Annotated in this window: 59 protein-coding genes and 1 tRNA gene (1 of these 60 cut by a window edge); 27 read left to right on the forward strand and 33 right to left on the reverse strand. The window is 64.9% G+C overall.

Translation table 11 applies throughout. The annotated features are described in order from the left end of the window. Positions 1–188: 188 nt before the first annotated feature. A complete protein-coding gene (locus XI03_RS08900; RefSeq protein WP_271591900.1) occupies positions 189–380 on the forward strand; it encodes a hypothetical protein in 192 nt (63 codons plus the stop codon). Between the two features lie 40 nt (positions 381–420). On the opposite strand, the gene XI03_RS08905 is transcribed toward XI03_RS08900, so the two are convergent. After that, on the reverse strand, positions 421–717 hold the full coding sequence (locus XI03_RS08905) for an HU family DNA-binding protein (protein WP_007591377.1): 297 nt from the start codon (positions 715–717) through the stop codon (positions 421–423). A gap of 359 nt (positions 718–1,076) precedes the next feature. Between XI03_RS08905 and XI03_RS08910 the strand changes: the two genes are divergently transcribed. Together XI03_RS08910 and XI03_RS08915 are read left to right on the forward strand one after the other, a co-directional pair. Continuing rightward, entirely contained in the window at positions 1,077–1,568 is a 492-nt protein-coding gene (locus XI03_RS08910) for a hypothetical protein (RefSeq protein ID WP_271591901.1), read from the forward strand. A 112-nt stretch (positions 1,569–1,680) separates the two neighbouring features. Beyond that, positions 1,681–1,983, forward strand: a complete 303-nt coding sequence (locus XI03_RS08915; RefSeq protein ID WP_028144758.1) for a hypothetical protein — start codon at positions 1,681–1,683, stop codon at positions 1,981–1,983. A 113-nt stretch (positions 1,984–2,096) separates the two neighbouring features. Here XI03_RS08915 and XI03_RS08920 read toward each other — a convergent pair whose 3' ends face one another. Together XI03_RS08920 and XI03_RS08925 are read right to left on the reverse strand one after the other, a co-directional pair. Further along, a complete protein-coding gene (locus tag XI03_RS08920; protein ID WP_271591902.1) occupies positions 2,097–2,477 on the reverse strand; it encodes a hypothetical protein in 381 nt (126 codons plus the stop codon). Positions 2,478–2,489: 12 nt separating this feature from the next. Beyond that, the gene (locus XI03_RS08925; protein ID WP_271591903.1) at positions 2,490–2,708 is read right to left on the reverse strand and encodes a hypothetical protein; all 219 of its coding nucleotides are present in this window, start codon (positions 2,706–2,708) and stop codon (positions 2,490–2,492) included. Between the two features lie 217 nt (positions 2,709–2,925). Between XI03_RS08925 and XI03_RS08930 the strand changes: the two genes are divergently transcribed. Together XI03_RS08930 and XI03_RS08935 are read left to right on the forward strand one after the other, a co-directional pair. Continuing rightward, positions 2,926–3,378, forward strand: a complete 453-nt coding sequence (locus XI03_RS08930; RefSeq protein WP_028144760.1) for a VOC family protein — start codon at positions 2,926–2,928, stop codon at positions 3,376–3,378. Between the two features lie 303 nt (positions 3,379–3,681). Continuing rightward, a complete protein-coding gene (locus XI03_RS08935) occupies positions 3,682–4,320 on the forward strand; it encodes a glutathione S-transferase family protein (RefSeq protein WP_271591904.1) in 639 nt (212 codons plus the stop codon). A gap of 124 nt (positions 4,321–4,444) precedes the next feature. On the opposite strand, the gene XI03_RS08940 is transcribed toward XI03_RS08935, so the two are convergent. From XI03_RS08940 to XI03_RS08950, 3 genes are read right to left on the reverse strand one after another with little or no spacing between them, the layout of a single operon-like run. Beyond that, on the reverse strand, positions 4,445–4,612 hold the full coding sequence (locus XI03_RS08940; protein ID WP_085967565.1) for a hypothetical protein: 168 nt from the start codon (positions 4,610–4,612) through the stop codon (positions 4,445–4,447). 6 nt (positions 4,613–4,618) lie between these two features. Beyond that, positions 4,619–4,864: a hypothetical protein gene (locus XI03_RS08945; protein WP_271591905.1), complete on the reverse strand. Its 246-nt coding sequence runs from the start codon at positions 4,862–4,864 to the stop codon at positions 4,619–4,621. A gap of 56 nt (positions 4,865–4,920) precedes the next feature. Further along, positions 4,921–5,175 carry a PilZ domain-containing protein gene (locus XI03_RS08950; protein ID WP_018323099.1) on the reverse strand — a complete coding sequence of 85 codons (255 nt, stop codon included), beginning with the start codon at positions 5,173–5,175 and terminating at the stop codon, positions 4,921–4,923. 224 nt (positions 5,176–5,399) lie between these two features. Between XI03_RS08950 and XI03_RS08955 the strand changes: the two genes are divergently transcribed. The 9 genes from XI03_RS08955 (at position 5,400) to XI03_RS08995 (ending at position 12,121) form a co-directional block, all read left to right on the forward strand. Next, positions 5,400–5,474: transfer RNA gene (locus tag XI03_RS08955), tRNA-Glu, on the forward strand. A 229-nt stretch (positions 5,475–5,703) separates the two neighbouring features. Further along, positions 5,704–6,264 carry a hypothetical protein gene (locus tag XI03_RS08960; RefSeq protein ID WP_271591906.1) on the forward strand — a complete coding sequence of 187 codons (561 nt, stop codon included), beginning with the start codon at positions 5,704–5,706 and terminating at the stop codon, positions 6,262–6,264. A 215-nt stretch (positions 6,265–6,479) separates the two neighbouring features. After that, complete coding sequence (locus XI03_RS08965; RefSeq protein ID WP_271591907.1) at positions 6,480–7,106, forward strand: PilZ domain-containing protein; 627 nt, start codon at positions 6,480–6,482, stop codon at positions 7,104–7,106. A gap of 122 nt (positions 7,107–7,228) precedes the next feature. After that, the gene (locus tag XI03_RS08970; RefSeq protein WP_095424213.1) at positions 7,229–8,236 is read left to right on the forward strand and encodes an acyl-CoA desaturase; all 1,008 of its coding nucleotides are present in this window, start codon (positions 7,229–7,231) and stop codon (positions 8,234–8,236) included. A 137-nt stretch (positions 8,237–8,373) separates the two neighbouring features. Next, the gene (locus tag XI03_RS08975; RefSeq protein WP_271591908.1) at positions 8,374–8,631 is read left to right on the forward strand and encodes a hypothetical protein; all 258 of its coding nucleotides are present in this window, start codon (positions 8,374–8,376) and stop codon (positions 8,629–8,631) included. Positions 8,632–8,690: 59 nt separating this feature from the next. Next, on the forward strand, positions 8,691–8,846 hold the full coding sequence (locus tag XI03_RS08980; protein ID WP_271591909.1) for a hypothetical protein: 156 nt from the start codon (positions 8,691–8,693) through the stop codon (positions 8,844–8,846). 283 nt (positions 8,847–9,129) lie between these two features. Further along, complete coding sequence (locus tag XI03_RS08985) at positions 9,130–10,170, forward strand: PrsW family glutamic-type intramembrane protease (RefSeq protein ID WP_028144767.1); 1,041 nt, start codon at positions 9,130–9,132, stop codon at positions 10,168–10,170. 54 nt (positions 10,171–10,224) lie between these two features. Further along, positions 10,225–10,803, forward strand: coding sequence for an HdeD family acid-resistance protein (locus XI03_RS08990; RefSeq protein ID WP_028144768.1), 579 nt, complete (start codon positions 10,225–10,227; stop codon positions 10,801–10,803). Between the two features lie 232 nt (positions 10,804–11,035). Beyond that, positions 11,036–12,121, forward strand: coding sequence for a 3-deoxy-7-phosphoheptulonate synthase (locus tag XI03_RS08995; protein WP_271591910.1), 1,086 nt, complete (start codon positions 11,036–11,038; stop codon positions 12,119–12,121). A gap of 57 nt (positions 12,122–12,178) precedes the next feature. On the opposite strand, the gene XI03_RS09000 is transcribed toward XI03_RS08995, so the two are convergent. From XI03_RS09000 to epmA, 3 genes are read right to left on the reverse strand one after another with little or no spacing between them, the layout of a single operon-like run. Then, the gene (locus XI03_RS09000) at positions 12,179–12,439 is read right to left on the reverse strand and encodes a hypothetical protein (RefSeq protein WP_028144770.1); all 261 of its coding nucleotides are present in this window, start codon (positions 12,437–12,439) and stop codon (positions 12,179–12,181) included. Between the two features lie 43 nt (positions 12,440–12,482). Then, positions 12,483–13,577, reverse strand: coding sequence for a lysine-2,3-aminomutase-like protein (locus tag XI03_RS09005; RefSeq protein WP_271591911.1), 1,095 nt, complete (start codon positions 13,575–13,577; stop codon positions 12,483–12,485). Further along, positions 13,574–14,638, reverse strand: coding sequence for an EF-P lysine aminoacylase EpmA (gene epmA / locus XI03_RS09010; RefSeq protein ID WP_152103007.1), 1,065 nt, complete (start codon positions 14,636–14,638; stop codon positions 13,574–13,576). Before epmA ends, XI03_RS09005 begins: the two co-directional genes overlap by 4 nt. A gap of 162 nt (positions 14,639–14,800) precedes the next feature. On the opposite strand from epmA, the gene efp reads away from it, so the two are divergent. The 3 genes from efp to XI03_RS09025 all read left to right on the forward strand — a co-directional run bounded on the left by efp (position 14,801) and on the right by XI03_RS09025 (position 18,088). After that, positions 14,801–15,367, forward strand: coding sequence for an elongation factor P (gene efp / locus XI03_RS09015; protein ID WP_018323088.1), 567 nt, complete (start codon positions 14,801–14,803; stop codon positions 15,365–15,367). 21 nt (positions 15,368–15,388) lie between these two features. Then, a complete protein-coding gene (locus XI03_RS09020; protein ID WP_271591912.1) occupies positions 15,389–17,011 on the forward strand; it encodes a M23 family peptidase in 1,623 nt (540 codons plus the stop codon). Between the two features lie 84 nt (positions 17,012–17,095). Continuing rightward, positions 17,096–18,088 (forward strand): DUF808 domain-containing protein, encoded by a 993-nt coding sequence (locus XI03_RS09025; protein WP_271591913.1) that lies wholly within the window; start codon positions 17,096–17,098, stop codon positions 18,086–18,088. A gap of 25 nt (positions 18,089–18,113) precedes the next feature. Here the strand turns inward: XI03_RS09025 and XI03_RS09030 are convergent, their stop codons facing one another. Next, positions 18,114–18,617 carry a cupin domain-containing protein gene (locus tag XI03_RS09030; protein WP_028144775.1) on the reverse strand — a complete coding sequence of 168 codons (504 nt, stop codon included), beginning with the start codon at positions 18,615–18,617 and terminating at the stop codon, positions 18,114–18,116. Between the two features lie 21 nt (positions 18,618–18,638). Beyond that, on the reverse strand, positions 18,639–19,118 hold the full coding sequence (locus tag XI03_RS09035; protein WP_179730550.1) for a carboxymuconolactone decarboxylase family protein: 480 nt from the start codon (positions 19,116–19,118) through the stop codon (positions 18,639–18,641). Positions 19,119–19,172: 54 nt separating this feature from the next. Between XI03_RS09035 and XI03_RS09040 the strand changes: the two genes are divergently transcribed. After that, the gene (locus tag XI03_RS09040; protein ID WP_028144777.1) at positions 19,173–19,706 is read left to right on the forward strand and encodes a MarR family winged helix-turn-helix transcriptional regulator; all 534 of its coding nucleotides are present in this window, start codon (positions 19,173–19,175) and stop codon (positions 19,704–19,706) included. 20 nt (positions 19,707–19,726) lie between these two features. On the opposite strand, the gene XI03_RS09045 is transcribed toward XI03_RS09040, so the two are convergent. Together XI03_RS09045 and XI03_RS09050 are read right to left on the reverse strand one after the other, a co-directional pair. Further along, positions 19,727–19,978 (reverse strand): hypothetical protein, encoded by a 252-nt coding sequence (locus XI03_RS09045; protein ID WP_271591914.1) that lies wholly within the window; start codon positions 19,976–19,978, stop codon positions 19,727–19,729. 71 nt (positions 19,979–20,049) lie between these two features. Continuing rightward, positions 20,050–20,310, reverse strand: a complete 261-nt coding sequence (locus XI03_RS09050) for a hypothetical protein (RefSeq protein WP_212476054.1) — start codon at positions 20,308–20,310, stop codon at positions 20,050–20,052. Between the two features lie 149 nt (positions 20,311–20,459). Here XI03_RS09050 and XI03_RS09055 point away from each other — a divergent pair, with 149 nt between their 5' ends. Continuing rightward, positions 20,460–21,689: a lytic murein transglycosylase gene (locus XI03_RS09055; RefSeq protein WP_038970225.1), complete on the forward strand. Its 1,230-nt coding sequence runs from the start codon at positions 20,460–20,462 to the stop codon at positions 21,687–21,689. Positions 21,690–21,808: 119 nt separating this feature from the next. Here the strand turns inward: XI03_RS09055 and XI03_RS09060 are convergent, their stop codons facing one another. The 3 genes from XI03_RS09060 to recJ all read right to left on the reverse strand — a co-directional run bounded on the left by XI03_RS09060 (position 21,809) and on the right by recJ (position 25,443). Continuing rightward, the gene (locus XI03_RS09060; protein ID WP_271591916.1) at positions 21,809–22,606 is read right to left on the reverse strand and encodes an aldolase; all 798 of its coding nucleotides are present in this window, start codon (positions 22,604–22,606) and stop codon (positions 21,809–21,811) included. A 94-nt stretch (positions 22,607–22,700) separates the two neighbouring features. Further along, entirely contained in the window at positions 22,701–23,510 is an 810-nt protein-coding gene (locus XI03_RS09065; RefSeq protein WP_161966455.1) for an SDR family NAD(P)-dependent oxidoreductase, read from the reverse strand. Between the two features lie 91 nt (positions 23,511–23,601). Beyond that, positions 23,602–25,443 carry a single-stranded-DNA-specific exonuclease RecJ gene (gene recJ, locus XI03_RS09070; RefSeq protein WP_038946684.1) on the reverse strand — a complete coding sequence of 614 codons (1,842 nt, stop codon included), beginning with the start codon at positions 25,441–25,443 and terminating at the stop codon, positions 23,602–23,604. A gap of 273 nt (positions 25,444–25,716) precedes the next feature. On the opposite strand from recJ, the gene XI03_RS09075 reads away from it, so the two are divergent. The 3 genes from XI03_RS09075 to XI03_RS09085 all read left to right on the forward strand — a co-directional run bounded on the left by XI03_RS09075 (position 25,717) and on the right by XI03_RS09085 (position 28,367). Beyond that, entirely contained in the window at positions 25,717–26,796 is a 1,080-nt protein-coding gene (locus tag XI03_RS09075; protein WP_038970224.1) for a methyl-accepting chemotaxis protein, read from the forward strand. Positions 26,797–27,156: 360 nt separating this feature from the next. Further along, positions 27,157–27,900, forward strand: a complete 744-nt coding sequence (locus tag XI03_RS09080) for an SDR family oxidoreductase (RefSeq protein WP_038946683.1) — start codon at positions 27,157–27,159, stop codon at positions 27,898–27,900. Between the two features lie 50 nt (positions 27,901–27,950). Then, positions 27,951–28,367, forward strand: coding sequence for a cupin domain-containing protein (locus XI03_RS09085; protein ID WP_271591917.1), 417 nt, complete (start codon positions 27,951–27,953; stop codon positions 28,365–28,367). 38 nt (positions 28,368–28,405) lie between these two features. Here XI03_RS09085 and XI03_RS09090 read toward each other — a convergent pair whose 3' ends face one another. From XI03_RS09090 to XI03_RS09130, 9 genes are all read right to left on the reverse strand, one after another. Beyond that, positions 28,406–29,404, reverse strand: a complete 999-nt coding sequence (locus XI03_RS09090; RefSeq protein ID WP_038970221.1) for a L,D-transpeptidase family protein — start codon at positions 29,402–29,404, stop codon at positions 28,406–28,408. A 12-nt stretch (positions 29,405–29,416) separates the two neighbouring features. After that, positions 29,417–30,478, reverse strand: coding sequence for a glycosyltransferase family 4 protein (locus XI03_RS09095; protein ID WP_028144788.1), 1,062 nt, complete (start codon positions 30,476–30,478; stop codon positions 29,417–29,419). 134 nt (positions 30,479–30,612) lie between these two features. Continuing rightward, positions 30,613–30,828, reverse strand: a complete 216-nt coding sequence (locus XI03_RS09100) for a hypothetical protein (protein ID WP_081494253.1) — start codon at positions 30,826–30,828, stop codon at positions 30,613–30,615. 133 nt (positions 30,829–30,961) lie between these two features. Continuing rightward, complete coding sequence (locus tag XI03_RS09105) at positions 30,962–31,966, reverse strand: 4-hydroxythreonine-4-phosphate dehydrogenase PdxA (protein ID WP_271591918.1); 1,005 nt, start codon at positions 31,964–31,966, stop codon at positions 30,962–30,964. Further along, entirely contained in the window at positions 31,963–33,498 is a 1,536-nt protein-coding gene (locus tag XI03_RS09110) for a tripartite tricarboxylate transporter permease (RefSeq protein WP_271591919.1), read from the reverse strand. The genes XI03_RS09105 and XI03_RS09110 overlap by 4 nt, the downstream gene beginning before the upstream one ends. A gap of 10 nt (positions 33,499–33,508) precedes the next feature. Beyond that, positions 33,509–33,991 carry a tripartite tricarboxylate transporter TctB family protein gene (locus tag XI03_RS09115; RefSeq protein WP_028144791.1) on the reverse strand — a complete coding sequence of 161 codons (483 nt, stop codon included), beginning with the start codon at positions 33,989–33,991 and terminating at the stop codon, positions 33,509–33,511. Between the two features lie 297 nt (positions 33,992–34,288). Next, the gene (locus XI03_RS09120; RefSeq protein WP_271591920.1) at positions 34,289–35,281 is read right to left on the reverse strand and encodes a Bug family tripartite tricarboxylate transporter substrate binding protein; all 993 of its coding nucleotides are present in this window, start codon (positions 35,279–35,281) and stop codon (positions 34,289–34,291) included. 50 nt (positions 35,282–35,331) lie between these two features. Next, complete coding sequence (locus XI03_RS09125; protein WP_271591921.1) at positions 35,332–36,591, reverse strand: CaiB/BaiF CoA transferase family protein; 1,260 nt, start codon at positions 36,589–36,591, stop codon at positions 35,332–35,334. A gap of 10 nt (positions 36,592–36,601) precedes the next feature. Next, the gene (locus tag XI03_RS09130) at positions 36,602–37,396 is read right to left on the reverse strand and encodes an enoyl-CoA hydratase/isomerase family protein (protein WP_271591922.1); all 795 of its coding nucleotides are present in this window, start codon (positions 37,394–37,396) and stop codon (positions 36,602–36,604) included. Positions 37,397–37,517: 121 nt separating this feature from the next. On the opposite strand from XI03_RS09130, the gene XI03_RS09135 reads away from it, so the two are divergent. Then, entirely contained in the window at positions 37,518–38,183 is a 666-nt protein-coding gene (locus XI03_RS09135; protein WP_271591923.1) for a GntR family transcriptional regulator, read from the forward strand. 137 nt (positions 38,184–38,320) lie between these two features. Here XI03_RS09135 and XI03_RS09140 read toward each other — a convergent pair whose 3' ends face one another. Then, a complete protein-coding gene (locus XI03_RS09140) occupies positions 38,321–38,476 on the reverse strand; it encodes a hypothetical protein (protein WP_271591924.1) in 156 nt (51 codons plus the stop codon). On the opposite strand from XI03_RS09140, the gene XI03_RS09145 reads away from it, so the two are divergent. Together XI03_RS09145 and XI03_RS09150 are read left to right on the forward strand one after the other, a co-directional pair. Further along, positions 38,475–41,441 (forward strand): autotransporter outer membrane beta-barrel domain-containing protein, encoded by a 2,967-nt coding sequence (locus XI03_RS09145; RefSeq protein WP_271591925.1) that lies wholly within the window; start codon positions 38,475–38,477, stop codon positions 41,439–41,441. The genes XI03_RS09140 and XI03_RS09145 overlap by 2 nt on opposite strands. A 197-nt stretch (positions 41,442–41,638) precedes the next feature. Further along, positions 41,639–42,610 (forward strand): MBL fold metallo-hydrolase, encoded by a 972-nt coding sequence (locus tag XI03_RS09150; RefSeq protein WP_271591926.1) that lies wholly within the window; start codon positions 41,639–41,641, stop codon positions 42,608–42,610. A 47-nt stretch (positions 42,611–42,657) separates the two neighbouring features. On the opposite strand, the gene XI03_RS09155 is transcribed toward XI03_RS09150, so the two are convergent. Both XI03_RS09155 and XI03_RS09160 read right to left on the reverse strand, forming a co-directional pair. Then, positions 42,658–45,801, reverse strand: a complete 3,144-nt coding sequence (locus XI03_RS09155) for an efflux RND transporter permease subunit (protein ID WP_271591927.1) — start codon at positions 45,799–45,801, stop codon at positions 42,658–42,660. 5 nt (positions 45,802–45,806) lie between these two features. Further along, the gene (locus XI03_RS09160) at positions 45,807–47,009 is read right to left on the reverse strand and encodes an efflux RND transporter periplasmic adaptor subunit (protein ID WP_271591928.1); all 1,203 of its coding nucleotides are present in this window, start codon (positions 47,007–47,009) and stop codon (positions 45,807–45,809) included. 178 nt (positions 47,010–47,187) lie between these two features. On the opposite strand from XI03_RS09160, the gene XI03_RS09165 reads away from it, so the two are divergent. Continuing rightward, the gene (locus tag XI03_RS09165; protein ID WP_240536261.1) at positions 47,188–47,841 is read left to right on the forward strand and encodes a TetR/AcrR family transcriptional regulator; all 654 of its coding nucleotides are present in this window, start codon (positions 47,188–47,190) and stop codon (positions 47,839–47,841) included. A 32-nt stretch (positions 47,842–47,873) separates the two neighbouring features. Here XI03_RS09165 and XI03_RS09170 read toward each other — a convergent pair whose 3' ends face one another. The 5 genes from XI03_RS09170 to XI03_RS09190 form a co-directional block, all read right to left on the reverse strand. After that, positions 47,874–48,593 (reverse strand): haloacid dehalogenase type II, encoded by a 720-nt coding sequence (locus XI03_RS09170; RefSeq protein ID WP_038970214.1) that lies wholly within the window; start codon positions 48,591–48,593, stop codon positions 47,874–47,876. A gap of 144 nt (positions 48,594–48,737) precedes the next feature. Further along, positions 48,738–49,739, reverse strand: a complete 1,002-nt coding sequence (gene glpX, locus XI03_RS09175) for a class II fructose-bisphosphatase (RefSeq protein ID WP_018323059.1) — start codon at positions 49,737–49,739, stop codon at positions 48,738–48,740. A gap of 162 nt (positions 49,740–49,901) precedes the next feature. Continuing rightward, on the reverse strand, positions 49,902–51,218 hold the full coding sequence (locus tag XI03_RS09180; protein ID WP_028144801.1) for a homoserine dehydrogenase: 1,317 nt from the start codon (positions 51,216–51,218) through the stop codon (positions 49,902–49,904). A gap of 29 nt (positions 51,219–51,247) precedes the next feature. After that, entirely contained in the window at positions 51,248–52,468 is a 1,221-nt protein-coding gene (locus XI03_RS09185) for an LL-diaminopimelate aminotransferase (protein ID WP_028144802.1), read from the reverse strand. Between the two features lie 216 nt (positions 52,469–52,684). Next, positions 52,685–52,960: a hypothetical protein gene (locus XI03_RS09190; protein ID WP_038946669.1), complete on the reverse strand. Its 276-nt coding sequence runs from the start codon at positions 52,958–52,960 to the stop codon at positions 52,685–52,687. Between the two features lie 253 nt (positions 52,961–53,213). On the opposite strand from XI03_RS09190, the gene XI03_RS09195 reads away from it, so the two are divergent. Further along, a protein-coding gene (locus XI03_RS09195; RefSeq protein ID WP_038970212.1) for a PHA/PHB synthase family protein crosses the window boundary here: on the forward strand, positions 53,214–54,175 show its 5' portion. It continues 847 nt past the right edge of the window; 962 of the gene's 1,809 nt are visible here — the first part of the coding sequence; the start codon lies at positions 53,214–53,216; its stop codon lies off the right edge, out of view.

The following is a 54,175-nucleotide window of genomic DNA, read 5'->3' on the forward strand; positions in this document are numbered from 1 at the left end:
ATCGATCGACTTGACCAATGGCCAACCTGTCAGTGATGTGTCCGAACAGGTGTCAGCCATGTCCCCGGACTAAACAGTGCAGCGGGTCGTAACGGGAACGAATCTTCCAACATTCGCATTGACCGGCCGAATGAGGCGGCATCCCGCGTTTCCGCGTCCGGCCCCAGAGCCGATGCCCCGCGCCCTTCATGATCGAGGCGCCGATGATCTGCGAGTTCTGTGAGACCGAGATCCCGATCGGCCTTTCGGTCTGTCCGGCTTGCGGGAAACCGCAGAGCGCGCCGGGACGAACCGACCGGCGCGCTCTGTGGTTCGTCCTGATCGTCGTGGTGATGTTCGGCATCGCCGTCGTCGAGCATCACCTTGTCTTCAGCCATTGATCGTTGCAGCATCGCCCGCCGCAACGACATCGCCAGCGCCTTAGACGGAGTCCTTGGCCACCTTCAGCGGCGAGGCCTTGACCGACTTGCTCGCCGGCTTGGCCGCGAACTGCATCGGCTCCTTGGTGAAGGGATTGACGCCCATGCGGGCTTCGGTCGCCGGCTTGTTCACGACCGACATCTTCACGAAACCGGGAATGACGAACTCGCCGGACTCGTTGAGCTCCTTGTAACCAACCGTCGCCATGTACTCGATCACCGACTTCACGTCGTTCTTCGAAAGCTGCGTGCCCTCGGCAATTGCATCAATCAATTGAGTCTTCGTCATCTTCGCCATGTCTGAATTCCTTTTGTGCGCGCGAGCAACTCTGCTGGGGACGCGGCCTGAAGCGCGGGGGCGCGCTGATTTCATGCCAGTGGTCATGAAGTGACGGGGCTTAGAACCCATCGAGGCCGAAAACGCAAGCAGGGGTTCTGCGGGGTTCCCTACTTCCTGTGAAGATGCCGCAGGACCTTCCGTTTTTCGCTTGAACCATTTTGCGGCTGGCGCGTCATATCATTGAAGTCCCCAAAGAAATCCCCAAGCTTCACCCCACCAGAAAGCCCCGCTTCCCCCAGGCGGGGTTTTCGCTTTTGGGGGCATGGTAGAACGGCCCGGCTGCCTATAATGGTCTGAAGGTTTCTCGTGGGGTGCTCATGAAGGTCGCTATCGTCATCGCAGGTTTGATCGTTGTGGCCGTCGCAGCCCTCGTCGCGATCCAGCCGAGCTTCCTGAAGCCTGCGTCCCTCGCCCTCGTGAAGAAGTCTGACATCTTCGGCTTCTCGCCCGGGATGACATTCGACGAGACCAGCAAGCTCGTCAGTCAACGCCGCTATCTCTGCCGCCGGAGCCGCGACTCCTACACCTTCGAATGCGACATCAACGGCGCCAAGGTCACGGTCGACAGCGAGGAGGCCGACGCCAGGCACCCGATCTGGCGCGTCAAGGCGGAGTTGAACAATCCGGGGGCGCAGGACGCCGCCGTCAAATCGATCTCCGACCAGTTCAACGCGCAGGCCATCAAGGACCGGGAGGGATGGACATGGATCGTCGGCCGCGGGCTCAAGCTGAGTTATGACGGCCTCACCTTGAACCTCGTGGACGAGGCCGCGGAGGCCCGGCTTCGCAAGGACGAAGCAAAGCGCTAGAGCGTGAAGTCACCTCGTCGTGAAACTTGTGGCTCGGCACGCCTTGTTGACACTTCAGTAACCCAACGCCGCCAAGCTCCGTTCAGTCTCGTTGCGTTGGAGTAACCCCACAGTGCTGGATTTTGACGAGCTGCGTGAACTCGCGGCTGATGTTCGTGTTTTCGTCGACGTCGCCGAGGACAAGGCCGAAGCACTCAGGGCCGTCATCGCGGCCTATGACGTGGTGCTGGCAATCTTCCCCACTGACGAGGGCATGGGCCTTCACGTCATCAAGGGCAAAGAGATCCTGGACAGGATTGCAACATCACGCAGCCATGCGATCTACAGCCACACGGCGATCGCGGTCCCCGACCTGCAACACGCCCAGGCGCTCAAGCTGCTGACGGCCCCGGTCGAACAACGCATCGCGGCCTGATCGAAGGCGGCGGCTCCAGCGGCCATTGCCGGGCGATGCTCTGCATCGCCGGGCGAACCCTGCGGGCCGAGCAGTTCGGCCCTCGCCCCGCAACTGACACCCCCACTCTTCAGCTAGTCGCGAAGCCGGTTGACGATCTGGAGCGGGATCCATGATCCCAGCACGATGACGATCGCAACGAGTGTGACCACGACATACTTCACCGGATTTTGCGAGGACGCGAGCGAACCTTCGAGCTGAAGGTGCGGCAGCATCGCGTCCATGCCCATTCCGATGAGCGCAACCGCAAGCAGGCCGCCAAAGGCGGCGGCGACGATGTTGACGACCCAGCCGATTGCGCCGCGTCCGTTCGACCAGGCCTCGTAAATCGCGACAGCCAGCACGACGAGGGCAAGCACCAGCATGAAGCTCATCGAGCCGCCGACGCTCGACGTCGGGCCGATGACCTCCAGCAGCACCACGGCCGCCACCGCAAGCAGTGTGATCGTCTTCACGACGCTCCCTCGTCAGTGCCCAAACAACAAGACCACAGAGCCGACCGCGATGCAGACAAGACCGAAGACGGCCGTCGCGATCTCGACGGCGTTTTCCAGGCCGAAGAACCTGACGACCGCGCTCCATGCGGCAGACAGGAGAATATCCACGATCGCGCTAAGCAGGGCATGAAGCATAGCAATTGGTCGCGCCGCCGGCGTTGGGGTTCGGTGACGGTGGATCAAATTCATCCGCCGTCGCCCCTCAGCATGAGCAGGATTACGGTGACAGTGCTGGCCTGCTCACCCGCAGGCTCTGCGGATTCGGTCCACGCTTGGCTGGTCTATTTCCACCAGCCGCTTCCCCTGGCGCGCCCGCCCCCTGCCCCTCCTGCCCGTTTCCTGCTATCTCCTGTCCCCGCCGTCCCGGCCCAAAGCAAAACCCCACCCGTTCCAGGGAGCAACAACCATGCGATACCTCCACACCATGCTGCGCGTGCGCAATCTCGATGTCGCGCTGAAATTCTATGTTGATGCTTTCGGGTTGAAGGAGGTGCGGCGGATCGAGAACGACAAGGGGCGGTTCACGCTGGTGTTCTTGTGCTCGGCGGACGATCTCGAGGCGCTGAAGACGCAACCGCAGTCGCGCGGCGCGCCGCTGGTCGAGCTCACCTGGAATTGGGACGAGGAGAAGTATGGCGAGGATCGCTTCTTCGGCCATCTCGCCTATGAGGTCGACGACATCTACGCCACCTGCGCACAGCTGATGAAGGCCGGCGTCACCATCAACCGTCCGCCGCGCGACGGCAACATGGCCTTCGTCCGTTCGCCGGACCTGCATTCGATCGAGCTGCTGCAGAAGGGCGAGCCGAAGCCGCCGCAAGAGCCCTGGGCGTCGATGCCCAACACCGGCCACTGGTAGGTTCGAGACGCTGGAACAAGCCCTCGCCGCCTGCGTTCACTCTCCGACAATGCGATTGGAGGAGAAAATCATGGGACGCGGAATTCTATTGTGGATGCTTGGCGTGCCGATCCCGGTGATCATCCTGTTGTGGCTGTTCTTCGGCCGCTGAGCGACGGGTTCAACTTGCCGGTTTGTTTTGCAACGAAAGCTCCGCCTCGGGCGGAGCTTTTTGCATGAGAGGCGCGCCGCAATCGCGCATCGCTCCGAACGGCGAATTCCGCTATCACCCGCGGCAAGCGACAACGCCGCGGGAGACGCTCCATGCCTAACACCAAGCTGACGATCTGGGGCCGCGCCAATTCGGTCAACGTGCAGAAGGTGCTGTGGTGCCTCACTGAGCTCGCTTTGCCCTATGAGCGTATCGACGCCGGCATGAGCTACGGCCGGACCCGCGAGGCCGACTATCTCGCGATGAACCCCAATGCGCGGATCCCGACGCTGGCCGAGGGCGACTTCGTGCTGTGGGAGTCCAACTCGATCATGCGCTATCTCTGCCTCGCGCATGGAAGCGGCACGCCGATCTACCCGGAGGCGCCGAAGAGCCGCGCATCGGTCGACCGCTGGCTCGACTGGACGCTGTCGACGGTGCAGCCGGTCGACCGCCCGGTGTTCTGGGGCATCGTGCGCACGGCGCCCGCCGAGCGCGACATGATCCAGGTGCAGCGCGATGCCGATGCCGCCGCCGAGGTCTGGGCGATCGCCGACCGCCTGCTCTCCTCGCGCCGCTTCATCGAGGGCGATGCGTTCACGCTCGCGGACATCGCGCTCGGCTCCTATGCCCGCCGATGGCTCGGCGTCGAGGGCATCACCCGGCCGGCACAACCGCACCTGACGCGCTGGCTCGCCGATCTCGGCAAACGGGCCGGATTTGCACAGCATGTCGCACCGCCGATGTCGTGAGCCGGCAGGACTGCATGAGCCGCGGTGAGAGCGCGATGAATCCGCGTTTCGGCGCAATCCTCCGGCGCCAACTCAGCACTTGACGCTACTGTGCATGGGGTTGTTTTCGCGTTTTTGCTTTGGCTCAGCGCCAGCCGCGCTCGACCAGCAGCACGCAGACGATCAGCACCAAGGTCACCACCGCGGTCGCCAGCCGCGCCGTCCAGCTCAGGCCGCGGCCGACCCACCACAGCAGCGCGCAATACATCAGCACGGGAACGATGAGGTCGAGGCGCAGCAGATCCACTGGCATGGGCCTCTAGCGCCTCACGGTGGTGTCGATGCTGATCGAGCCGCCGATCTTCACGCAGGTCCCGGTGCCCTCCACCATGACGAAGCGCGGGCCGTAAGTGGCGCAGGAGCCCGCTCGTGTCTTCCCGGCCGCACCCTTCAGCGGCACGGCCGAGCCTGCCTTCGGCTGCTCGGCAGGCGGCAGACGCAGGGCTTCCGCCGCGGCGGCGGACGTGGCGAAGAACGGGATCAGGATGAGGAGCGACACGCGCATGGCGGCCTTCTAGCCCGGACGGGCGCCGCGCGCCATCGGGGCGGCCGCGGCCGCGATCAGATGAACTTGATGCCGGCGGATTTGCCGCGGCGCCAGACCACCTGGCAGCTCCGCCCGGTGCGTGCATCGCGCGCGAAGGCGAGCCGGATCACGCCCGGGAGCTGGCTCGCGTCCTCGTCCAGCGTGATCTTGGCGCCGGAATCCGAGATGTCCTGGACCAGGCAATGCCGCGCGGCGAAGCCACCGTCGAGGGTGATCCAGGCATGCTGCGACAGCAGCTTGCGGGCTGCGCGCTTTTTCGGCGGTGGCATTGGCAAAGATCTCCCGCTCCAGCGCTACTCAGGGAACCCTAAGAAACCGTTGAAATCGCCTCCGGATCACCCCGGCGCCGGCGCTGTCCACCGGGGCCAAAAGACCGTCCCGGACGGCTTGCCGGGAGCCAGAAAGGCCACTATACGTTCGCCCGCTGCAAGCCGCCGGGCTCGACTCGGCCGGCCAGCGGCTGTGCCGGGGATAACGGCAGGGCCCTGCGTTTGCTCCCTTCGTCTATCGGTTAGGACGCCACCCTTTCACGGTGGAGAGAGCGGTTCGATTCCGCTAGGGAGCGCCAGTGCACGCGATGGCGCCGCACTGAGCCGCCACGACCGCCCGGCTGCAATTTCCGCCGCTCCCGCATGAACCTTCCCGCTGCTCGCCACCGACCAATGTCAGTTGGAACCGGTCCCATGGCACAGCGTATTCCCGAGATTGAAGGTTCGTCCGACACGTCCGCAATGACGCCGCGCCTTCCGCCATGGCTGAGCCAACCCCACCAGCATCCATCGGACCGGCGCGCCAAAATGCTGCAGCACATGGCGCGCGCCAGGTCGCTTGCGCAGCCGCAGCCAGATTCTGCGCCGGCCGCGCTCGTGCCGTCAGGCGAGAGCGCCAAGAACGTGGTCGGCGACCTCATTGGCCACGTTATCCTGTTCGGTATCCTCGCCCTGCTCTTCCAGTCGCGCATTCCGCTCTATCTCGGCGCGTTCGTCGTCCTGACCGACGGCGAGCGCATCGAAAGCGCGCTGGCAACGATCGGTATCCGCCTCGAGCCCGAAACGATCGGCCCCGACATCGTCAAGCGCTCGGCATTCTGGTTCGGCTGGTTCGCGTTGCTCGCCACTTTGAAAGGCTCCGTCCCGGCCTGGCTCGCGCCATGGATGCCTCCAGCCGAGTCGTGGTCTTTCATCGCCGGCATCGCCCTCCTGCTCGCCATCGTCGAAGCCTTCACGGCGCTGGCGATGCGGCGCGCGTTGCCGCCGCTGGGATTGCAGATCAGCTCGAACGGCCTGACATGGACGACGATCCAGTTCGCGATGGCCGTCAGCGCGTTGGCTTTGCTGGTGCTGTTCGGAGCTCTCTAGGCGCCGCCGCGCGTCGTTGCTTCACTGCGCCATCAATGACGATGTTGTGAGCTGGCCTGCAGCATAACGGGTCCTTATGCCGCGCTTTCCGCCGGGCGTGCGAAGCGCGCGTTTACCGGAAATTTACCCCTGCTCCAGTGCGCTGGTATCATTTGCTTAGAATTTGACCGCTACCGTGGAATTACGGAAGCAATCCCGAACATCATTGGCACCTCATGTCCGTCGCAGAGTTCCTCAGGCAGCGTGCAGTGGACGTCACGGTCAGCGGCAGCTACTCGCTGCCCCGCTGGTATGATTGCGAGGGCAAGCTGCGCAGCTTCGCCTGCCGCACCAAGCGCGTCTCGCCCTTCCGCATGATCGTGGACGTGCCCGTCGTCGGCAAGGTCGGCGAGCGCCTCACCTCCTACTTCCAGGATTTCGGCGAATTCCAGTGCACGATCAGCGCGACGCTGAAGTCGGGTTTCCTGATGGAGCTCGACATGACGCGGGCGCGGCGCGCCTGGATGTCGGAAAAGCTGACCTGGCTCGAGAAGAAGCAGAAGGACGCCAGCGTCCAGGAGCTGCGGAACGACGCGCGTTTCGTACCTCAGGCCTCGCACACCTTCCTGACGCTCGCCAACGGCAGCAGCCATCCGTGCTTCATCATCGACGTCTCCACGGCTGGCGTCGCGATCTCCTGCGAATACGATCCGCCGCTCGGAACCCCGCTTGCGGTCGGTGCTTGCGTCGGGCGCGTGATCCGCAAGTTCGAGCACGGGTTTGCGGTCAAATTCGCCGAAAAGCAGTCACGGGATGACCTCGTCCGTCTGATCGTCCGCACGCCCTTGCTGCAGTCGGCCTGAAGCCGGCCCGATCAATCTTAACTCTTTCTTAACTAAATACTGGAGATGGCGACCCCTGCGCGGTAGGGTGTGGCCCGGTGCGTCCGCAATCACTGCGGGCCTCGAGTATTGGAAGCCCCGGAATGTCCATCGCCGACGCCGAGTTCGCCCCGGCAGAGATCGCGCCGAACGCGCCCGTCGCACCGAAGCCGCAGCTCCCACCCGGCGTGGTCACCGAAGGGCCGCTGGTCCAGGCCAAGTTGCGCGAGAGCTATCTCCTGCTCGGCATCCTCTATGTGGGTGCGGTTGCCGGCATCATCTGGGCCGTGACGCAGGGCGTCGGCAAGGTCGAGTTGTTCACGTTCGCCTGGATGTTCGCGCTGACGACGTTCGGCATCGGTGCCGGCATGCATCGCCTGTTCGTGCATCGCAGCTTCCGTACCGGCCCGATCATGCGTGTCTTCTTCTGCGCCATCGCCCAGATGGCTGTGCAGGGCTCGATCGCCAAATGGGTCGCCAACCACCGCCGCCACCATCTCTACGCCGATGACGTCGGCGATCCCCACAGCCCGCAATTCGACGGCTTCGGCAATCGCTATGTCAGCGCGTTCAAGGGCTTCCTGCACGCCCAGGGCAGCTGGGTATTCGACCAGGCCACCACCGACAACGAGTACTATGCCAAGGATATCCTCGCCGATCCGATCGCGATGTTCTTCGTGCGCACGCGCTGGGTCTGGTACGGGATGTCGGCAGTCTTCATCCCCGGCGTGATCGGCTACACGTTCGGCGGCGTGCACGCCATGATCGGCTGCGTGCTGTTCTCCGGCCTGCTTCGCGCCTATCTGCTGATCCTCACCAGCCAGCTCACCGGCTCGGTCTGCCACGCCTATGGCTATCGCCGCTTCGAGGTCGACGACGCCTCGACCAACGAGTTCGTGACCACGATCCTCACCTTCGGCGAGGGTCTGCACAACAACCATCACCGCTTCCCGCGGGACGCCTACATCTCGCACGCCTGGTGGGAGATCGATCTCAACGGCCTGATCATCCTGGGCCTGGAAAAGATCGGTCTCGTCCACGACGTCTTCCACGCCTCGCACCGTCAGCTGGAGCGGGCGGCCGAAGCAGAGGCGGCCTCGACGGCACGCTGAATCGGCGGGCAGCGGCCACCGCCGGGCCGTCTTGCCCCCGCATCGCCGCCCTATCGCGGCCCCATTGCGGGATCAGCTTTTGATCGTCCGTGCCTCCAGGCCGGGCGTCATTTGCAGACTTGCGATCGGGGGACCGAATGGCAGTCGACAAAGTTACAGTGGACAAGATCACCTGGGACAGGGTCGGCCGGGTCACTGAGCCCGGACGCTACATGTACACTTTCGGCTGGCTCACCATCACCGCCGGCGATCTGGAGATCTGGAAGCTCTACCCGCAGGCCGCGTTCACGCTGCTGGCGCAACCGGGCGAAGCCGACACATCCCTCGGCGAGGAATTCCATCTCGGCGCCTTCGACGTTGCTCCCGGGGCGCCGCCGCCGCTCACCACACACTGAAAGCGGAAAGCGCCGGCCATTGCGGGAACGCATGGCATGGGCGTTGCTTTATCATCGCCATGGTACACATCCCCGCTGTCGACCAGGCCTTCCTGCTGGTGCTCATCGTCTTCTGCCTCGGCACCTGCCTCGTCCGCGCCTTCTGGGAGCTGGAGCAGGCGCGGACGCGCCGGCTCGCGTCGCCGCCCCGCAAGGGCCCGGCGAAGCGCGGCTAGCTGGCCTACCCCGCGCACGCCTGCGTCATGAATCGAAGAAACCTGCGCACTTCCTTGATCTGGCTTGCCAATCGCGTTCCAACCGCGGCCGGGCCGTCATTACTGTGGATGACGAACAGGTGCTGTCATGCAATTGATTACGCGTGTATTTTACACCGCCACGAGCCGTGGCGGATGAACGGAAGCTATCGCACTCATTAAGCGAGCCGACAGCAAGCGCATGACACATGGTCGCATCGGTGAATGTAGATAAGCGGATCAAGGGAACCTATTTTCGGCGCCGATGTACCTGATTGAAGCATTGCCCACCGTCATCGGAACGGCCGCCATCGCCCCGGCGCTGCTGATGCTGTGGCTTGTCATCGCCGCCGAAGAGCGCCCTGGCCCGCCGGCCCAGGTCTGGACTGCGTTCCTGTTGGGGGCGGCCAGCATCTCGCTGCTGGGCCTCGCCCGCGCCCCCTTCGCCAAGATGGTCGCGGCGCCCGACGACCCCTGGGCGGCGCTGGCCATGCATTCGATCTTCGGCGTCGCGCTGCCTGAGGAAGCCGTCAAGGTGATCGCCATCGTGGTGATTTCCTCGACCAAGCGGCGGACCTTTGCCAATCCGATGGACACCGTGGTCTATGGCGCCGCGGTCGGCCTCGGCTTCGCCGCTTACGAGAACCTCGCCTATCTGGTCCAGCACGCCGAGATGTGGCGCTCGCTGGCCGCCTTGCGCAGCGTGCTGACCGTGCCATTCCACGGCGCGCTCGGCATCATCGCGGGCGCCTACCTGACGATCGCGCGCGCCGGCACGGCGCTGGGCGCGAACCGGCACCATCGCGACTGGGCCCGCCTCTCCAGCCGCCTCCTGATGCTGGCCGGCCCGCTTGCGCTGCATTCGGCCTTCGACTTTCCACTGCTGACCCTGCAAAGAATGCCCGACCTCGATCCGACGCTGCGGATGTGGCTGGGCGCCTCCAGCCTCTTGATCGGCTTCAGCTCGATCGCCTTCGCCATCCGTCTGGTCCGGCGCGTCGCCCGCCACCACGCTCCCCGGACCGATGTCGCGCGGGAGCGGCTCAGCCAGCTCCGGCGGATGTGGGCGCTGCTGCTCGCCGGCGGCGGCGTCGGCTTTCTCGGGCTCGCCTTCGTGCTGACCTCGATCCATCACTGGCTTATCAACCCCGAGCGCAATCTGACGCTGGCCCTGATCCCGATCGGTTTCGTCTCGATCCTGCTCGGCCTGGCGCTTCTGATTGTCACAACGGCGATCTATGTTCTCGGCCGCAACCGCATCCGCACCAGCGCGGAGGGTTTTTCCTCGGCGCCCGGCGGCGGGTGAGCCGCGGGATGGCGAGCGCGCTGCGCGCATACTAGAACGATCTGGAGCCTGCCGATGACGTCACCTGAGGATTTTTCGCGGCTGCAATCCATGATGAGCCAGACGGTCAAGGCACACTGGAAGGCCTTTCTGTTCGAGGGCATCCTGCTCGCAATTCTCGGCGTCGCGGCGCTGATCCTGCCGCCGCTCGCAAGCCTTGCAATCGCGATCTTCCTCGGCTGGATGTTCCTGATCAGCGGTATCGGCGGGCTGATCGTGACCTATTGGGCGCGTAGCACGCCGGGCTTCTGGTGGTCGCTGATCTCGGCTGCGCTCGCCGTGCTTGCCGGCATGCTGCTGCTGGCCCGCCCGATGCAGGCCGTGCTGACGCTGACTATCGTGGTCGGCGCCTACTTCCTGGCCGAGGGCGTCGCTACTATCATGTACGCACTGGAGCACCGCCGCGAACTCAGCGGCCGCTGGTCATGGCTGCTGGTCTCGGGCCTCGTCGACATTGCGATCTCCTTCATGGTGATCACGGGACTGCCGAGCTCGGCGGAATGGGCCATCGGCGTCCTCGTCGGTATCAACCTCCTGTTCGGCGGCGCCAGCCTGATCGGCCTGGCGCTGGCGGCGCGCAACAGCAACACCTGACCCGCCTCGTCACCTGCCGCGCCGATTGGGGGGTGACAATCCGCCGATGGCGCGCTATATGCCCTCCATGATCACCGTCGCCACCAGCTATTTTTGGTACTTTAGCTACGACAGCTCGCTGGCGGCAGGAGGATCGCGCTCAATCTGAAAATTGCAGCAAACGTCCGAACAAGCCGCCAGACCTGGCGGCTTTTTTATTGGCCGGCAGGTTCGAAACAAACAGGAGCCCGCCGTGCTGAGCACGACCGACGATCTTCGTATCCGCGAATTGAAAGAGCTGAGCATGCCGGATGAGGTGATGCGCGAAGTCCCGCGCACGCTCACCGCGACGCGCGTGGTGATGGCTGCGCGTAACGCCATCCACGCAATCCTCGATGGCCAGGACGACCGCCTGCTGGTCGTGGTCGGCCCCTGCTCGGTGCATGACCCCAAGGCCGCGCTCGAATATGCCGAGCGGCTCGCGAGCTTGCGCGAGGAACTCGCCGACCAGCTCGAAATCGTAATGCGGGTCTATTTCGAGAAGCCGCGCACCACCGTCGGCTGGAAGGGCCTGATCAACGATCCCGATCTGGACGGCAGCTTCGACATCAACAAGGGCCTGCGGCTGGCGCGCAACGTGCTGTCGGCGGTGAACAATCTCGGCCTGCCCGCCGGCACGGAATTCCTCGACATGACGACGCCGCAATACATCGCCGACCTCGTGTCCTGGGCCGCGATCGGCGCACGCACGACCGAGAGCCAGATCCATCGCGAGCTGGCCTCGGGCCTGTCCTGCCCGGTCGGCTTCAAGAACGGCACCGATGGCAATGTGCGGATCGCGGCGGACGCCGTGAAGTCGGCCTCGCATCCGCATCACTTCATGGCGGTGACGAAGCTCGGCCGCTCGGCGATCGCCTCGACCGCGGGCAACGAGGACTGCCACATCATCCTGCGTGGCGGCAGCAAGCCGAACTATGATGCGGCAAGCGTCGCGGCCGCCTGCAACGAGCTGACCAAATCCGGTGTCGCGCCGCTGGTGATGATCGATGCCAGCCACGCCAATTCGAGCAAGAAGCCCGAGAACCAGCCGCAGGTGGCGGCCGACATCGCCGGCCAGATCTCAGGCGGCGAAGGCCGCATCATGGGCGTGATGATCGAGAGCAATCTCGTTGCCGGCCGCCAGGACGTCGTGCCGGGCAAGCCGCTCACCTACGGCCAGAGCATCACCGACGGCTGCATCGATTGGCCGACTACGGCGACCGCGCTCGAGCAGCTCGCCGACGCGGTGGAAATCCGCCGCAACGCCCGGCGCGCCGGACTTCAGGAGCGCTCGGCCTAGCTCATGGCGAACGCGTTCGCTCTCCTCACCTCTCCCCAACGGGGAGAGGTGAAAGGATCAGCAGCCGCGGCAGATGCTCTTGATCTTCCGATCGAGCTCCGCGTCTTCCTTGTTCGCGGGGGTGTTCGGATTGCTCAAATTCTTCTCGCTCGGCACGTCAGCCGCGCGCGGCTGGCGGTGACCGACCGGTGCCGGCAACACCGATCCAGAGGCTCCGCCGCTACCGCCGGACGTCGACCCCTTGGAACCGCCGGTCTGTGCTGCCGCCGCGCCGCCGAGCAAGACCACGAGCGATGCTGCCACCATGATCTTCTTCATTCTTGCTTCTCCATTCTCGAACCGGCGCGCTCTCCATCACCGCTCAGCTCTCGGGCGGATAGAGATGAACGTCGCCGCAATAGTCCACGATACGATAGCGCGTTTCGGCTCCCGCATCACCCGCATGAGGTGCGGTATTTTGCGGCGCCAGGACGTAGCTCGGCCCCACCGGGGATTTGCCGGCGCCGCCGGGAATGTCGATGACATAGTCCGGCTGACAAAGCCCTGACACCCGCCCGCGCAACTGCCGCATCAAATCCTGTCCTTCGGCAAGGGTCGTGCGAAGATGCGCGGTGCCCGGCGCGAGGTCGCCGTGATGCAGATAGTAGGGCTTGATCCGGCATTCGACGAAAGCTCGCATCAAATCCGACAGAGCGGCGATGTTGTCATTGACCCCGCGCAACAGCACCGACTGGCTCACCAGGGGAATTCCGGAATCGACGAGCCGCGCGCAGGCGGCGCGCACCGGTCCCGTCAGTTCGCGCGCGTGGTTGGCATGCAGCGCCACCCAGGTGGTCGCGCCCTCGACCTTGAGCGCCGCAACCAACTCGTCGCTGATGCGCGCGGGATCGGCCACGGGCACGCGGGTGTGAAGGCGGATGATCTTGACGTGATCGATTGCCGCGAGTTCGGCCATGATCTCGCCCATCCGGCGCGGCGACAGCATCAGGGGATCGCCGCCGGTCAGGATCACTTCCCAGATCTCGTGATGCGAACGGATGTAATCGATCGCCGCGCGATAGGCAGTGTCCGACAGCGCGCTCTCCTTGCCGGGGCCCACCATCTCGCGGCGGAAGCAGAAGCGGCAATAGACTGCGCAGACGTGAACGAGCTTGAACAGGACGCGATCGGGATAGCGGTGCACGATCCCCGATACCGGCGAGTGCGGATGATCGCCGATCGGATCGGCGTCCTCGCCCGGCTGCATCTCCAATTCGCTTGCACTCGGAACGAATTGCCGTGCGATGGGATCGTCGGGGGCGGACGTGTCGATCAGTTCGACCAACGCCGGCGTGATCGCCACCGCATAGCGTGCGGCAACGCGTTCGAGCGCCGGCAGCGCTGCTGCGGGCGCCAGACCTTCGGCGACGAGCTCAGCCGGCTCGCGCAGAGTGCGTGCAAGGTTCGTTTTCGTCATGTCTCACTAGACGCTTCAGTAGCAGGTGGCGTCCAAACCACCTGATCAATCCGCGATGCACCGCTTGCCAGCATCACCAGCCGGTCGAGGCCGAGGGCGACGCCGCTCGCCTCCGGCATTGCGGCGACCGCAGCCAAAAAGTCCTCGTCGAGCGGATAGGCTTCGCCGTAGCGGCGCTGCTTTTCCGTCATCGATTCCGTGAAGCGTTTTCGCTGCTCCCAGGCATCGGTCAGTTCCCCAAAGCCGTTGGCGAGCTCGACGCCGCAGGCGTAGACCTCGAAGCGCTCGGCAACCCTGGGATCGTCAGTCTTCACTCGTGCCAGCGCCGCCTCTGGAGATGGGTATTCGAACAAGATGGTCAAACGCCCCTGCCCCAGACGCGGCTCGACGTGCTCGACCAGCACCTTGCTGAAGATGTCGGACCAGGTGTCGTCCTCGGCCACACGGACCTTGCCACCGGCCGCCTCGGCGAGCGCGGCACGGTTACCCTCGCCGTCCCTGATTGTCGACAGCAGGTCGATGCCCGCGAAGCGTTCGAAGGCGCCCGCCACCGTCAGGAGTTCCGGCTCGGCGAAGGGATCGGCGGTCCGCCCCCGGAACGAGAAGGTGCCGATGCCGGTCGCCTGCGCCGCACGGGCGATGACGACGACGCAATCGGCCATGATGGCGTCATAGGAGGCGCCTGCCCGATACCATTCCAGCATGGTGAATTCGGGCAGATGAAGGTCGCCGCGCTCGCGGTCCCGGAACACCCGGGCGAGCTCGAAAATCCGCGTCTCGCCCGCCGCAAGCAGCTTCTTGCAGGCGAATTCGGGCGAAGTGCGCAGATACCGGAGGGCTCGGCTGCCGTCCGGCCGCATGATCTCGGTCCGGGGGGCGTGCAGATGGGTCTCATTGCCCGGAGACACCTGAAGAACGGAGGTTTCGACCTCCACGAACCCCTGCTCGGCGAAAAAGGCCCGTAGAGACCCGGTAATGGCCCCCCTGGCCTGGAGGAACGGCCGACGGTCGAGGTGCCGCCCGGGCGACCAGAACGGTGAGATGGGCTTGTCCCCAGCCATTACCCGACCGCCCCAGACCCGAGCAAAACGCTGGCATCTAACGGCAAAATCAGTATGTTGCGGCCCGAAACGGGCGCCGAGGTCCGATTTGAGGCCCCAAGTCCCCCATCGATTTGACCACGTCCTGGCCGGTGCCGGGCCAAGCAAGCAGGAAATATAGCTTTGAGAGTCATCGCCAGTTCTATTCGCAAAGGCAACGTGATCGAGCAAGACGGCAAGCTCTATGTCGTCGTCAGCGCCGAAAACATCCACCCCGGCAAGGGTACCCCGGTCAGCCAGATCGAAATGCGCCGAATCTCGGACGGGGTAAAGATCTCCGAGCGCTACAAGACCACCGACCAGGTCGAAAAGGCCACCATTGAAGAGCGCAACTACACGTTCCTGTATGAAGATGGCGACGGCTTCCACTTCATGAACCCCGAGACCTACGACCAGGTCCAGGTCTCCAAGGACGTCGTCGGCGACGCGGCCTCCTATCTTCAGCCGGACATGACCGTCAAGCTGTCGACCCACGATGTCAACGTGGTCTCGCTCGCGCTGCCGCAGCGCGTGACGCTGGAGGTGGTCGAAACCGAGCCGGTGACCAAGGGCCAGACCGCCTCGTCTTCCTACAAGCCGGCGGTGCTTTCCAACGGCGTGCGCACCACCGTGCCGCCGCACATCGCGGTCGGTACCCGCATCGTGGTCATGACCGAGGACGGCTCCTACTCCGAACGCGCCAAGGACTGACGGGGAACAGAGCGATCGCAGGTGCCGCCGGGGGGCGAGACAGTGGTTGGGAAGGGTTTCCGCTTCGTCTCGCTTCTTTTGGCGTCGCTTTCGCTCCTCATTGCCGCTCCGCTCGCTGCGGATGAATTCCGCAGCCCCTCGCTCACGGCCCTGCGCGTCGACTGGCGCGCAGCGCTCGACCAGCTCCGCACCGAGATCAACAGCCGCCCCCGCGTCGCGGACGATTTCATCTTCGCACCTCGCCGTTCGGTGCCGCGCTACGATCCGCGCGCGATGCCCGCCCTGGTGCAGCTCAACGCGGTTTCCTCGCGATTCTTCACCGGCATCACCCGCAGTCCCGTGCCGGTGCTGCTGCCGTTCGACGCCGCCGCTTACCTCGAGGCGCAACGCAGCGGCGCGACGGCGACGCTCGCGCTGTCGCGCTATCAGGCGGACTTCAATCCCGTCGACATGTTCGATGCCGGCCCCGCCGGCTACAGCGCGACTTTCTCGCTCGAGCCCGGCGCCGGCGACGGCATGCCGGGCCGGGTGTTCACAAGGCCGGTCGAAGTGCAGATCACGGGCTCGGCGCTCGTCTACGACATCGCCGATCCAGCCGGCGGCAAGGGCGAGCAGACCAAACCGCTCGCAGCACTCTACCCGGACCTGCGCAGGTTCATCCGGGAAGGCTATGTACGCTACGCTTTCACCCGTTTCGGCGTCGCCTATGTGGTGTCGATCCAGTGCCTCGACAGCGTCGCCAAGCCGCGGCGGCTGGCCTGCAAGGAAGCCTATCCGGTCGCCGAGCGCTTCCTGAGGGCCCTGCGCGTCGCGGGCGGCCAGCGCATGCGGCCATTGACGGACATTGCCTCCAACATCCTCGATCGCCCGACGGGCCGTTCGGCGGATTTCAGCTACCGGCCGAGCGGCGATATCATCCCGAACACCGGCTACCGCAAGCAGGGCGGCCATCCCGACGCAATGGCCTATGCACAAATCCGCTTTCCGCTCGAAAAGGCGCCCGCCTTCGTCCGCTCGCAATCCTATGCCAAGCGGGACAAGACGGAGAGCGCGACCGTCTATCCCTGGCGCGACAATTTCTGCGAGTCCCGCAGTTTCGAGGTCTGGCAATGCGCGGGCGGTTACGGCCATCAGGGCGAGGACATCCGCGCCGCCGACTGCCCGCCGCACGGCGAAGGCCGCGAGCCCTGCGATCCCAAGCAGCGCGGTGTCGTCGCCGTGCGCGACGCCATCGTGATCCGCGCGTCCAAGGACCAGGCCGCGACGCTTCAAGTCAACAGCCGCACCGAGCACATCCGTTTCCGCTACATGCACATGAATCCGCACGCAATGAACGCCGATGGCGTGCTCAATGGCCGCATCGTCACCGAAGGCGAGAAGATCGGTGTGATCTCGAATTATCTCGATCATCCCGCCGGCACCTCGATGCATCTGCATTTCGACGTGCAGGTGTTCACACGCGACGGCTGGATCTGGGTCAGCCCCTACGTCACCCTGGTCTCCGCCTACGAACGACTGATCCGCGCCCGCGGCCGGGAGGTCGGCCCGGAGATCGCGGTCACGTCGCAGCCGGTCGCCCATGCGCTGCCGGACGACGTGATCAAGCCGGATCTGCGCGAGGGATCGAGCGGCGAGGAGAATTGAGGGCTTGCTCGCTCCAATGAAGGGCGGTGCAAGAGCTTGTTGTCGCGCGCACCGCCGGCTCAAACAAAAACAGGGATCGGGGTGATGAGTGTCGGACTGATCGGTCTTCTCGACGATATCGCGGCGATTGCAAAGGTGGCAGCGGCCTCGCTCGACGATGTAGCGAGCCAGGCTGCCAAAGCGGGCGCAAAGGCGGCTGGCGTGGTCATCGACGACGCTGCCGTCACGCCGAACTACGTCATCGGTTTTGCCTCGAAGCGCGAACTGCCGATCGTCGGCAAGATTGCGGTCGGATCGCTGCGCAACAAATTGCTGATTCTGCTTCCCGCTGCCCTGCTGCTTGGTTATTTCCTTCCCACCGCGGTGACGCCGCTGCTCATGCTGGGCGGAGCCTTTCTCTGCTACGAGGGTACCGAGAAGGTGCTCGAAGCCGTGATGCCGCATCATGCGCACCACCACGAAGCCCAGCTCGAGCCGATCGCGCTGAATGTCCGGTCGGTCGAGGACGAGAAGGTCGCGAGCGCCATCAAGACGGATTTCATCCTGTCGGCGGAAATCATGGCGATCACGCTGGCGGCCCTTCCGGCGGGCACCATCTGGATGCAGGCGCTGGTGCTGGCGCTGGTCGGCTTCGGTATCACGGTCGGGGTCTACGGCGTGGTGGCCCTGATCGTGAAGGCGGACGATGCCGGGTTGGCCCTTGCGCGCTATGACGGCGCCTCCGTCATTGGCGCCGCGATCCGCTCGCTTGGACGCGCGCTGGTCCGCGGTATGCCCACCTTCCTGGCGGTGCTGAGCACCATCGGCACTGCCGCCATGATCTGGGTTGGCGGCGGCATCATCCTGCACGGCATCGAAAAATACGGCCCGCCGGTGGTCGGCCGCACGGTCCATGCCGCAACCGAGGCGGCCGCGCACGCCCTTCCATCCGTTGCCGGCATCATCGAATGGTCGGTCGAGGCAGCCATCTCAGGCGTGCTTGGACTGCTTGTCGGCGCCGTTGCGATTCCGGCAGTCCAATACGGTCTCTCGCCGGCATGGAAACGGCTGAGGCGATCGCAGGACCGCGCCTCCTAGCCGCCATCCGGGCGACGGGTGCGGGCTACTCCAAGAACGTCGTGAGCTGCGCGCCCTCGTCCGCCACGAACACCGCGATCAATTCCGCGGGCTCCGTCGCGCTGGCGTTGGCCGAGACCAGGTGCGTCGAGCCCGGCGGTTCGAAGAAGGACTGGCCGACGCCAAACGTCGCGACAGGACCGCCGCCGAGCTGGGAGCGGATCTCGCCCTTGGTGATGTAGGCGGTCACGGATCCAGCGTGACGATGCGGCCGTGAAAACCCGCCCGGACCATAGGTCACCCGCACGATGGTGACGCGCTTGCCCGGCACGTTCGGCAATGCGTAGGAGCCGATCGGTTCGACCTTGTCGAGCGGCGAGCTCTCCGCCGCCGTGGCGCAGAGCGGCGCCAGCGCGCCGGAGACGGCATCCATCGTCACCGGCAGCGCTTTGCCGATCGCCAGCGCACAGGCCAGCCCTGCAACGACGGCGAGCGCCGTCGAACGCGACGGCGCCGGACGCTGTACGGCAGATAAACTCATTGCTGTCATCATAACCTCCCTTCGTGCCGATCAGGATGCCGCAGCATTCGCGGCCACCGGCCGCGGCGCCGGCGTCCAGCGAAACGCAGCCCCAAAGCGATTCCAGACATTGATCGAGGCGACCGCCGAGGTCAGGTACATCAGCTCGGTCTCGGAGAACTCCCGGGCAGCTTCGGCATAGACGTCCTCGCTGACGCCGTCGGGCAGGACAGTCAGCGCCTCGGCCCAGGCCAGCGCGGCGCGCTCACGCGGCGAAAAGATCGGCGCCTCGCGCCAGACTGCGACCAAATGGAGCTTGTCGACGGGAACGCCGATCCGTTCCGACAGCAGGACATGATGCTGCACGCAGAAGGCGCAGCCGTTGATCTGCGAGGCGCGCAGCTTGACGAGCTCGAGAAGCTGCTTGTCGAGGCCGGCTTTGGCCGCAAGCTGGCCCAGCGCCAGCACCAGATCATAGACGTCAGGCGCGATCTTCTTGAAATCCTCGTATTCGCTACGGGCATGTGACATTGCCGTTCACCTCGTCTTATTGTATGAAGGCTTACATCTTATAAGAGCTCTTATATGTCACGCAAGTCCGCAGCCGCCGCAAGACCCAAAACCGCGTACAAGGCGACCGCACCTAGCGGCGACGTGCGTGTACCCGCGCCCGGAGAAGGCAAGCGTGGCGAGCAAGGTTATCTCGGCTATCTCCTGCGCCAGGCCCATGCCGCGGTCCGCCTGACGATGGAACGGGCGCTGGCGGATCTCGGCGTGACATCGCCACAATTCGCGGTGTTGACCATGCTCAACGCGTATCCGGGACTATCAGGCGCCGACGTCGCCCGCCTCACCTTCCTGACGCCCCAGACTGTCGGCGTCATCATCCGCAACCTCGAACGCGACGGCGCGATTCTGATGACGCCCCATCCAGTCCACGGCCGCATTCAGCAATGGACGCTGACGCCGCGCGGCGCGACGCTGCTGAAGGACTGCCGCGAGCGTGTGATCGCGCTCGAGAAGCGACTTACTCGGGGTTTGGATAGCAAAGCGGAAACGACAATCCGGCGCTGGCTCGCCGGAATTGCGACTGATTTACAGCAGGACCAGGTGGATTGACGTTCGTCTCTGGCGAAGCCCTACCCGTCCTTCAACGCGTCCTTGACGTCGCCGGCGGGCCAAGTCTCGGTCGCGGCGATCACCCGCACGCGGGATCGATCCGTGGCATTGACCAGCACGTGCGAAGTCACCCGGTCGCGGCTCGGCTCCAGGTGCAGAGTGGTTTCGGGCTTCCAGCTCAGCGTGATCGCCAGATCGCCCGGAAAAATCTGCCAGCGCGATCCGTCGTCGAACTCGACGACATGGCTTTCCGCATGCGCTTGTATCTTCATTCCACCTCGAATTCTCGATGACAGGCTGCGTGCGCGGAAGAGGCCCCGGCGATCAGCCGGGGCCTGCTCCGTTAGTCGTTGTCGTGATGAATCACGGTCTTTTCGCGATTGCCGAATTCATCCTGCTTCTTGATCACCGTGGTGCGATCAGAGGGCTCGCGCTCCCTGATGACGGTGGTGCGGTCGCGATCACGGTCCCGCTCGCGATACTCGTGGGACTGACCGACCGTCACACCGGCGCCGACCGGGCCGACGTGAACGCCGACTTCATCTGCGAACGCGGGCGTCGCGACGGCGGTGATCATGGCGGCGGCAAACAGACATGTCCTCATCATCTTTCTCCTCCTTCCGGATACGGAGTGAATGCAGGACTGCGACAGTTTGTTCCGACAGAAGCATGATCCCGGGCCGCGCAGAATCAGCCACGCGGCTGTTCCAGGAACCGACCCACACCGGCCATGTTTCGGGCTACAATGTGCCCATGACGCACGCTGATTCCTCCCTCCATCCGACTCGCCGCAGCCTGCTGCAATCGACGTTCGGTGCAGCCGCTCTGCTCGCATTCCCGACACGCGTCCTCGCCGCGCCTCCAGGCTTCGACGAATGGCGCGAGAGCTTCCGCGCACGTGCGATGGCCAAGGGCATTTCGGCCGCGACCTGGCAACGCGCGATGGGACGGGTCGAGCCCGACATGAGCGTGTTCAAGCAGATGCGCAGCCAGCCCGAATTCCACGAGCAGGTCTGGCAATACATCAATCGCCGCGTCTCCGACTGGCGCGTCATCAACGGCAAGATTGCGCTGAAGAACAACGAGGCGCTGCTGGCGCGCATCGAGCGGGATTTCGGTGTCGAGCGCGGCACGCTGCTGGCGCTGTGGGGCGTCGAGTCCGCTTATGGCGATCCCCTGGTGCAGCAGAACCACATGACGCCGGTATTTCCCTCGCTCGCCGCACTCGCCTGGAACGAGCCGCGCCGGAAGGCCTATTGGGAGACCGAGCTGATCAACGCGCTACGCATCGTCGACAAGGGCTGGAGCACGCCCGAGCAGATGCAGGGCTCCTGGGCCGGCGCGATGGGCCATTCGCAATGGATGCCGGAAGTCTGGCTCAATGTCGGCATCGACTATGACGGCGACGGCAAGGTCTCGCCCTTCGGCAAGCCCGACGACGCGCTGGGTTCGACCGCAAAATATCTCGTCAACCGCGGCAAATGGCATCGCGGCGAGCATTGGGGCTATGAGGTGCGCGCCGCCGGCAATATGAGCGGCAGCCGCACCTATGCGGCCTGGGCGTCAGCCGGCGTCACCCGCGCCGACGGCCAGCCGTTCCCGCAGCCCAACGCATCCGCGCAAATGTGGACGCCGGTTGCGGGCGGACCGACCTTCCTGCTCGGACCGAATTTCTACTCGGTGAAGAGCTACAACCCTTCCATGAACTATGCGCTCGCGATCTGCCATCTCGGCGACCGCTGCCTGGGGGCGCCGCCCTTCATCCAGCCCTTCCCGGGCTCCGAGCGCGCGCTGACGCTCGCCGAGGTGCAGGAGATGCAGACGCGATTGACGAAAGCCGGTTTCGACACCGGCGGCACCGACGGCCGGGTCGGCAACGACACCATGAAGGCGATCAAGGATTTCCAACAGCGCGCCGGCATCACGCCGGCGGATGGCTACGGCGGGCTGAAGGTGCTGGCCAAGCTGCGACAGGGATCGTAGGTACGCCGTCATTCCGGGGCTCGCGTAGCGAGAACCCGGAAGCCATTCCTCCGCATTGCTTGCTGCACGATAGATTCCGGGCTCGCGCCGAGTGGCGCGCCCCGGGATGACAGCCTGCCTCAGTGCCGGTACTGCGGCTCTTCAGCGTCCAGCTGCCTGCGGATCGCGGCGAGATGCAGCCGCGCGGATTCGGAATCGCCCTCGCGCATCTGCCTGTAGGTCTCGGCCGCGATCGCGGGATCGACCGGCAGCACCTTGCGGCCCGTCGACATCGCCAGCACCTGTACCTCGGCGGCGCGTTCGAGGTAATAGAGATCGTCCCAGGCTTCCGCGATGGTGGGCGCCAGCACCATCACGCCGTGATGCTTCATGAAGACGATGTCGGCATCGCCGACGGCGGAGGCGATGCGCGCACCCTCCCGATTGTCGAGCGCAAGGCCGTTGTAGTCGCGGTCGACCGCGGTGCGGCCGTAGAATTTCAGCGCGGTCTGGCCGGCCCAGATCAAGGGATCGCCTTCGGTCATCGACAGCGCCGTCGCATAGGGCATGTGGGTATGGAACGCGACCTTGGCGCGCGGCAGGCGCTTGTGCATCTCGGCATGGATGTAGAACGCGGTCGCCTCGGGCACGCCCTCGCCGTCGAGCACGTTGCCGTGGAAATCGCAGATCAGCAGCTTTGAGGCGGTGATCTCGCGAAAGGCATAGCCATAGGGATTGACGAGAAACAGATCGTCATGGCCGGGCACGACGGCGGAGAAGTGGTTGCAGATGCCTTCCTCAAAACCGTTGCGCGCCGCCATGCGGAAGCAGGCGGCGAGATCCTCGCGTGCGGTGCGAATTGCATCGGTGGCGAGGTCCGGCCGGTTCGAGCGGAATGGCGCTGACGCGGGTGAGGAAGCGTGGAGGCTGTGCGCCATGGCGAAGGACACCTCTGTCGGTCGAAAGCTACCTCTTGTACAGGGGCTGCGCCTGCGCGTCAGCCCCTGCGACCGCCGCCCTGCCCTGCGCGGCTCAGGCCCGCCGCGGCACGCCGCCGGCATTCATGCCGCCGTCGATGACGAGCTCGCTGCCGGTGACGTAGCGCGAGGCATCGGAGGCCAGATACAGCACGCCTGAGGCGATCTCCACCGCCTCCCCCGCGCGGGCGAGCGGCGTGACGACCTTGGCACGCTCCTCGGGATCGATCGGCGCGTTCTGGCCGGCGCCGGTCGCACCGGTCGGGATCTTGCCCCAGATCGGGGTATCGATGATGCCGGGATGCACGGAATTGACTCGGATGCCGTCGCCGGCCGCCGCGCATTCCATCGCGATCGACTTGGCGAACAGCCGCACGCCGCCCTTGGTCGCCGAATAGGCGGACAGACCCGGCGAACCTCGCAGGCCCGCGAGCGAGGACATCATGACGATCGAGCCGCCGCCATGCTTGCGCATCAGCGGCAGGCAATGCTTGACCGAGAGAAACACGCCGTCGAGATTGATCGCGTTCTGCTTGCGCCAGTCGGCGAGCGTCATGTCGACGATCGATGGCACGGCGATGCCGATGCCGGCATTGGAGACGAGAATATCGAGCCTGCCGTAGAGCTTGGCGATTTCGGCGACGATATCGATCCAGCGCTCCTCGCTGGTGACGTCCTGCTCCAGGAATATCGCCTTGCCGCCGGCTTTCGTCACGCGCTTGGCGAGCTCGGGCCCGCGCAGCTCATCGATGTCGGTGATGACAACAGTCGCGCCCTCGCGCGCGAACAGCTCGACGATGGCCTCGCCGATACCCGAGGCGCCGCCGGTCACCAGCGCGACCTTGCCCTCAACCTGCCCTGCCATGTTCACTCCCTTTTTTGTTGTTTGAGGCCGTTATCTTTTACGCATGATCTCTGCGCAAACGCGTTCCGCGTTTGTCGCATCAGATCTTGCGTCATCTAATCACGGATGGCCCCTGGTCCGGTAGCGCGACGTCGATGACGCGGAACTGCACCCGCTCGACGCCTTGGTACCGGTCGACCGAAAGCGAACCGGCGACATGCAGTTGCTGGCCGCGGTTGGCGAGCAGCGCGTTGCCGAGCTTCTGGCCGATCGAGCGGAACGCGATGCCGTTGACGATGGCGCCATCGCCCGACTTGAAGCGCAGACGCAGATGCGCCTGCCCGACCTCGTCGGCAAAAACGAGCTGGTGTGCCGGCAGCGCCAGCACGGCTTCCGGATTGCCGCTGCCGAACGGACCGGCACGGTTCAGCGTCGCCGCAAGCTCAGTCGTCACCGCGCGCGCGGAGACCGCGCCGTCGATATAGAGCTCGTTGACGTGGCGCGCCTCGGCGACGTCCTGCGCCAGCGCGTTCTCGAGATAGGCGCGAAATTCGGCGAGCTTCTCTTTGCGGAGCGTCACGCCCGCAGCCATCGCGTGCCCGCCGCCCTTGAGCAGAATGCCGTCAGTGACCGCCTGTCGCACCGCCTTGCCGATATCGACGCCCGCGATCGAGCGGCCCGAGCCGGTGCCGATGCCGCCTGGCTCCAGAGCAATGGCGAAAGCGGGCCGCGAGAACTTTTCCTTCAGCCGGGAGGCCACGAGGCCGACGACGCCGGGGTGCCAGCCTTCGGACGCCGTGACGATGACGCTGAGCTTGTCCTCGAGCCCGATCGAGGCCAGCGCCTCGGCTTCGGCTTGCGCTTCGGCCGCCTGCTCGATGACGCGGCGCTCGCTGTTGAGGCGGTCGAGCTCGGCGGCGATCCGCGCGGCCTCGACGCTGTCGCCTTCCAGCAATAGCCGCACGCCGAGATCGGCGCGGCCGATGCGGCCGCCGGCATTGATGCGAGGCCCCAGCATGAAGCCGAGATGCCAGGCCTCCGGCGGCCCGTTGAGCCGCGCCACATCCATCAGCGCGGTATGGCCGACATGGTCGCGGCGCCGCATCGCGATCAGCCCCTTGGCGACGAAAGCGCGGTTGAGGCCGATCAGGGGCGCGACGTCGGCAACCGTCCCGAGGGCGACGTGATGCAGCATGCCGAGCAGATCGGGCTCGGGCATCTCCGTGCTCCAGAAGCCGCGCTGACGCAGCTCGCGGTTGACCGCAACCAGCGTCACCAGCACGAGACCTACAGCGGCGAGATGGCCGAGGCCGGAGAGATCATCGAGCCGGTTCGGATTGACCAGCGCGTCAACCTCCGGCAGCTCGGTGCCGGCCTGGTGATGGTCGATCACGACCACGGACATGCCGAGCCGTCTTGCTTCGGCGAGCGGCTCGATACTGGTGGTGCCGCAATCGACGGTGACGAGCAGCGTGGCGCCCTTTGCCGCCAGGCCACGAACCGCTTCGACATTGGGCCCGTAGCCTTCGAAAATGCGGTCGGGAATGTGGATCAGCGGATCGAGCCCGCAATGGCGCAGGTGCCAGGCGAGCAGCGCTGCCGAGGTCGCGCCGTCGACGTCGTAATCGCCGAAAATCGCGACCTTCTCGCCCTTCGCCGCGCCATCCGCGATCCGCTTCGCCGCGGCCTCCATCTCCGTCACGGTAAAGGGGTCCGGCAGGAGCTTGCGGATGGTCGGATCGAGGAAGTCGGCGACTGCGTCGATGTCGACGCCGCGGCCGGCCAATACCCGGGCCAGCAGTTCGGGAAGCTGGTGCCGCTGCACCATGGCGAGCGCCTGGGCCGCTCCGCGGGGATCCAGCCGGTCGCGCCAGAGCTTGTCGGTCAGCGAGCGCGCAACGCCGAGAAACGCCTGGGGCGCTTCGACGGGCAAGGCGGTTGCAGGCGGCGTCATGGGTCGCAATTGGTTTGAGGAACCCGGAGCCGACGGTATCGGTCCGGCTTGCAGGACGATTGACCCGGAATCCTCAGGGATTTGCAATCTCCGCGCCGCACAAAGCGGTGGATTGCCGATTTGCTGCGCCGACTGACTATCATTTGGGCATTCGGCGGAACAGCAAATTAAGCAGGCGTTAGGCGGAATCCTCGAAAAAGAATCGTATTCGATCTGTAAGCGATTGTTCCGGGTTCATTGCAGATCAGACCTCATTGCCAAGGGAAATCCCCGATGTCTGCTGCGCTGGGTCTGAAAGCCAAGCCGATCGCCACCGAACCCGCTGACGATGATTCCGACATCTCCGCGCTGATCAACCGCCTCACCGCGGAGGTCAACCAGATCGCGGTCGACAAGACCAAGTCGATCCAGCAGATCACCAACCAGATGAAGATGCTGGCGCTGAACGCGCTAATCGAGAGCTCGCGCGCCGGCGCGCAGGGCGCGGGTTTTGCGGTGGTGGCGCAGGAGGTGCGCGGCGTCGGCCAGCAGGTCGAGACCATCGCGCGCGAGCTCGAAAGCCAATTGACCAAACGCACCGGCGATCTCGTCGCCTCGATCGACCGCATGAGCCAGCGCTCGCGCGGCGAGCGGATGGTCGACCTGTCGCTCAACGCCATCGAGCTGATCGACCGCAACCTCTATGAGCGCACCTGCGATGTGCGCTGGTGGGCGACCGATTCCGCCGTGGTCGATTGCGCGGCCTCGCCGTCCGCCGCCGCAGCGATTTCCCACGCCTCGCAGCGCCTGGGCGTGATCCTTGGCGCCTACACCGTCTATCTCGATCTCTGGCTCTGCGACCTCGACGGCAACGTCATCGCCAATGGCCGCGCCGACCGCTTTCGCGTGGTCGGCCAGAACGTCGCCCACACCAAATGGTTTCGCGAGGCGCGAACCTTGCGCTCCGGTGACGACTACGTCGCCGGCGACGTCGAGAACCAGCCGCTGCTGGGCAATGCGCAGGTGGCGACCTATTGCGCCAGCGTCCGAGCCGGCGGTCAGGCCCACGGCGCCCCGATTGGCGTGCTCGCCATCCACTTCGACTGGGAGGCGCAGGCTCGCGCCATCGTGCAGGGCGTGCGCGTCGGCGACAGCGACAAGGCCCGCGTCCTGCTGGTCGATTCGAATTTCCGCATCATCGCGGCGTCCGACGGCCAGGGCATCCTCAGCGAGCGCATCTCGATCTCGCTGAACGGCCAGCGCTCCGGCTTCTACCATGACCGCTCGGGTGCCCTGGTCGCGTTCCATGCGACGCCGGGCTATGAGACCTATCGCGGGCTCGGCTGGTACGGCGTGATCGTCTGCGGGGCGTGAGACAGCCGGCCGATTCAAAAACCTGAAAACAACCCCATGCACAGTAGCCAAAGGGCTGCTTTCATTGGTGTTTTCAGCTGGGCTTGCTTCCTCGTTCTCTCAAACATTTTGACACGTCGGGCAAAACAGGGGCAATCTGCGAGCATCGCAGATTGTGTTTGCGGCATGAGGGAACGACCCTTCGCGGTTTTGTGACATCGCCCCCCGGCTTCTGAAGCAGTTTCCGGCAAGCCGCGCCCGTTACAGGCAAGAGGCCCGCGTCCTTGATCGAATAGAGTCGCCTCGCATCACCTTAATCGACGTGAGCGAGTCCACCCTGGCTAACCATCTCGCGCTCGTCACATGCCAAGGAGACATGCCATGAAGGTCGTCGTGATCGGCGGAACCGGATTGATCGGATCCAAGCTCGTGGCGAAGCTCAAGCAGCGGGGCCATGACGCGGTAGCGGCCTCGCCGAAATCAGGTGTGAACGCCGTGACCGGGGAAGGCCTCGCGGCGGCGCTGGCCGGCGCGGATGTCGTGGTCGACGTGGCCAATGCGCCGTCTTGGGAGCCCGCCGCCGTGCTCGAGTTCTTCGAGCGCTCGAGCCGAAATCTCGCCGCGACCGAGGCCGCCGCAGCCGTCAAGCATCACGTCGCGCTCTCGATCGTGGGGACCGACCGCTCGCCCGACATCGCGTATTTCCGTGCCAAGCTCGCCCAGGAGACCATCGTCAAGGCCTCCGCGGTCCCCTACTCTATCGTCCGCGCCACGCAGTTCTTCGAATTCCTCGGCGCCATTGGCGAGGCGGGAGCGGCCGGAGACAAGATCGTCGTTCCATCGGCACTGTTTCAACCGATCGCCGCCGACGACGTGGTCGATTGCCTCGCAGAGATCGCAACGGGACGGCCGCTGAATGGCACGATCGACATCGCAGGCCCCGAGAAGGCTCCCTTCAATGAGTTCGTCGCGCGCCGCCAGAAAGCCTCCGGCGACAGCCGTACGGTGGTCGGCGACCCAAAAGCGCAATATTACGGCGCCTCCATTCAGGACACATCGCTGAACCCGCTCGGCGAGGCTCGGCTCGGGAAGACGCCGCTCGCAACATGGCTCGCGCGCCTCTGAGGGGCCGCCAGTCCCGCAATCAATAAAGAAACGGCAATGAAGGAAATCCCATGCGCAGATTGCTGACCGCAACGGCGGTTTACGCCGCGTCTGTCCTGACGGTCCATGCGGCCGAGACGGCAGCACCATCGGCCAAGGTCACCGTCGTATTTGACCAGGCGCTGCCAAATGTCCCCGGCAAGAGCATGAAGGGCGTGCTGGTCGAATATGGTCCCGGGGGCTCGTCGCCGGCCCACATCCACGCGCCCTCCGCCTTCATTTACGCCACCGTCCTGGAAGGCGCGATCCGCAGTCAGGTCAATGACGGCCCGGCCAAGGTCTTTCAAAAGGGGGAGAACTTTTCCGAAAGCCCCGGCGACCGCCACGGCATCAGCGCGAACGCCAGCGATACCGAGCCTGCCAAGCTGCTGGCCGTGTTCGTGGTGGATACGGCCGACAAGCAGCTGACGACGCCTCTTGCGAAGTAGCGCCAGACCGGCAGGCTGGCTGGCGATTGCCACCAGCGTCAATTGGGACTCTCGACGAAAACGACTGGCGTGCCTTTCGACAGGCTCGCCGCGACGCGTTCGGCGTCCCAATTGGTGAGACGCACGCAGCCGTGAGATTCCGCCTTGGAGATCTTGCCCGGCGAAGGCGTGCCGTGAATGCCGTAGCCTTCAGCCGACAGGTTGATCCAGACAGTGCCGACCGGATTGTTCGGACCAGGCCTGATCTTGAAGGGCGTGCGGGAACGGACGCCCTTGAAGTGATAGTCGGGATTATAGCGATAGTACGGATTGCGGCTGATTTCCGTGACTTTGAGCGTGCCCGAAGGCGAAGGCTTGTCTTCGCTTCCGACCGTCGCGGGATAGAATCCGATCATGACATTTGATTTATCGAACAGCTTTACCGTCTGCCTGACCTTGTCGACCTCGACCCTGTCGGCCTTGGCAGGTGCACCATTGCCCTCGTTGCCAATGTTGACCACGACGATAATCTCGCCCGCCCGGTCGAAATGGCGCCCGGGGTTGAGCATCTCCAGGAGTTGCTCACTCATGTGGAATTTCTCGGCCAGCGCTTCGCGCGGGCTGGTGTAGCCGAGCTTCGGGATGTCCTTCATGTCTTCCATCTTCGACGGGAGTCTGGTCAGGAAAGGACCCGCCACGTCCTGCTGGGCGATGGTGTAGGTCGCGGTCGCCGGCCGGTCATCCGCTTGCAGCGCCTTCCAAACATCGTCCGATAGGGTATCGGAACTCGGCAATTGCTGCGCTTCCGCATAGGCCCGCAGCGCTTTCCTGGCATTCTCTCCGAACTTGCCGTCGATCTCGCCTAGCGAGAAGTGCGCCCGATCCAGGAGGACCTGCAAGCGCACGCCCGCCGGGGTCGGCTTCTCATTCGAAAGGCTCTTCTTCGTTGGCTGGGCAGAATTGACGGCATCCGCCGACATCTCGGCAGCAAACGCTGGCGGGGCCGCCAGGGCAAAGACAAGTAAGATGCAAATCTGCCCCGTTTTCGTCAGGGACATCGCCGCCTCCTTTCAGGTTTCCTGCGGTTGCATGTTGAACCCTGGGGCTGCAGCGGCAACCAGCTCGCGATACCGTTGTTCATACTGCCGCGCCATTCGGCGTGCGGTGAAGCGTTCCTCGAAGCGGGCACGCACCTTCCTTCGATCCAGCTTGCCCAGTTCGTCGACGGCCTTGACCGCCTGCTCCTCGTTCTCGACGATGAAGCCGGTCACACCGTGTTCGATCACCTCAGGGACGGAGCCGGAACGGTAGGCGATCACGGGCGTGCCGCAGGCCATCGCCTCGATCATGACCAGCCCGAAAGGTTCCGGCCAGTCGATCGGAAACAAAAGCGCGGCCGCCTCGCTGAGGAAGGCCTGCTTTTTGATGTCATCGACTTCACCGATGAGCTGGATCTTTTCGCCGTCGATCCGGGGCTCGAGGTGCTTCCTGAAGTAGGCGGTCTCGGCGCGTGGGATCTTTGCGGCGATGCGGAGAGGCATCCGGGCCGCGTGCGCGATCCGGATAGCGTCCTCCGGCCCCTTCTCGGCGGTCAGACGACCAAGAAATGCCAGATAGGATCCGTCCTCATAGGAGGGGCGCAACAGCTCCGACGGCAATCCGTGCTGAATCGTTCCAATCCATTTCGCATCGGGAAGCGGCAAGCGCTGGTGATCGGAAATCGACACGAAGCTTGCCTCGGGGAATTGCCGGATCACGTCCGGTAACCCCGGCAGGTCGAGGCGGCCGTGCGTGGTCGTGAGGAACGGCACGCCAAGGCGAGTGAGCAGCGGCAGTGGCAGCCAGTCGACATGCGCGTGGATCACGTCGAATTCCCTCGCCCGCTTCGCGATCGCTTCCAGCAGCATCGCGCTGGCCGCCCCGGGATCCGCGCCCTTTCGGCCCAGTCGCAGCGCGCGTGGCCATACCGGGTGAAGCTTGCCGGTCGTCCGGGAGTCGCCACTGGCAAATAGCGTGACGTGGTGTCCAAGCTTGACGAGGTCGTCGACCAGCCAGGCGACTACCCGCTCGGTGCCGCCGTAGAGCTTTGGAGGGACGCTTTCGGCCAGGGGAGCAAGCTGAGCGATACGCATGATAGCCCGTCGCTATATCGCTGATCGGACGATCAGCACGATGGCTGCGGACAGGAGGTTCGAAATCGCGAGCAACGTCCAAGCCGGTCTGGCGCTTGCGCGCGCCAGGCGGCACAGGAGTCTCTCAAGCGACATCAACATGAGTCATCGGAAAGCCGCTCGAGATAGGCAAGCCCGAAACCCGTGAGTTCCTGGGCGTCGCCATCGCTCTCTCGCGCTTCCCGTCTCCCTCGCAGATGGCGCTCGAGCAGGCAGCGACGGCCGTCGGCAGCATCGACATCGCGATGCCGCGCGCGGTACACGCACCATGCGGTATCGACCGCTGTTCGTAGCGGGCCGTCGTCGACCATGTTCCCAGCTCCGACGTGAAGATGTTCATGGGACGCCAACTCGTCGCGACGGCGGAAGTTTCCAGTTTTTCCCGAAAGTCTAATACTGCCCGCAAGGCGAGTGCAGCAAGCGCTTGCTCCCTGGTGCGTGCAATCAGGCGGCGCGCCGCGCGGCCATCCCCGCGGCGAGCAGCAACGCGGCCCGGCTGGCTCCGATCGACGCGACGCCTTGCCCGGCAATGTCGTAAGCCGTCCCGTGCGCTGGCGTGCAGATCGGGAATGGAAAGCCGCCGAGCAAGGTGACGCCACGGTCGAAGCCCATCAGCTTCATCGCGATCTGGCCCTGGTCGTGATACATCGTCAGCACGGCATCGAAGGCGCCGCCCTTGGCGCGCAGGAAGACGGTGTCGGCGGGAAACGGTCCCTCCGCGGCGATGCCCTCGCGCTGGCCGGCCGCGACCACGGGCGCAATGATATCGATCTCCTCGCGGCCGAAATTTCCGCCATCGCCCGCGTGCGGATTGAGACCGGCGACGGCGATGCGCGGCCGCGCGAAGCCGGCGCTGCGCATGCAGGCATCGGTCAGCTGGAGCGCACGATGGATGCGTTCGCTGGACAACTTTGCAGCAACGTCCCTCAGCGGAATATGGGAGGTGACTCGCGCGTTCCACAGCCGGTCCAGGACGTTGAACTCGCTCGCCGCGGTCTTGAGGCCGACCACTTCGGCCGAAAACGCGATCTCGTCATCGTACTCGGCGCGGGCAAGCCGCATCGCCTGCTTGTTGAAGGGGGTGAAGCAGACCGCCTCGACGCGGCCGTCGCGGCCGAGCTCGAGCGCGTGCTTGTAGTTCGTCAGCGCAAATTTTCCGCCGGCAAGGGTCGCGGTCTTCGGCTCGACCTCCTTGGGATCGAGATGGCCGAGATCGACGAACAGCGCCTCGCCCTCCGCCGCGCGAAGATCGGCCCCTTGCTCCACCATCTTCAGCGCCGGCCTGACGCCGGCAATGCGCGCGCCCTCCTCGAAGATGCGGCGGTCACCGATCACGACGAGCCGACTTTTCGCGCGGATGTCGTCCTGCGCCACCAGCTTGGCCGTCAGCTCCGGGCTGATGCCGGCGGGATCTCCCATTGCCAATGCAATCAGCGGCTTTGCGGTCATATGATCACCTTCTCCTGGGCGGTCGTTTCGGTCACGGGGGCGGGCTTGCGCCAGAGACGCGCGAGCTGCAACACGAGCGGAAGCAGCAGCAGCGCGATGCCGGCCATGATCAGGCATGTCACCAGCTTGTTCGCAACGAAGATCCCGAGCGATCCCTTCGACATCAGCATCGACTGCCGGAACGCATCCTCGGCCTTGTCGCCGATGACGATCGCGAGCACCAGCGGGGCCAAGGGATAGAACAGCTTCTTGAAGAGATAGCCGACGATTCCGAAGCCGAGCATCATGACGACATCGAGATAGGAGTTCGACACCGAATAGGCGCCGACGACGCAGATGATGACGATCAGCGGGGCGATGACCACGAAGGGAATCCGCATCAAGGCGGCAAACACCGGTACGGTCAGCAGCACCAAGGCGACGGCGACGATGTTGCCGACATACATCGAGGCGATCAGGCCCCAGACAAAGTCCTTCTGGTCGACGAAGAGCATCGGCCCGGGATTGAGGCCCCAGATCATCAGCCCGCCCATCATGACGGCCGCGGTCGCCGAGCCGGGAATGCCGAGCGAAAGCATCGGCAGCAGCGCGCTAGTGCCGGCTGCATGGTCAGCCGTCTCCGGCGAGATGATGCCTTCGACCTCTCCGGTGCCGAAATAGCGGCCGCGGCGCGAGAAGCGGCGGGCGATGCCATAGCTCATGAAGGACGCCGCGGTCGGCCCGCCCGGGGTGATCCCCATCCAGCAGCCGATTGCGGCGCTGCGCAGCAAGGCAACGCCATGCCGCGGCAGGCGGCCGACCGCGCGGAGCACCTCGCGCCAGTCGATCTTCGAGGACACCGCGCGGGCGTGGAATTCCTCTTCGACCGCAACCAGCAGTTCGCCGATGCCGAACAGGCCCATCACCGCGACGACGAAGCTCACGCCCTTGACGAGCTCGTCGACGCCCATGGTGAGGCGGACGCTGCCGGAGACGGTGTCGATGCCGATCGCGGCGATCGCAAAGCCGATCGCCAGCGCCACGAGGGTCTTGATCGGCGCGGCGCCGCCCATGCCGACGAAGCTGGCAAAGGCCAGGAAATAGACGGCAAAGTATTCCGCCGGCCCGAAGGCGAGCGCGACCTGCGCCACCCAGGACGCGAGGAAAGTGATCAGGATGACGCCGATCAGCGCGCCGAACGCGGCCGAGCCGAAGGCGGTGGCGAGCGCCGTGGTCGGCCTTCCGTCACGCGCCATCGGATAGCCGTCGAAGGTGGTCGCAACCGACGACGGCTCGCCGGGAATGTTGAACAGGATCGAGGTGACCGAGCCGCCGAATAGCGCCCCCCAATACATGCTGGAGAGCAAAATGATCGCCGACACCGGCTGCATGCCGAAGGTCAGCGGCAGGAGCAGCGACACCCCGTTCGGCGCACCCAGCCCCGGCAGCACGCCGACGAGAATGCCGAGCAGCACGCCGACGACCATCAGCACCAGATGCGGCACGGTGACCGCGATGCTGAAGCCATGGAGGAGTTCCCCGAGATTGTCCATCGGCCCTCCGTCAGAACCCGAAGGCGGCTGCGAGCGCGCCGTGCGGCAAGCTCACCTGGAACATGCGCTCGAACACGACGTAGAGCGCGAGCGCCGTCGCCGCCGCCATCCCCAGCGCGCGCGGCACCGATTGATGTCTGGGGATCGCCAGCACCGCGAAGACATACAGCGCCGAGGCGACGTACATCCCGGCGAGCGGGATCGCGGCCACGAAGATCGCGGCCGGCACGAACAGGCCGGCAAGCCGGCGCAGCTCGATCGACGTGATCGCGATGGGAACGTTTGCCAGGGACGCAACCGGCAACACGCCCCGCACCAGGTTGTAGAGGCTGCCGAGCACGATGACGATGCCGGTCAGGAACGGAAACGTGCCGGCATCGACGCCCGCGCTCGACCAGCCGATGCCGTTGTCGAAGCTGGAGACGACGACGGCGACACCGAAGCCGCCGGTGAGGACGGCGGTCGCAAGTTCAAGCGCGCGGCGCGAGATCATGGGGGGCTCCGCTCAGAGGTCGGGCAATTGCCCGCTGTAGCCACGCATCCTTCCCCGGCGCTCGGTGTCGTCCCTGCGAACGCAGGGACCCATAACCCCAGGGAGGAATTTGACGAAGACTCAAGGTCACGTCGGTACAGCGACCGACACTTCTCGACAGATCACGCGGTATGTGTCCCTGCGCCTCCGCGCGCAATTGCGCGCTAGGCAGGGACGACAGCGGCGGATTTGGCATGATGGTCGACATGCTGCGGGAAGCCCTGCCCACATCGTCACCCCCGCTGCATGCGCCCCGCCTCACTTGACGAGCCAGCCCTGCTCGCCCGCCACCTGCTTGACGTGCTCGAGATCCTCCTTGATGAACTTGTCGAACTCGGCACCCGTCAGGAAGGTGTCGACCTGGGACGTCTTCTCGATGTAGTCCTTCCACTCCGGCGTCGCCTGCACCTTCTTCATGAGGTCGACATAGAACGCGGCCTGGTCCGGCGTGACCTTGCCGGGCAGCCACACGGTGCGCGGCTGCTCATATTGCTTGATGTCGAGCCCTTGCTCGACGCAGGTCGGAACATCGCCCCAGCCTTCGGTCGCGGTGACCTTGGCGCTCTGCGGCAGTCGCTTCGGGCTGAAAACGCAGAGCGGCCGCTGCGTGCCGCCGCGCCATTGCCCGAGGCTTTCGCTGGGATTGTTGACGTGGGAATCGAGATGTCCGCCGGCGAGCTGCACGGCGGTCTCGGCGCCGCTCTTGAAGGGGATATAGGTCAGCTTGACCTTGCCGGCCTTCTCGATCATGCGCGTCAGCACCTCGTCGGTGTCCTTTGACTGGGCGCCGCCCATCTTGAACTCGCCCGATCCGGCCGCCTTCAGATAGTCACCCGCGGTCTTGTAAGGCGCGTCCTGCTTGACCCAGAGCAAAAACTCGTCCTGCGCCATCGCCGCTACGGGCGTGAGATCGGTGTAGTTGAAGGCGACCTTGGAGACGAGCGGCTGCTGCCAGGCGTTCGAGGTGCCGAAAATCACCTTGTAGGGATCGCCGGCGGAGGCCTTGCCATAGACATAGCCTTCCGCGCCGCTGCCGCCGCCCTTGTTGACGACGACGATCGGCTGCTCCGTCAGCTTGTGCTTGGTGATGATGTTCTGCACCGCGCGGGCGAGATTGTCGGTCCCGCCGCCCGGTCCGGCGGTGGCCACGAACTCGATCGGCTTTTGCGGTTGCCAGGCGCTGAGCGCCGGCATCGTGCCGGCGAGCATCGTCGCGGCTGCGGAGAGCAAAAATATCGACGTCCGACCCATGATTTCCTCCAGCGTATCTTGCCTTTTATCGTTGTCGTATCGACGCCCGGTCAGGCGACGCGTTCCTCGCGTCTTCCTGCGCCTAAGACGATTGCGCCTTCTTTTTCGAGCGCTTCGATTTGCTTCTGGTCGAACCCGTACTCGGCCAGCACCTCGCTCGTATGCTCACCATAGACCGGCGCGCCCGAGAGGACTTTGCCTGGGGTCTCCGAAAACTTGACGGGCAGACCGATCGTCTTCACCGGGCCGAGCGTGGAATGCTCGACCTCGACGACCATCTCGCGCGCCAGCGTCTGGGGATCGCTGAGCGCCTCCAGCATGTCATGCACCGGTCCGCACGGCACGCCCTTCTCGTCCAGCGCCGCGAGCCAGTACGCTCGCGACATCGTGCGGAAGCGCTCGCTCAGGACCGCTTCGAGCACTTTCAGATTTGCCATGCGGTCGGCCCCGGTGACGAAGCGCGGATCGGCGGCGAGTTCGCTGGCGCCAAGGGCTTCCAGCATCAAGAGCCAGTGCTTCTTGTTGGCGCCGCCGACCACGAGCCAGCCGTCGGAAGCTTCGAACGCCTGGTACGGCGCATTAAGCGGATGGGCCGAGCCCATCGCGCGCGGTGCCGTGCCCGCGGCGAGTGCGATGGTCGATTGCCAATAGGTTTGCACCAGGGCGGCCTCATAGAGCGAGGTCTCGACCCACTGCCCCTCGCCGGTCTTGAGGCGATGTGTATAGGCGGCGAGGATGCCCATGCTCGCCAGCAGGCCGGCGGTGATGTCGGACAGCGGCGGGCCGCATTTGACCGGCGGACCGTCGGGGCGTTCGCCGGTAAAGCTCATGATGCCGCTCATGGCCTGCGCGACGAGGTCGAAGCCGCGGCGGTGCTTGTAGGGACCGGTGCGGCCGAAGCCCGACAGCGAGCAGTAGATCAGCGCCGGGAATTGCTCGTGCAGCGCCTCGTAGCCGAAGCCGAGGCGCTCCATCGCGCCCGGCGCAAAGTTCTCGACCAGCACGTCGGCATCAGCGATCAGCCGCCGTAGCACCTGCTTGCCGCCTTCGGTCTTCAGATCCAGCACGATGCCGCGCTTGTTGCGGTTCATCATCAGGAAGGAGGCCGCCTCCTCGCCGATCTTCGGCGGTACCGAATGGCGGGTGTCGTCGCCGTTCGGCGATTTCTCGATCTTGATGACGTCGGCGCCCATGTCGGCGAGCATCAGGGTGCAGGTCGGCCCGGCCATGACATGGGTGAGGTCGACGACCCTGAGGCCGGCAAGCGGTCCCGAACGGCGAGAATTGGATTGCGATCGATCGCTTTGCATCGGGCCCGTCCTATTGGCCGCGCCATTGCGGCGCGCGCTTGTTGAGGAAAGCATCGAGCCCTTCGCGAAAATCCTGGCTCGTGTAGCACATCAGGATGAGATCCTCGCCTTCGTCTCCCGTCAGCCGCTGTTGCAGCCGGCCGACCGCCTGCTTGGTCGCATTCAGCGTCAGCGGCGCATGACTGGCGACGAGCCGGGCCACTTCGTCGGCGCGCCGGTCCAGCGCAGCACGATCCTCGACGATCTCGCCGAGCAGTCCGACGCTCGCCGCCTCCGTGGCATCGACAAGACGTGCGGTGAAGATCAGGTCCTTGACGCGCGCGGCGCCGATGAGTGCGGTAAGACGGCCGACATTAGACATCGACAGGCAATTGCCGAGCGTCCGGGCGATGGGGAATCCAATCTGGGCACTGCGTGTGCCGATGCGCAGGTCGCAGGCCGCGGCGATGCCGGCGCCCCCGCCGGTGCAGAACCCGTTGATCGCCGCGATGGTCGGCACCCGGCACTGTTCGAGCGTGGTCAGGACGCGATCGATACGGTTCTCGTAGTCGATCGCATCCTGCGGCGACTTGAACTCGCGGAACTGGTTGATATCGGTGCCCGCGGCGAACGCCTTCTCGCCGGCCCCGCGCAGCACCAGCACCTTGATCGCATGATCGCTGTTGGCCTCTTCGCAGATCGCGGCGAGCCGCTCGTACATGGCGAAAGTGAAGGCGTTGCGGGCCTGGGGGCGGTTGAAGGTGATCCGCCCGATGCCGTCGTTGCATTCAAAAACGAGGTCGTCTGCCCCTACCGCCCGGTCCATTTCCTCATATCCTCTTGTTTTTTACATTTTTGAATGCAAAATATGCGATTAGCAAGCTGGAACTTCGAAATATCGATCGAATACCCCAGTTTTGCATTCAAATTGGAGTGCTAGTCCCCCCATGCTTCACGAGGACGTCGTCGGCCGTATCCGGGCCATCCTGCTCGATGGCGAAATTCCGCCTGGCGCGCGGATTCCCGAACGCGAGCTATGTGAACGGCTCGAGATCTCGCGCACGCCGCTGCGCGAGGCACTCAAGGTGCTGGCCGCCGAAGGCCTCGTGCAGTTGCTGCCGCATCGCGGCTCGCGCGCGGCAAAGCTGACCGACAAGGACATGCGCGACCTGTTCGAGGTCTGCCAGGGCCTGGAGGCCCTCGCCGGCGAGCTCGCCTGCGAACGCATCACGGACGCCGAGATCGACGAGATCGCCGCCGCGCATGCGGCCATGGTGCTGCATTATCGCGACGGCGATCTGATCCAGTACTACCGCGGCAATCGCGCCATCCACGAGGCCATCGTCACCGCAGCCGGAAATCCCGTGCTCGCGGGGCTCTACACATCAGTGACAGCGCGCATCCGGCGCGCGCGCTACGTCACGCCGATGACGCCGCAGCGCTGGGCGCTCGCCGTGAAGGAGCATGACGCCATCCTGAACGCGCTCCAGCGCCGCGACGGCCTCGGCCTCTCCCACATTTTGCGCGCGCATCTCCGCCACAAGCGCGAAGAGGTCTTGCAGGCGGGCTTTGCCGAGACCGAGGGAAGTGAGCCGGCGCTGCGTATTGCGTGAATGGCGACACGGCAGGGGAGCCGCGCGCTGCCCTGAAAGTGTGCAACCCTCTGTGGCCCCACAATCACACGACCCGGAAATCGCCGATCGGGCCGCCGCTGGCAGGGATCGCCGATAGTCCGCCGATGGCGAAACAGCTAGGTATTTCCCGTCTGGAATTTTTGGCGATTCATTGCATCGGGGCGCCCTGTGGCATTGGAAATTGGGGTTGGCAGCTCGCGTCTGACGTGGTGGGCGATCTCCCTCAAGGCGCTGTTGGCGAGCACCGCATTGACGGCCGCGGCAGCGGTCATGACCACGATCGCGATCTCCGGTCAGGCCGCGGCGCAGACCTGGAACGGGGGACCCGGCCAGTGGAACGCAGGCTCGAGCTGGACGCCGGGCACTGTTCCAAACGCGGTCGACGCTGTTGCGATGTTCAACTTCGTAACGGCGAACGTCACCTACTCGCTCGATCTGACCGGCGGCCCGTTCACCATCGGCACACTGAATCTGAACGCTACGGTTGCGAACGGCAATTTCGGGTTCAACAGCGGCACGCTAATCATGCAGACCAGCGCGGGCTCGGCTGCGATCAATGTGCAGTCGAATCCTCATCCGATCCTGCCCGGCGACATCACCCCTGGCGCAACCCTTGAGCTCGCGTCCAATACCGTCATCACGACCGCGTCCGCGACTGCGGAGTTCCGGGTCGACAACGGCGGCCTGGTGACCGGTCCCGGCAGCTTGACCGTGGCAGGCCCCGGCGCCGTGGCTCTGAACAGCGCCAACACCTATGCGGGCGGCACCACGGTCACCGGCGGGACGCTGACCGGCGGCCACGCGACTGCCGGTGCGATCGACGCCTTCGGCGCCGGCGCCATCACCATGAGCGGCGGCACATTGCGCACGACCGCCACGGGGACGCTCGCGAACGATATCACCTTCACTGCCGCCACGAGCTCGACATTGTCGGCAGCAGCCGGCACAACCCTGTTGGCCGCGGGCGGCATGAACGTGGCCGCCGCTCATGTGCAGTTCGGATCCGCAACGGATACGGGAACCGTGCAATTGCAGCTCGCGGTCGGCACGTCCGTAAGCATCTTTACGACGCTCGCAGTCAACGGCGGCACGTTGCAGGCAACCGACACCGTATTGTCGTTTCTCACAGGCAACGCCGGCTCAACGACGGTGGCCGCAGGCGCGGTCCTCGATTACAACGACCAAACCAGCGTCATCCGCAACCTGCTTGGGGCAGGAACGGTGAACACCGGGTCCAATGCCGCGACCAACATCACCATTATCGATGGCAATTTCGGTGGCGTCATCCAAGGCGCCGGGCGCCTGAGCCTGAGCTTCGGCGTCTCCGGCACCGTGACGTTGACCGGCGCCAACACCTACACCGGTGGGACCGCCATTAATGCTGGCCATACGTTGCAGCTCGGCAATGGCGGCACGACCGGTTCGATCGTCGGCAATGTCGTCAACAACGGCACCCTCGCCATCAATCGCTCGAATCTCTTGACCTTTGGGGGTGTCATCAGCGGCAGCGGCGCATTGCAGAAGAGTGGCGGCGGCCTCACGTGGCTGACGGCAACCAACTCCTACACAGGGGCAACAACAGTCGATGGCGGCCTACTGTTTGTCGATGGGTCGATTGCGTCGTCGGTCCTGACCACCGTGACGGCAAATGGTGCGTTGGGCGGCAACGGTACTGTGGGCGCCACCCAAATCAACACGGGTGGAGGTCTGACGCCGGGCAGCGCTACGCCAGGAACGTCCCTGACCCTGGCAAGCCTCGCCATGCAGTCCGGGGCGCAGTATTTTGTCTATGCGAACCCTACGACCTCGACATTTGCCAACGTGACCGGCAATGCGGCCATTGGCGGTGCCAGCGTCGTCGCAACCTTTGCCGCCGGCTCGTACGTTGCCAAGCAGTACACCATCCTCACTGCCGGCAGCATTACCGGCGCGTTCGATCCGACGATCTCCAATCATGGCTTGCCGGCCGGCTTTCACACCAGCCTGAGCTATGACGCAACCGCAACCCACGCCTATCTGAACCTTACGCTGGATTTCGTGCCTCCGTCCGGCAACCTGAACGGCAATCAGCAGAATGTCGGCAACGCGATCATCAACTATTTCAACAGCAACGGCACCATCCCGATGGTGTTCGGCAGCCTGACGCCCGCCGGCCTGACCCAGCTCTCCGGCGAGGTCGGCAGCGCACCGCAGCAGGCGACCTTCAACGCGATGAACCAGTTCATGGGGGTGATGACAGATCCGTTCATCGCGGGCCGCGGCGATCCGGTCGGTGCGGGCGGCACGCCGAATGCTTATACGGATGAGACAGCCCTCGCCTACGCGCGCAAGCGCAAGCCGAACGACGCGCTGGCTGCGATCTACACCAAGGCGCCGATCGCAGCGGCGTTCGAGCAGCGCTGGAGCGTCTGGGCGGCGGGCTTCGGCGGGGCGCAGCAGACCGACGGCCGCACCGTCGTCGGGTCCAACACCACCACAAGCAACCTCTACGGCACCGCTGTCGGCGCGGATTATCGCATTTCCCGGGATACGCTGGTCGGCTTCGCGCTCGCCGGCGGCGGCACCAACTTCACCGTGGCGAATGCGCTCGGCGGCGGCCGTGCCGACCTGTTCCAGGCCGGCGCCTTCTTCCGGCACATCATCGGGCCTGCCTACATCACCGGCGCGCTGGCCTATGGCTGGCAGGACATCACGACCGATCGCACCGTGACGGTTGCCGGCGTCGATCGTCTGCGCGCCGAGTTCAACGCCAACACATATTCCGGCCGGCTCGAAGGCGGCTATCGGTTCGTCACGCAGGGCGTGGGCCTCACGCCTTACGCCGCAGCGCAGTTCACGACGTTCGACCTGCCGGCCTACGCCGAGCAGGTGATCGTCGGTAGCAACCAGTTCGCGCTGGCCTATGGCGCCAAGAGCATCACCGACACCCGCAGCGAGCTCGGCCTGCGCACCGATAAATCCTTCGCCCAGGCCGACGGCATCGTCACCCTGCGCGGACGGCTCGCCTGGGCGCATGACTTCAATCCGGACCGCGTCATCGGTGCGACGTTCCAGTCGCTGCCCGGCGCGAGCTTCGTCGTGAACGGCGCGGCGATGGCCCCGGACTCGGCGCTGGTGACGGGATCGGTCGAGAAGAAGTGGCTGAACGGCTGGTCGGCCGCCGGCACGTTCGAGGGCGAGTTCTCGAGCGTCACGCGCTCCTACGCGGGCAAAGGCGTGGTCCGATACGCCTGGTGATGTCGGCTGCCGGCGTTTGGCGGAGACGGCGCCGTCCTGACATCGCGTGCTGCGCCTCGCAGCGCCAAATCAATTCCCCTTGCTAGCTTGTCCGAACCGGCGCAGGATTCCGCCACCGTTCTGCGGCCGCACGGCCGATCAGGCCGGTCGCAACGCGCGAACAATCGCGCAAAATAAAAGACAAAAGCGAGGAACGCATGACAATCGATGTCTCCCGTCGGTCTCTTCTCACGCTCGGAGCGGGCCTTGGTGCCAGCGCCATGCTCGGCACCAGTGCGATGGCGCGGGCACCCAAGCTCGGCACTCAGACGCCCTACTGGCATCGCTTCGTTCTCGGCGATGCCGAGGTCACCGTCGTGTCCGACGGCCCGCTGCCGCTCGGCGATCCCTCCGGAACCTTCACCGGCGTTCCCAAGGAAGAGGTGAAGAAGATGCTGGCGGACAATTTCCTGTCGCCGGATAACGTCGTGCTCGAACAGAACTCGCCGATCGTGAAGACCGGCGACAAGCTCATCCTGTTCGATACCGGCATGGGCTCATCGAAGATGTTCGGCGCCAGCACCGGCCGGCAACAGAAGAGCATGACCGAGGCCGGCATCAAGCCCGGGGACATCGATGCCGTCGTGTGCTCGCATGCCCATATCGACCATATCGGAGGCATCGTCGACGAAGGCGGCAAGCCGCTGTTTCCGAACGCGCAGATCTACATCTCGCAGACCGATTTCGACTTCTGGACCGACGAAGGCAAGCTCGGCAGCCCGGCCAAGGACTTCGTCGTTCACGCCCGCAAGAACCTGCTGCCGGTCCGCGACCGGATCGTGTTCTTCAAGGATGGTCAGGAATTCCTGCCGGGGGTGCAGGCGATCGCCGCGCCCGGTCACACCGTCGGCCACACCATCTTCTTGGTGTCGTCGGCCGGCAAGTCCTTCGCCTTCCTCGGCGACCTCTCGCACCATTCCGTGCTGCTGCTCGAGCGGCCGCGCATGGAATTCTCCTACGACACCGATCCGAAGCAGGCCGCGGAATCGCGCGTCAAACTGCTGACGATGCTTGCGGCCAACAAGACCCCGGTGATGTCCTATCACTTCGCCTGGCCGGGCTACGGCCATGTCGCCAAGGCCGGTGAAGGCTTCCACTATTATCCCGAACCGATGCAGATGACCTTGTAGCTCGTCAGGTCCGGGCGGCGCGCGCGCCGCCCGGACCATGACTGCTCCTATTCCGCGGGCTCCGCGACCCCAGGAAGATTCGCAGTGGCAACGTCCGCCCGGGCACCGGGGAATATCCGCTTCACCAGCACGAACAGCGCTGGCACGAAGAAGATGCCGAGCACGGTTGCCGCGATCATGCCGCCGGCGACACCGATGCCGACCGCATTCTGGCTGGCCGAGCCCGCCCCTGTCGCCACCGCCAGCGGCAACACGCCGAGGATGAAGGCGAGTGACGTCATCAGGATCGGGCGCAGGCGCTGACGTGACGCGTGCAGCGTGGCATCGACGAGGCTCCGGCCGGCCGCGATCTGCTCCAGCGCGAATTCGACGATCAGGATCGCGTTCTTCGAGGCAAGGCCGATCGTCGTGAGCAGACCGACCTGGAAATAGACGTCGTTGGCCTGGCTGAACAGCGTCGCCGCGAGCAGCGCGCCGAGCACGCCGATCGGCACCGTCAGCATCACCGCGAACGGGACCGACCAGCTCTCGTAGAGTGCCGCAAGGCTCAGGAAGACGATCAGCAGCGAGATCGAATAGAGATACAGCGTCTGGCTGCCGGTGAGCCGTTCCTGGAACGACAATCCGGTCCATTCGTGGCCATAGCCCTTGGGCAGCCTGGCCATCTGCTCCTCCACCGCCTGCATGGCGACGCCCGAACTGATGCCCGGCCCCGCCTGCCCCTGCAACTCGACGGCGGCAACGCCGTTGTAGCGCTCGAGGCGCGGCGAGCCAAAGCTCCAGCGATCGGTGGCGACCGCCGAGAACGGCACCATCGAGCCGGAGGCGTTGCGCACATACCAGCGGCCGATGTCGCTGGTATCCATGCGGAACGGTGCATCGCTCTGCACGTAGACTTGCTTGACCCGGCCGCGGTCGATGAAGTCGTTGACATAGGCCCCGCCCCAGGCCGCCGACAATGTGGTGTTGAGATCGCTGAGGTTGACGCCGAGCGCCGTGGCCTTGGCCTGATCGACGTCGAGGTTGAATTGCGGCGTGTCGTCCTGACCGTTCGGCCGGGCCTGCGCCACGCGCTTGTCCGCCGCGAGCTGCCCGAGCAGCTGGTTGCGCGCCTGGATCAGCGCCTCGTGACCGTTGCCGCCGGTGTCCTGGAGATAGACGTCGAAGCCGCCGGCATTGCCGAAGCCGGGGATCGACGGCGGCAGCACCGCGAACACCATGGCGTCGCGGATTTTCATGAACGCCCCCATGGCACGGCCGGCCACGGCCTGCGCCGAGGCCGCAGGACTCTTGCGCTCGTCGAACGGCTTCAGGCTGACGAAGGCGAGGCCGACATTCTGCCCCTGCCCCGCGAAGCTGAAGCCGCTGACCGCGAACACGCCGTCGACGGCATCCTTCTCGTTGTCGAGATATTGATGCTCGACCTGCTTGATCACGTCGAGCGTACGCGTCGACGTCGCGCCGACCGGGAGCTGGATCAGGGTCATGATCGTGCCCTGGTCCTCGTCGGGCAGGAACGAGCTCGGCAGCCGCTGGAACAGCACGACCATGGCGGCGACGATCGCCGCGAAGGCCATCATCATCCCGGCGCTGCGCCTGATCGCGGCGCCCGCGGTGCGCTGATAGCCGTCGGCCATGCGGTCGAAGCCGCGGTTGAACAGGCCGAAGAAGCCGCGCTGCGCGCCATGGTGTTGCGGCGGCTTCAGGATCGTGACGCACAAAGCCGGCGTCAGGATCAGCGCGACCAGCACCGACAGCAGCATCGCCGTGACGATGGTGAGCGCGAACTGCCGGTAGATGATGCCGACCGAGCCGTTGAAGAACGCCATCGGGATGAAGACGGCCGAGAGCACGACGCCGATCCCGACCAGGGCCCCGGTGATCTCGCGCATGGATTTCTCGGTCGCCTCGCGCGGGCTAAGCTGCTCCTCGGCCATCACGCGCTCGACGTTTTCGACCACGACGATGGCATCATCGACCAGGAGGCCGATCGCCAGCACCATCGCGAACATCGTCAGCGTATTGATGGAATAGCCGGCGAGCGAGAGCACGCCGAAGGTCCCGAGCAGCACCACCGGCACGGCAATGGTCGGAATGATGGTGGCGCGCCAGCTCTGCAGGAACACGAACATCACGACGAAGACCAGCGCGATCGCCTCGAACAGCGTGTGGATCACCTTCTCGATCGACAGCTTGACGAAGGGCGTGGTGTCGTAGGGGTAGACGACGCGGAGCCCCTCCGGCATGGTGGCGCTGAGCTGGGCAACGCGCGCCTTCACCGCTTCCGAGGACGCGACCGCATTGGCGCCGGTCGCAAGGCTGATGCCCATGCCCGCGGCCGGCTTGCCGTTGTAGCGCGCCGCGGAATCATAGGACTTCGAACCGAGCTCGACCCGCGCGACGTCGCCGATCCGGACCGTCTGACCAGTGGCCGTGCGCAGGATGATGTCCTTGAACTGCTCGACCGTCTGCAGGCGGCTCTGCGAGGTGATGGTGGCATTGAGCTGCTGGCCGCCGACAGACGGCAGGCCGCCGAGCTGGCCGGCGGTCACCTGCGTGTTCTGGGTCTGGATTGCCGCGGTCACGTCGCCGGGCATCAGATTGTATTTGGCCAGCTTGTCGGGATCGAGCCAGATGCGCATGGCGTATTCGGCGCCGAACAACGTCACCTGCCCGACGCCGGCAACGCGACTGATCGGATCGTTGACCGAGGAGGCGACGTAGTCGGCGATGTCGCTGGCGGCAAGCCGACCGTCCTCGGAGACGAAACCCAGCACCATCAAGAAGCTCGCCGAGGACTTCACGACCTTGATGCCCTGCTGCTGCACGACCTGCGGCAGCAGCGGAGTTGCAAGCTGCAGCTTGTTCTGCACCTGCACCTGGGCGATGTCGGCATCGGCCTCGTTGGTGAAGGTCAGCGAGATCTGCACTTGGCCCGTCGAGGTGCTCGACGACGACATGTATTGCAGATAGTCGAGGCCGGTCATGTTCTGCTCGATGACCTTGGTCACCGAGTTCTCCGCGGTCTCGGCATTGGCGCCGGGATAGGTCGCCGTGATCGTGACGACGGTCGGCGCGATCTGCGGATATTGCGCGATCGGCAGCCGCATGATCGCGAGCACGCCGCCCAGCATGATCAGGATGGCGATGACCCAGGCGAAGATCGGCCGCTTGATGAAGAAATGGGACATGACGGTTACTGCTCGGCTGTGGCGGCCGCAGGCCGCGCGTCGGCCTGCCGCGTCGGATTCACGGCAAGACCGGTTGCGGGATCGACCGCGACCTCGAGGGTCTTGACCGGCGCGCCGGGGCGAGCCTTCTGCGTTCCCTCGACGACCAGGCGGTCGCCCGCCTTGGCGCCGGAGCGCACCAGCCAGTTGCTGCCGACGTCCTCTCCGAGTTCCAGCGTCCGCTGCTCGACCTTGCCGTCCTTGTCGACGAACATCGCCACCGCCTGCCCCAGCGGATTACGCGAGACCGCCCGCTGCGGCACCAGGATCGCGGCCGTGTCCACGCCGGCGACGACGCGGGCGCGCACATACATGCCCGGCAGCAGCGCCCGCTCGGGATTGGCGAAGACCGCGCGCGACGAGACCGAGCCGGTGCTCTCGTTGACACTGGCATCGGTGAAGCCGTACTTGCCCTTGTGGCCGTAAGCCCTGCCGCTCTCCATCAAGAGCTCGACCTGCACGCCTTCGGCAGGACGCTTGAGCCGGCCACTGGCGATCTGGTTGCGCAGGCGTTCCATCTCGGAGGTCGACTGATCGAGGTCGACATAGACAGGGTCGAGCTGCTGGATCGTCGTCATCGCGGTCGCCTGGCTGGCGGTGACCAGCGCACCGGGCGTGATGCTCGACTTGCCGATCCGGCCCGAGATCGAGGCCGTGACCTTGGTGCGATCCAGCGAGATCGCAGCCGTGTCGCGGTTGGCCTCCGCCGCCTTCACGTCGGCCTCGCCCTGCTTGTAGGCGGCGACCGCATCGTCGACATCCTGCTGGCTCGCCGCATTGGTTTGCAGAAGCTGGGTCTTGCGCGCGGCCTTGAGCTTGACGCTGACGAGCGTTGCCTCCGACCTCTGCACCGCGGCCTCGGCGCTGGCCAAGCCCGCCTTGTACTGCACCGGATCGATCTCATAGAGCAGGTCGCCTTCCCTGACCTCGGCGCCTTCCACGAAGTCGCGCTTGAGCAGAATGCCCGTGACCTGCGGCCGGACCTCGGAAACCTGGTAGGCGACGACGCGGCCCGGCAGCACCGTCGAGATTTTCGCTTCCTGCGGTTTCAGGGTCATGATGCCGACCTCCGGCACCATCTGCTGCAATGCCGCTTGCGGGTTCTGCTCCCCGCAAGCGGCAAGCAGCAGGGCAATCAAGGGAACAGCGCGGACGATCGGAGGACGCATGATGACGATCCATGGGTAAGTTGCGGCCCCTGAAGGGCATCGCGCACGGAAACACTTGGAAACTATTCAGTTTCCATTGGGAACTTGGTAGTTTCCTTCCCTGAAGTCAAGTGCTAGGCTGCCTGCACAACGGCGTTCAAGCAGTCGTGAAGCAGCTCAAATTCAAGCGGGTACATCCATGGCGAAAGAAGCCAGCAGTCAGAGGCGCATTGCTCCGCCGTCGGAGCGGACCAAGCCGACCGTGGGCCCCGCCCCCGACGCTCGCATGACGCAATTGCTGGCGGCGGCGAAGGACACCTTCACCAGCAAAGGGTTTGCCGCGACGACGATGGACGACATCGCCGGTGCCGCCGGGATGTCGAAGAAGACGCTCTACAAATTGTTCGAGAGCAAGACCGAGCTGTTCCGCGCCATGCTGCTGCGCAGCTTGCCGGAAGCCGATTACGCAGACACCCCTTCGGAAGGATCACCAGTGATCCGGCTTCGAAACATGCTGCGCGAGGCGGCCAACGTCGCGCTGTCGCCTGGCGAGATCGCCCTGCAGCGTTTGATCATCGGTGAACGTCAGGCGTCCCCGGAGCTGGGGCGTATGTTCGCCGAGGTCATCATGGAAAGCGGCACGGAGCATATCGTCGAGCTACTGAAGGCAGTTCGCCTGGAGCCCCGTTTTGAGGGCGTGCCGCTCCGCCTCATTGCCGAAATGCTGTTCGGCATGGTGTTCAGCCACGATCATTTCAGGCTGCTGACAGACACCGCATTCAAGTTCAATCGCCGCGCCCTGGACCGGCGGATCGATCTTGCCATTGCAACCTTCTGTGCGGCCGACGAATAAGCGTGAGCCGCCTCGCTCGGCTTGGAAGAAGGTCAGCAGCCGAGCCTATCGGCGATCCCGCCAAAGTCCTTGGCGACGATGTCCCACTTGCCGGTGGCTTCGAAATCGACCTTCTGGAGCGGACCGTACTCCGTCGGCCGTGCGACGAACGCGGTCTTCAGGCCGTTCTTCTGCGCCGCCGCGAGATCGCCGTTGTGGGCGGCGACCATCATCACCTCCTCCGGCTTGAGGCAGAGCAGCTTTGCTGCGCCCAGATAGGTTTCCGGATCGGGCTTGTAGTGCTCGAACAGCTCGGCCGACATGACGAGATCCCACGGCAGGCCGGCAAACTTCGCCATGTTGGTGAGCAGCGCGACATTGCCGTTCGATAGCGGCGAGATCACGAATTTCGACTTCAGCCGGGTGAGGCCCGCGACGCTGTCTGGCCAGGGATTGAGGCGATGCCAGCCCTTGGTGAGATAATCGAGATCGGCGTCAGTGAGGCCCTTGATCGCGAACTGCGCGACCAGCTTCTCCAGCGAGCGGCGGTGCAGATCATCCAGCATGACATAGCCGCGCTCGGGATGTTTGCGCACGTCATCCATCGAGGCCATGTACATGCCGCGCCAGCCATCGACGAGCGCCGTCCAGTCGGCACTGATGCCGCGCTGCCTGCTCCACCACATGAAGTCGGTGATGAGGCTGGTGCGCCAGTCCACAACCGTGCCGAAGACGTCGAAGACAAGGGCTTTGACGGCGGAGAGTTCGGACATGGCGCTTCCCGTGATTGTTCTTATTGTCATTCCGGGATGCGCCGTTAGGCGCAGGCCCGGAATCCATACTCCCGATCGTGGTTATGGATTCCGGGCTCGACGCTTTGCGTCGCCCCGGAATGACGGGCAGTTGTTATGCCCTACTCAATCCAGATGGAACTTCGCAAGCTCGCGATGCTCGGCCTTGATGTAGCGCACCGTGCCGGTGACGGAGCGCATCACCACCGTCTCGGTCTCGATCACGCCGTCCTTGCGGAACTTGACGCCCGAGAGCAGCGAGCCCGTGGTGACGCCGGTGGCGGCGAACAGGCAGTCGCCGCGCGCCATGTCCTCGATGCCGTAGATCATCTTGGGATCGTTGACGCCCATCTTGGCGGCGCGTTCACGCTTCTCGTCGGAATCGAGGATGAGACGGCACTGCATCTGGCCGCCGATGCAGCGCAGCGCCACGGCCGCGAGCACGCCTTCCGGCGCGCCGCCGGTGCCGAGATACATGTCGACGCCGGTGTTATCGGGGTCGGCGCAATGGATCACGCCGGCCACGTCGCCGTCGGTGATCAGGCGCACGGCGGCGCCGGTCGAGCGCACGCTCTCGATGATGCTGGCATGGCGCGGACGATCGAGCACCAGAACCGTGATGCCGTCGGGCTGGACACCCTTGGCCTTGGCGAGACGGCGGACGTTGTCGGCCGGCGTTGCATCGAGATCGACGACGCCCTTGTTGTAGCCCGGCCCGATCGCGAGCTTCTGCATGTAGACGTCGGGGGCGTGCAGCAGCGTACCGCCGTCGGCCATCGCCATGGTGGCAATCGAGCCCGGCATGTTCTTGGCGCACAGCGTGGTGCCTTCGAGCGGATCGACCGCGATGTCGACCTGCGGGCCGGCGTTCAAGCCGACCTTCTCGCCGATGAAGAGCATCGGCGCCTCGTCGCGCTCGCCCTCGCCGATCACGATGGTGCCCTCGATCGGGAGCTTGTTGAGCTCGCGGCGCATCGCATCCACCGCAGCCTGGTCGGCCGCTTTCTCGTTGCCGTGCCCGCGCAGCCGCGCCGACGACACCGCCGCCCGCTCCGTCACCCGCACGATCTCCAGCGTGAGGATGCGCTCGAGCAACGCGTGCGGGGGGACTGAAATATGGGTCGACATCGGCTCACTCCTTCGAAACGGTTTTGGACAGAAGTCTCTGCCCGCATCAACTCTCAACGCCCACGGTTCGTTCGTTCAAACCGCCTCATTGTTTCAGCATGACCTTTCCGGAAAACCGCTTCGCACCTTGTGCTGGCGCGGTCCTTCGGATCCGGGACATGCTCAGTTCTTCTCGATCCGGATCACCTGCGGCCGTCCGCTGATCACCTTGTCCTTCTGCACGGCGGCGAGCGCGCGGCGCACCGCGTCCTCGTGCGTCGCATAGGTGATCAGGATGACGGGCACAGGAACCGCCTTGCCGTCGGCTGGCGCAGCGCCGCCATTGGGATGACGCTGCACGATCGACTCGATCGAAATCTTCTGCTCTGCCAGCCGCGTCGCGATCGCAGCCGCGGTGCCGGGGAAATCGCGCGCCAGAAGGCGGATGTAATAGCCGCCCTCGTGCCGCTCCATCGGCGCCTTCTTGGTGTCGCGCAAATGAGAAATGGGCCGGCCGAACGGATTGGCGCGGATTCCGCGCGCGACATCGGCGATATCGGCGACGACGGCGGATGCCGTCGCGGCACCGCCGGCGCCGGGGCCGACCAGCGTGATCGGCGGAATGCCCTCGCCGTCGATTGTGACCGCATTGGTGACGCCCATCACCTGCGCGATCGAGGAGGATTTCGGAACCATGGTCGGATGCACGCGCTGCTCGATGCCCTTGGCGGTGCGCACCGCAACGCCGAGCAGCTTGACGCGGTAGCCGAGATCGGCCGCCGCCCGCAGATCTTCCGGCGCGATGGAGGAGATGCCTTCGACATACACCGCGCTTTGAGCAACTTTCGTGCCGAAAGCGAGGCTGGCGAGAATGGCGAGTTTTTGCGCGGTGTCATGGCCGTCGACGTCGAAGGACGGGTTGGCCTCGGCATAACCGAGCCGCTGCGCATCCGCGAGGCATTCGGCGAAGGACAGGCCTTCCTGCTCCATCCGGGTCAGGATGTAATTGCAGGTGCCGTTGAGGATGCCATAGACGCGGTTGATGCCGGTTCCGGCAAGACCCTCGCGCAACGTCTTGATGACGGGGATCGCGGCGCCGACGGCTGCCTCGTAATTCAGCGCACCGCTGTGCTTTTCAGCGGCCTTTGCCAGTTTCAAACCGTGCTTCGCGAGCAGCGCCTTGTTGGCCGTGACCACTGACTTGCCGGCGCTGAGCGCGGCCTCGACCGCCGACAGCGCGGGATCGCCGGCGCCGCCCATCAGCTCGACGAAGCAATCGATGCCCGGATGCGTGGCCAGCGCCAACGGATCCTTGACCCATTCGACGCCGCGCAGGTCGATGCCGCGCTTCTTCGCCTTCGAGCGCGCGGTGACGGCGACGACGCGGATACCGCGGCCGCTGCGGCCTGCGAGCACGCGGGCCTGCGTTTCAATCAAACGGACAACTTCGGCGCCCACGGTGCCGAGCCCCGCTATGCCCACTTTCAGGGGTGCAACCATGATGACTTAGAAAACCTGCCGAAGAGAACCTAACGCCGATTGGCGAGCGGAACGACGTTGTGCAACGTTTCGATGCCGCTTTCAAGGAAGCGTCGCACGCCGCGCGCGGCCTGCCTGATCCGTTGCTCGTTTTCCACCATGGCGATGCGGACATATCCTTCACCATGCTCGCCGAAGCCGACGCCGGGCGAGACCGCAACGCCGGATTTCTCCACCATCAGGGTCGCGAATTGCATGCTGCCGACGCTGCGGAAGGCTTCGGGCAGCGGCACCCAGGCGAACATCGAGGCCTCCGGCGGCGGGATCTCCCAGCCGGCGCGGCCGAACGATTCCACCAGCGCATCGCGGCGCTTGCGGTAGGTGTCGCGCATCTCCTTGATGCAATCGTCCGGACCGTTCAGTGCGGCGGTCGCCGCGACCTGCACCGGCGTGAAGGCGCCGTAATCGAGATAGGATTTGACGCGGGCGAGCGCTGCGATCACGCGCTCGTTGCCGACCGCAAAGCCCATGCGCCAGCCGGCCATCGAATAGGTCTTCGACATCGAGGTGAACTCGACGGAGACGTCCATCGCGCCGGGCACCTGGAGCACCGAGGGCGGCGGATTGTTCTCGTCGAAATAGACCTCGGCATAAGCGAGATCGGACAGGATCAGGATCTCGTGCTTCTTCGCGAACGCGACGAGGTCCTTGTAGAAGTCCAGGCTCGCGACATAGGCGGTCGGGTTCGAGGGATAGCAGACGACGAGCGCCAGCGGCTTGGGGATCGAATGCACGATCGCCCGCTCCACCGCCTCGAAGAACTGCGGCGTCGGCTCCGACGGCACCGAGCGGATCACGCCGCCCGCCATCAAAAAGCCGAAGGCGTGAATCGGGTAGCTCGGGTTCGGACAGAGGATGACGTCGCCGGGCGCGGTGATCGCCTGCGCCACGTTGGCAAAGCCTTCCTTCGAGCCCAGCGTCGCGACGATCTGGGTGTCGGGGTTGAGCTTCACGCCGAAGCGGCGGGCGTAGTAGCCGGCCTGGGCCCGGCGCAGTCCGGGGATGCCGCGGGACGCCGAGTAGCGATCGGTGCGCGGCTTGCCCAGCGTCTCCTTCAGCTTCTCAAGCACATGCGCCGGGGCCGGCAGATCCGGGTTGCCCATGCCGAGGTCGATGATATCGGCGCCGGCATTCCGCGCGGCCGCCTTGGCCCGATTGACCTGCTCGAACACGTAAGGCGGAAGGCGGCGGATGCGGTAAAATTCTTCCATGGCTCTCTGGGCTCCGGGGCAACCGGTCAGGACAGAATCGACAGGCCAGGACGGCGCTTCGGAAAGGCGTCCATTTTCGTCGTGAAAATTACTCAAAATCAAATGCTTAGAGCAATCATCGACGACGAAGACTGAAGTCGTTCGCCCTGACTCTCGGCTGAACCGTGGTCTTTTAGCACGGCAAGGCGGGGGCGCCAGCGATTACCTTGGAGCGGCTCATTTCGCATCCTTGCCGGCGACGGCCTGGCGATCGCGCGCGGCGGCGAGCTCAGCCTCGATCTTGGCGCGCTGCTCCGGCGGGATGACCGCTTGATCGCGATCCGGCGGCAGGTCGTGCACCGGCAGGTAGGTGCCGGGCTCCCTGGGATGGGCCTGCGCGTCCGCGGGGGTCATATCGGCGAGCTGGCTCGAGCAGCCGCCAACGGCGAGCGCCGCGATCAGCAGCGCGCCGCGGATCGGCAGCGTCTTTTGCAGGTCCCACAACGCCAACACTTGGGAAATCCCCTACTCGTCCCAAAGCACGGCCCCGGGCAACCTTACCCAAGACCGCGCCCAAGCTCAAACCATTGCTGCCCAAATGGTGCGAGCGAGAAAACAGCCATCGCCCACCAAGCCGAGCGGTGCGGCCCGAATGTGACGGAACCAAGAAGATTTGTCGCAGTGCAACACATCTTCGAGAGTGTTTAACGTCAAACATGCGAGCTTCGCGGTGACGAATACGGAATGAACCGTTACTGTTCTGCTCATGAGCATGGCCACGACCGATACGCCCAAACCCGAGACGAAGTTCGATGCGGAAGCCTTCGCGATGAATGTCGCGCGGGCGATGGAGAGCGGCGGCAAGGCGCTGGCCGCCTACCTCAAGCCGCGCGAGAGCGGCGAGGTGCAGGATCGCCCGCCGGCCGAGCTCGCCGAGGTCGTCAAGACCTTCACCTCGGTCGCCGAATACTGGCTGTCGGATACGTCCCGCTCCTCCGATCTGCAGACCAAGCTCGCCAAGGACTATCTCGACCTCTGGGGCTCGGCGGTGCGCCGCATGGCCGGCCAGGACGCAGCGCCCGCGATCGCGCCCTCGCCGCGCGACAAGCGCTTTGCCGACCCGGAATGGAAGTCGAACCAGTTCTTCGATTTCGTCATGCAGCTCTATCTGCTCACGACCAGATGGGCGCAGGAGCTGGTGCGCGACGCCGAAGGGCTCGATCCGCAGACCCGCCGCAAAGCGGAGTTCTACGTCCAGCAGGTCATCAACGCGATCTCGCCGTCCAACTTCGTGCTGACCAATCCGGAGGTGCTGCGCGAAACGGTGGCCAGCAGCGGCGAGAACCTCGCCCGCGGCCTGAAGATGCTGGCCGAGGATATCGCAGCCGGAAAGGGCATGCTGAAGATCCGCCAGTCCAACCCGGACAACCTCGTCGTCGGCGTCAACATGGCGACGACGCCGGGCAAGGTGATCTACCAGAACGAGATGATGCAGCTGATCCAGTATTCGCCGACTACGGAGACGGTGCTGCGCACTCCGCTCCTGATCGTGCCGCCCTGGATCAACAAGTTCTACATCCTCGATCTCAAGCCGGAGAAATCCTACATCAAGTGGTGCGTCGACCAGGGCATCACCGTGTTCGTGATCTCATGGGTCAATCCCGACAAGCGGCTCGGCAACAAGAGCTGGGAAGACTACATGAAGGAAGGCCCGCTCACGGCGATGGA

Source organism: Bradyrhizobium sp. CCBAU 65884 (assembly GCF_028128835.1).
GTDB classification, from domain to species: Bacteria; Pseudomonadota; Alphaproteobacteria; order Rhizobiales; family Xanthobacteraceae; genus Bradyrhizobium; species Bradyrhizobium ottawaense.

What these genes read in the sequence shown, in the direction of transcription:
- XI03_RS08900 (WP_271591900.1), top strand. Translation starts at nt 189, where the DNA reads ATGATCGAGGCGCCGATGATCTGCGAGTTCTGTGAGACCGAGATCCCG.
- XI03_RS08905 (WP_007591377.1), bottom strand. Translation starts at nt 717, where the DNA reads ATGGCGAAGATGACGAAGACTCAATTGATTGATGCAATTGCCGAGGGC.
- XI03_RS08910 (WP_271591901.1), top strand. Translation starts at nt 1,077, where the DNA reads ATGAAGGTCGCTATCGTCATCGCAGGTTTGATCGTTGTGGCCGTCGCA.
- XI03_RS08925 (WP_271591903.1), bottom strand. Translation starts at nt 2,708, where the DNA reads ATGAATTTGATCCACCGTCACCGAACCCCAACGCCGGCGGCGCGACCA.
- XI03_RS08930 (WP_028144760.1), top strand. Translation starts at nt 2,926, where the DNA reads ATGCGATACCTCCACACCATGCTGCGCGTGCGCAATCTCGATGTCGCG.
- XI03_RS08935 (WP_271591904.1), top strand. Translation starts at nt 3,682, where the DNA reads ATGCCTAACACCAAGCTGACGATCTGGGGCCGCGCCAATTCGGTCAAC.
- XI03_RS08940 (WP_085967565.1), bottom strand. Translation starts at nt 4,612, where the DNA reads ATGCCAGTGGATCTGCTGCGCCTCGACCTCATCGTTCCCGTGCTGATG.
- XI03_RS08945 (WP_271591905.1), bottom strand. Translation starts at nt 4,864, where the DNA reads ATGCGCGTGTCGCTCCTCATCCTGATCCCGTTCTTCGCCACGTCCGCC.
- XI03_RS08950 (WP_018323099.1), bottom strand. Translation starts at nt 5,175, where the DNA reads ATGCCACCGCCGAAAAAGCGCGCAGCCCGCAAGCTGCTGTCGCAGCAT.
- XI03_RS08960 (WP_271591906.1), top strand. Translation starts at nt 5,704, where the DNA reads ATGCTGCAGCACATGGCGCGCGCCAGGTCGCTTGCGCAGCCGCAGCCA.
- XI03_RS08965 (WP_271591907.1), top strand. Translation starts at nt 6,480, where the DNA reads ATGTCCGTCGCAGAGTTCCTCAGGCAGCGTGCAGTGGACGTCACGGTC.
- XI03_RS08970 (WP_095424213.1), top strand. Translation starts at nt 7,229, where the DNA reads ATGTCCATCGCCGACGCCGAGTTCGCCCCGGCAGAGATCGCGCCGAAC.
- XI03_RS08975 (WP_271591908.1), top strand. Translation starts at nt 8,374, where the DNA reads ATGGCAGTCGACAAAGTTACAGTGGACAAGATCACCTGGGACAGGGTC.
- XI03_RS08980 (WP_271591909.1), top strand. Translation starts at nt 8,691, where the DNA reads ATGGTACACATCCCCGCTGTCGACCAGGCCTTCCTGCTGGTGCTCATC.
- XI03_RS08985 (WP_028144767.1), top strand. Translation starts at nt 9,130, where the DNA reads ATGTACCTGATTGAAGCATTGCCCACCGTCATCGGAACGGCCGCCATC.
- XI03_RS08990 (WP_028144768.1), top strand. Translation starts at nt 10,225, where the DNA reads ATGACGTCACCTGAGGATTTTTCGCGGCTGCAATCCATGATGAGCCAG.
- XI03_RS09000 (WP_028144770.1), bottom strand. Translation starts at nt 12,439, where the DNA reads ATGAAGAAGATCATGGTGGCAGCATCGCTCGTGGTCTTGCTCGGCGGC.
- XI03_RS09005 (WP_271591911.1), bottom strand. Translation starts at nt 13,577, where the DNA reads ATGACGAAAACGAACCTTGCACGCACTCTGCGCGAGCCGGCTGAGCTC.
- epmA (WP_152103007.1), bottom strand. Translation starts at nt 14,638, where the DNA reads ATGGCTGGGGACAAGCCCATCTCACCGTTCTGGTCGCCCGGGCGGCAC.
- XI03_RS09025 (WP_271591913.1), top strand. Translation starts at nt 17,096, where the DNA reads ATGAGTGTCGGACTGATCGGTCTTCTCGACGATATCGCGGCGATTGCA.
- XI03_RS09030 (WP_028144775.1), bottom strand. Translation starts at nt 18,617, where the DNA reads ATGACAGCAATGAGTTTATCTGCCGTACAGCGTCCGGCGCCGTCGCGT.
- XI03_RS09035 (WP_179730550.1), bottom strand. Translation starts at nt 19,118, where the DNA reads ATGTCACATGCCCGTAGCGAATACGAGGATTTCAAGAAGATCGCGCCT.
- XI03_RS09040 (WP_028144777.1), top strand. Translation starts at nt 19,173, where the DNA reads ATGTCACGCAAGTCCGCAGCCGCCGCAAGACCCAAAACCGCGTACAAG.
- XI03_RS09045 (WP_271591914.1), bottom strand. Translation starts at nt 19,978, where the DNA reads ATGAAGATACAAGCGCATGCGGAAAGCCATGTCGTCGAGTTCGACGAC.
- XI03_RS09050 (WP_212476054.1), bottom strand. Translation starts at nt 20,310, where the DNA reads ATGAGGACATGTCTGTTTGCCGCCGCCATGATCACCGCCGTCGCGACG.
- XI03_RS09055 (WP_038970225.1), top strand. Translation starts at nt 20,460, where the DNA reads ATGACGCACGCTGATTCCTCCCTCCATCCGACTCGCCGCAGCCTGCTG.
- XI03_RS09060 (WP_271591916.1), bottom strand. Translation starts at nt 22,606, where the DNA reads ATGGCGCACAGCCTCCACGCTTCCTCACCCGCGTCAGCGCCATTCCGC.
- XI03_RS09065 (WP_161966455.1), bottom strand. Translation starts at nt 23,510, where the DNA reads ATGGCAGGGCAGGTTGAGGGCAAGGTCGCGCTGGTGACCGGCGGCGCC.
- recJ (WP_038946684.1), bottom strand. Translation starts at nt 25,443, where the DNA reads ATGACGCCGCCTGCAACCGCCTTGCCCGTCGAAGCGCCCCAGGCGTTT.
- XI03_RS09075 (WP_038970224.1), top strand. Translation starts at nt 25,717, where the DNA reads ATGTCTGCTGCGCTGGGTCTGAAAGCCAAGCCGATCGCCACCGAACCC.
- XI03_RS09080 (WP_038946683.1), top strand. Translation starts at nt 27,157, where the DNA reads ATGAAGGTCGTCGTGATCGGCGGAACCGGATTGATCGGATCCAAGCTC.
- XI03_RS09085 (WP_271591917.1), top strand. Translation starts at nt 27,951, where the DNA reads ATGCGCAGATTGCTGACCGCAACGGCGGTTTACGCCGCGTCTGTCCTG.
- XI03_RS09090 (WP_038970221.1), bottom strand. Translation starts at nt 29,404, where the DNA reads ATGTCCCTGACGAAAACGGGGCAGATTTGCATCTTACTTGTCTTTGCC.
- XI03_RS09095 (WP_028144788.1), bottom strand. Translation starts at nt 30,478, where the DNA reads ATGCGTATCGCTCAGCTTGCTCCCCTGGCCGAAAGCGTCCCTCCAAAG.
- XI03_RS09100 (WP_081494253.1), bottom strand. Translation starts at nt 30,828, where the DNA reads ATGGTCGACGACGGCCCGCTACGAACAGCGGTCGATACCGCATGGTGC.
- XI03_RS09105 (WP_271591918.1), bottom strand. Translation starts at nt 31,966, where the DNA reads ATGACCGCAAAGCCGCTGATTGCATTGGCAATGGGAGATCCCGCCGGC.
- XI03_RS09110 (WP_271591919.1), bottom strand. Translation starts at nt 33,498, where the DNA reads ATGGACAATCTCGGGGAACTCCTCCATGGCTTCAGCATCGCGGTCACC.
- XI03_RS09115 (WP_028144791.1), bottom strand. Translation starts at nt 33,991, where the DNA reads ATGATCTCGCGCCGCGCGCTTGAACTTGCGACCGCCGTCCTCACCGGC.
- XI03_RS09120 (WP_271591920.1), bottom strand. Translation starts at nt 35,281, where the DNA reads ATGGGTCGGACGTCGATATTTTTGCTCTCCGCAGCCGCGACGATGCTC.
- XI03_RS09125 (WP_271591921.1), bottom strand. Translation starts at nt 36,591, where the DNA reads ATGCAAAGCGATCGATCGCAATCCAATTCTCGCCGTTCGGGACCGCTT.
- XI03_RS09130 (WP_271591922.1), bottom strand. Translation starts at nt 37,396, where the DNA reads ATGGACCGGGCGGTAGGGGCAGACGACCTCGTTTTTGAATGCAACGAC.
- XI03_RS09135 (WP_271591923.1), top strand. Translation starts at nt 37,518, where the DNA reads ATGCTTCACGAGGACGTCGTCGGCCGTATCCGGGCCATCCTGCTCGAT.
- XI03_RS09145 (WP_271591925.1), top strand. Translation starts at nt 38,475, where the DNA reads ATGACCACGATCGCGATCTCCGGTCAGGCCGCGGCGCAGACCTGGAAC.
- XI03_RS09140 (WP_271591924.1), bottom strand. Translation starts at nt 38,476, where the DNA reads ATGACCGCTGCCGCGGCCGTCAATGCGGTGCTCGCCAACAGCGCCTTG.
- XI03_RS09150 (WP_271591926.1), top strand. Translation starts at nt 41,639, where the DNA reads ATGACAATCGATGTCTCCCGTCGGTCTCTTCTCACGCTCGGAGCGGGC.
- XI03_RS09155 (WP_271591927.1), bottom strand. Translation starts at nt 45,801, where the DNA reads ATGTCCCATTTCTTCATCAAGCGGCCGATCTTCGCCTGGGTCATCGCC.
- XI03_RS09160 (WP_271591928.1), bottom strand. Translation starts at nt 47,009, where the DNA reads ATGCGTCCTCCGATCGTCCGCGCTGTTCCCTTGATTGCCCTGCTGCTT.
- XI03_RS09165 (WP_240536261.1), top strand. Translation starts at nt 47,188, where the DNA reads ATGGCGAAAGAAGCCAGCAGTCAGAGGCGCATTGCTCCGCCGTCGGAG.
- XI03_RS09170 (WP_038970214.1), bottom strand. Translation starts at nt 48,593, where the DNA reads ATGTCCGAACTCTCCGCCGTCAAAGCCCTTGTCTTCGACGTCTTCGGC.
- glpX (WP_018323059.1), bottom strand. Translation starts at nt 49,739, where the DNA reads ATGTCGACCCATATTTCAGTCCCCCCGCACGCGTTGCTCGAGCGCATC.
- XI03_RS09180 (WP_028144801.1), bottom strand. Translation starts at nt 51,218, where the DNA reads ATGGTTGCACCCCTGAAAGTGGGCATAGCGGGGCTCGGCACCGTGGGC.
- XI03_RS09185 (WP_028144802.1), bottom strand. Translation starts at nt 52,468, where the DNA reads ATGGAAGAATTTTACCGCATCCGCCGCCTTCCGCCTTACGTGTTCGAG.